The organism is Noviherbaspirillum agri (genome assembly GCF_054780595.1).
Genome location: NZ_BAAGWA010000008.1, coordinates 1 through 57671, shown reverse-complemented (window position 1 = coordinate 57671; position 57671 = coordinate 1). Strand labels below are relative to the sequence as shown.

53 protein-coding genes are annotated in these 57671 nt (G+C 58.6%); 16 read left to right on the top strand and 37 right to left on the bottom strand.

The annotated features are described in order from the left end of the window. Window positions 1-198: 198 nt before the first annotated feature. The 3 genes from ACYVIA_RS14760 to phaP are packed head-to-tail and all read right to left on the bottom strand — an operon-like array spanning window position 199 to window position 2075. Window positions 199-798: a DUF938 domain-containing protein gene (locus tag ACYVIA_RS14760; protein WP_460842033.1), complete on the bottom strand. Its 600-nt coding sequence runs from the start codon at window positions 796-798 to the stop codon at window positions 199-201. 30 nt (window positions 799-828) lie between these two features. Then, window positions 829-1605: a Mut7-C RNAse domain-containing protein gene (locus ACYVIA_RS14755; protein WP_460842031.1), complete on the bottom strand. Its 777-nt coding sequence runs from the start codon at window positions 1603-1605 to the stop codon at window positions 829-831. Window positions 1606-1616: 11 nt separating this feature from the next. Beyond that, on the bottom strand, window positions 1617-2075 hold the full coding sequence (gene phaP / locus ACYVIA_RS14750; RefSeq protein WP_460842029.1) for a TIGR01841 family phasin: 459 nt from the start codon (window positions 2073-2075) through the stop codon (window positions 1617-1619). A gap of 311 nt (window positions 2076-2386) precedes the next feature. Between phaP and ACYVIA_RS14745 the strand changes: the two genes are divergently transcribed. From ACYVIA_RS14745 to ACYVIA_RS14730, 4 genes are all read left to right on the top strand, one after another. Then, on the top strand, window positions 2387-3223 hold the full coding sequence (locus tag ACYVIA_RS14745; RefSeq protein WP_460842027.1) for a universal stress protein: 837 nt from the start codon (window positions 2387-2389) through the stop codon (window positions 3221-3223). Between the two features lie 129 nt (window positions 3224-3352). Next, window positions 3353-4759 (top strand): cytochrome ubiquinol oxidase subunit I, encoded by a 1407-nt coding sequence (locus ACYVIA_RS14740; RefSeq protein WP_460842025.1) that lies wholly within the window; start codon window positions 3353-3355, stop codon window positions 4757-4759. Beyond that, entirely contained in the window at window positions 4756-5769 is a 1014-nt protein-coding gene (cydB, locus tag ACYVIA_RS14735; protein ID WP_460842023.1) for a cytochrome d ubiquinol oxidase subunit II, read from the top strand. Before ACYVIA_RS14740 ends, cydB begins: the two co-directional genes overlap by 4 nt. 384 nt (window positions 5770-6153) lie before the next feature. Then, the gene (locus ACYVIA_RS14730) at window positions 6154-6453 is read left to right on the top strand and encodes a DUF4148 domain-containing protein (RefSeq protein ID WP_460842020.1); all 300 of its coding nucleotides are present in this window, start codon (window positions 6154-6156) and stop codon (window positions 6451-6453) included. 274 nt (window positions 6454-6727) lie between these two features. Here the strand turns inward: ACYVIA_RS14730 and ACYVIA_RS14725 are convergent, their stop codons facing one another. After that, window positions 6728-8455, bottom strand: a complete 1728-nt coding sequence (locus ACYVIA_RS14725; protein ID WP_460842018.1) for a methyl-accepting chemotaxis protein — start codon at window positions 8453-8455, stop codon at window positions 6728-6730. A gap of 426 nt (window positions 8456-8881) precedes the next feature. Then, complete coding sequence (locus tag ACYVIA_RS14720) at window positions 8882-9217, bottom strand: hypothetical protein (protein ID WP_460842244.1); 336 nt, start codon at window positions 9215-9217, stop codon at window positions 8882-8884. A gap of 382 nt (window positions 9218-9599) precedes the next feature. On the opposite strand from ACYVIA_RS14720, the gene ACYVIA_RS14715 reads away from it, so the two are divergent. The 3 genes from ACYVIA_RS14715 (at window position 9600) to ACYVIA_RS14705 (ending at window position 10593) form a co-directional block, all read left to right on the top strand. Further along, window positions 9600-9800 (top strand): CsbD family protein, encoded by a 201-nt coding sequence (locus tag ACYVIA_RS14715; RefSeq protein ID WP_460842017.1) that lies wholly within the window; start codon window positions 9600-9602, stop codon window positions 9798-9800. A 106-nt stretch (window positions 9801-9906) separates the two neighbouring features. After that, entirely contained in the window at window positions 9907-10167 is a 261-nt protein-coding gene (locus ACYVIA_RS14710) for a DUF2188 domain-containing protein (protein ID WP_460842015.1), read from the top strand. Between the two features lie 156 nt (window positions 10168-10323). Next, window positions 10324-10593 (top strand): GlsB/YeaQ/YmgE family stress response membrane protein, encoded by a 270-nt coding sequence (locus ACYVIA_RS14705; RefSeq protein ID WP_460842013.1) that lies wholly within the window; start codon window positions 10324-10326, stop codon window positions 10591-10593. A 435-nt stretch (window positions 10594-11028) separates the two neighbouring features. Here ACYVIA_RS14705 and ACYVIA_RS14700 read toward each other — a convergent pair whose 3' ends face one another. The 4 genes from ACYVIA_RS14700 to ACYVIA_RS14685 all read right to left on the bottom strand — a co-directional run bounded on the left by ACYVIA_RS14700 (window position 11029) and on the right by ACYVIA_RS14685 (window position 14828). Then, window positions 11029-11793: an SDR family oxidoreductase gene (locus ACYVIA_RS14700; protein WP_460842012.1), complete on the bottom strand. Its 765-nt coding sequence runs from the start codon at window positions 11791-11793 to the stop codon at window positions 11029-11031. A gap of 70 nt (window positions 11794-11863) precedes the next feature. After that, the gene (locus ACYVIA_RS14695; protein ID WP_460842010.1) at window positions 11864-13081 is read right to left on the bottom strand and encodes an acyl-CoA dehydrogenase family protein; all 1218 of its coding nucleotides are present in this window, start codon (window positions 13079-13081) and stop codon (window positions 11864-11866) included. Window positions 13082-13147: 66 nt separating this feature from the next. Further along, on the bottom strand, window positions 13148-13912 hold the full coding sequence (locus tag ACYVIA_RS14690) for an SDR family oxidoreductase (protein WP_460842009.1): 765 nt from the start codon (window positions 13910-13912) through the stop codon (window positions 13148-13150). Between the two features lie 193 nt (window positions 13913-14105). Beyond that, window positions 14106-14828: a histidine phosphatase family protein gene (locus ACYVIA_RS14685; RefSeq protein ID WP_460842008.1), complete on the bottom strand. Its 723-nt coding sequence runs from the start codon at window positions 14826-14828 to the stop codon at window positions 14106-14108. 97 nt (window positions 14829-14925) lie between these two features. Between ACYVIA_RS14685 and ACYVIA_RS14680 the strand changes: the two genes are divergently transcribed. Beyond that, window positions 14926-15828 (top strand): LysR family transcriptional regulator, encoded by a 903-nt coding sequence (locus tag ACYVIA_RS14680; RefSeq protein ID WP_460842243.1) that lies wholly within the window; start codon window positions 14926-14928, stop codon window positions 15826-15828. A 114-nt stretch (window positions 15829-15942) separates the two neighbouring features. Here ACYVIA_RS14680 and fumC read toward each other — a convergent pair whose 3' ends face one another. The 9 genes from fumC to ACYVIA_RS14635 form a co-directional block, all read right to left on the bottom strand. Continuing rightward, a complete protein-coding gene (fumC, locus tag ACYVIA_RS14675; protein WP_460842006.1) occupies window positions 15943-17331 on the bottom strand; it encodes a class II fumarate hydratase in 1389 nt (462 codons plus the stop codon). Window positions 17332-17421: 90 nt separating this feature from the next. Further along, window positions 17422-18015: a TonB family protein gene (locus ACYVIA_RS14670; RefSeq protein WP_460842004.1), complete on the bottom strand. Its 594-nt coding sequence runs from the start codon at window positions 18013-18015 to the stop codon at window positions 17422-17424. 64 nt (window positions 18016-18079) lie between these two features. After that, window positions 18080-22150, bottom strand: a complete 4071-nt coding sequence (locus tag ACYVIA_RS14665; RefSeq protein WP_460842002.1) for a pilus assembly protein — start codon at window positions 22148-22150, stop codon at window positions 18080-18082. A 13-nt stretch (window positions 22151-22163) separates the two neighbouring features. Then, entirely contained in the window at window positions 22164-22853 is a 690-nt protein-coding gene (locus ACYVIA_RS14660; protein WP_460842000.1) for a hypothetical protein, read from the bottom strand. Window positions 22854-22867: 14 nt separating this feature from the next. Then, the gene (locus ACYVIA_RS14655; protein WP_460841998.1) at window positions 22868-24001 is read right to left on the bottom strand and encodes a PilW family protein; all 1134 of its coding nucleotides are present in this window, start codon (window positions 23999-24001) and stop codon (window positions 22868-22870) included. Between the two features lie 17 nt (window positions 24002-24018). Next, the gene (locus ACYVIA_RS14650; protein WP_460841996.1) at window positions 24019-24441 is read right to left on the bottom strand and encodes a type IV pilus modification PilV family protein; all 423 of its coding nucleotides are present in this window, start codon (window positions 24439-24441) and stop codon (window positions 24019-24021) included. A gap of 17 nt (window positions 24442-24458) precedes the next feature. Continuing rightward, the gene (locus ACYVIA_RS14645; RefSeq protein WP_460841995.1) at window positions 24459-25055 is read right to left on the bottom strand and encodes a GspH/FimT family pseudopilin; all 597 of its coding nucleotides are present in this window, start codon (window positions 25053-25055) and stop codon (window positions 24459-24461) included. Between the two features lie 16 nt (window positions 25056-25071). Beyond that, complete coding sequence (locus ACYVIA_RS14640) at window positions 25072-25515, bottom strand: type IV pilin protein (protein ID WP_460841993.1); 444 nt, start codon at window positions 25513-25515, stop codon at window positions 25072-25074. 201 nt (window positions 25516-25716) lie between these two features. Continuing rightward, a complete protein-coding gene (locus tag ACYVIA_RS14635) occupies window positions 25717-28545 on the bottom strand; it encodes a bifunctional diguanylate cyclase/phosphodiesterase (RefSeq protein WP_460841992.1) in 2829 nt (942 codons plus the stop codon). Between the two features lie 301 nt (window positions 28546-28846). Here ACYVIA_RS14635 and ACYVIA_RS14630 point away from each other — a divergent pair, with 301 nt between their 5' ends. Together ACYVIA_RS14630 and ACYVIA_RS14625 are read left to right on the top strand one after the other, a co-directional pair. Then, window positions 28847-29368 (top strand): SRPBCC family protein, encoded by a 522-nt coding sequence (locus ACYVIA_RS14630; protein ID WP_460841990.1) that lies wholly within the window; start codon window positions 28847-28849, stop codon window positions 29366-29368. Then, window positions 29365-29820 carry a sodium:proline symporter gene (locus ACYVIA_RS14625; protein WP_460841989.1) on the top strand — a complete coding sequence of 152 codons (456 nt, stop codon included), beginning with the start codon at window positions 29365-29367 and terminating at the stop codon, window positions 29818-29820. Before ACYVIA_RS14630 ends, ACYVIA_RS14625 begins: the two co-directional genes overlap by 4 nt. 65 nt (window positions 29821-29885) lie before the next feature. On the opposite strand, the gene ACYVIA_RS14620 is transcribed toward ACYVIA_RS14625, so the two are convergent. From ACYVIA_RS14620 to rpsP, 7 genes are all read right to left on the bottom strand, one after another. Beyond that, a complete protein-coding gene (locus ACYVIA_RS14620) occupies window positions 29886-30227 on the bottom strand; it encodes a DUF3579 domain-containing protein (protein WP_460841987.1) in 342 nt (113 codons plus the stop codon). Between the two features lie 662 nt (window positions 30228-30889). Beyond that, complete coding sequence (locus ACYVIA_RS14615) at window positions 30890-31846, bottom strand: CobD/CbiB family protein (protein WP_460841986.1); 957 nt, start codon at window positions 31844-31846, stop codon at window positions 30890-30892. A gap of 111 nt (window positions 31847-31957) precedes the next feature. Continuing rightward, window positions 31958-32629, bottom strand: coding sequence for a CoA pyrophosphatase (locus ACYVIA_RS14610; RefSeq protein WP_460841984.1), 672 nt, complete (start codon window positions 32627-32629; stop codon window positions 31958-31960). 140 nt (window positions 32630-32769) lie between these two features. Then, complete coding sequence (rplS, locus tag ACYVIA_RS14605) at window positions 32770-33150, bottom strand: 50S ribosomal protein L19 (RefSeq protein WP_460841983.1); 381 nt, start codon at window positions 33148-33150, stop codon at window positions 32770-32772. A gap of 86 nt (window positions 33151-33236) precedes the next feature. Next, window positions 33237-33992 (bottom strand): tRNA (guanosine(37)-N1)-methyltransferase TrmD, encoded by a 756-nt coding sequence (gene trmD, locus ACYVIA_RS14600; RefSeq protein WP_460841981.1) that lies wholly within the window; start codon window positions 33990-33992, stop codon window positions 33237-33239. 18 nt (window positions 33993-34010) lie between these two features. Beyond that, window positions 34011-34538 carry a ribosome maturation factor RimM gene (rimM, locus tag ACYVIA_RS14595; RefSeq protein ID WP_460841979.1) on the bottom strand — a complete coding sequence of 176 codons (528 nt, stop codon included), beginning with the start codon at window positions 34536-34538 and terminating at the stop codon, window positions 34011-34013. Between the two features lie 36 nt (window positions 34539-34574). Continuing rightward, a complete protein-coding gene (rpsP, locus tag ACYVIA_RS14590; RefSeq protein ID WP_460841978.1) occupies window positions 34575-34829 on the bottom strand; it encodes a 30S ribosomal protein S16 in 255 nt (84 codons plus the stop codon). Window positions 34830-34988: 159 nt separating this feature from the next. Here rpsP and ACYVIA_RS14585 point away from each other — a divergent pair, with 159 nt between their 5' ends. After that, window positions 34989-35450, top strand: a complete 462-nt coding sequence (locus ACYVIA_RS14585; protein ID WP_460842241.1) for an NINE protein — start codon at window positions 34989-34991, stop codon at window positions 35448-35450. A gap of 18 nt (window positions 35451-35468) precedes the next feature. On the opposite strand, the gene ACYVIA_RS14580 is transcribed toward ACYVIA_RS14585, so the two are convergent. From ACYVIA_RS14580 to ugpQ, 9 genes are all read right to left on the bottom strand, one after another. After that, window positions 35469-35684 carry a DUF1059 domain-containing protein gene (locus ACYVIA_RS14580; RefSeq protein WP_460841976.1) on the bottom strand — a complete coding sequence of 72 codons (216 nt, stop codon included), beginning with the start codon at window positions 35682-35684 and terminating at the stop codon, window positions 35469-35471. A 217-nt stretch (window positions 35685-35901) separates the two neighbouring features. Continuing rightward, window positions 35902-36534, bottom strand: coding sequence for a DUF4864 domain-containing protein (locus ACYVIA_RS14575; RefSeq protein WP_460841975.1), 633 nt, complete (start codon window positions 36532-36534; stop codon window positions 35902-35904). 246 nt (window positions 36535-36780) lie between these two features. Further along, on the bottom strand, window positions 36781-38571 hold the full coding sequence (locus tag ACYVIA_RS14570) for an acyl-CoA dehydrogenase (RefSeq protein ID WP_460841973.1): 1791 nt from the start codon (window positions 38569-38571) through the stop codon (window positions 36781-36783). A 119-nt stretch (window positions 38572-38690) separates the two neighbouring features. Next, a complete protein-coding gene (locus ACYVIA_RS14565) occupies window positions 38691-39620 on the bottom strand; it encodes an electron transfer flavoprotein subunit alpha/FixB family protein (protein ID WP_460841970.1) in 930 nt (309 codons plus the stop codon). A gap of 27 nt (window positions 39621-39647) precedes the next feature. Next, complete coding sequence (locus ACYVIA_RS14560) at window positions 39648-40397, bottom strand: electron transfer flavoprotein subunit beta/FixA family protein (RefSeq protein WP_460841968.1); 750 nt, start codon at window positions 40395-40397, stop codon at window positions 39648-39650. Between the two features lie 256 nt (window positions 40398-40653). Further along, window positions 40654-40881, bottom strand: coding sequence for a sulfurtransferase TusA family protein (locus ACYVIA_RS14555; protein ID WP_460841966.1), 228 nt, complete (start codon window positions 40879-40881; stop codon window positions 40654-40656). A 103-nt stretch (window positions 40882-40984) separates the two neighbouring features. After that, complete coding sequence (locus ACYVIA_RS14550) at window positions 40985-41521, bottom strand: NUDIX domain-containing protein (RefSeq protein WP_460841964.1); 537 nt, start codon at window positions 41519-41521, stop codon at window positions 40985-40987. After that, the gene (alaS, locus tag ACYVIA_RS14545) at window positions 41500-44121 is read right to left on the bottom strand and encodes an alanine--tRNA ligase (RefSeq protein ID WP_460841962.1); all 2622 of its coding nucleotides are present in this window, start codon (window positions 44119-44121) and stop codon (window positions 41500-41502) included. The genes ACYVIA_RS14550 and alaS overlap by 22 nt, the downstream gene beginning before the upstream one ends. A gap of 59 nt (window positions 44122-44180) precedes the next feature. Further along, window positions 44181-44942, bottom strand: a complete 762-nt coding sequence (gene ugpQ, locus ACYVIA_RS14540) for a glycerophosphodiester phosphodiesterase (protein WP_460841960.1) — start codon at window positions 44940-44942, stop codon at window positions 44181-44183. Between the two features lie 119 nt (window positions 44943-45061). On the opposite strand from ugpQ, the gene ACYVIA_RS14535 reads away from it, so the two are divergent. Both ACYVIA_RS14535 and ACYVIA_RS14530 read left to right on the top strand, forming a co-directional pair. Further along, on the top strand, window positions 45062-47668 hold the full coding sequence (locus tag ACYVIA_RS14535; protein WP_460841957.1) for a sensor domain-containing protein: 2607 nt from the start codon (window positions 45062-45064) through the stop codon (window positions 47666-47668). Beyond that, window positions 47650-48888, top strand: a complete 1239-nt coding sequence (locus ACYVIA_RS14530; RefSeq protein ID WP_460841955.1) for a CaiB/BaiF CoA transferase family protein — start codon at window positions 47650-47652, stop codon at window positions 48886-48888. Before ACYVIA_RS14535 ends, ACYVIA_RS14530 begins: the two co-directional genes overlap by 19 nt. Window positions 48889-49173: 285 nt before the next feature. On the opposite strand, the gene ACYVIA_RS14525 is transcribed toward ACYVIA_RS14530, so the two are convergent. Next, entirely contained in the window at window positions 49174-50496 is a 1323-nt protein-coding gene (locus tag ACYVIA_RS14525; protein ID WP_460841952.1) for a TldD/PmbA family protein, read from the bottom strand. Window positions 50497-50516: 20 nt separating this feature from the next. Continuing rightward, window positions 50517-51956, bottom strand: coding sequence for a TldD/PmbA family protein (locus ACYVIA_RS14520; protein ID WP_460841950.1), 1440 nt, complete (start codon window positions 51954-51956; stop codon window positions 50517-50519). Window positions 51957-52232: 276 nt separating this feature from the next. Between ACYVIA_RS14520 and ACYVIA_RS14515 the strand changes: the two genes are divergently transcribed. Beyond that, window positions 52233-53828, top strand: a complete 1596-nt coding sequence (locus tag ACYVIA_RS14515) for a gamma-glutamyltransferase family protein (protein WP_460841948.1) — start codon at window positions 52233-52235, stop codon at window positions 53826-53828. A 102-nt stretch (window positions 53829-53930) separates the two neighbouring features. On the opposite strand, the gene ACYVIA_RS14510 is transcribed toward ACYVIA_RS14515, so the two are convergent. Further along, window positions 53931-54344, bottom strand: coding sequence for a hypothetical protein (locus tag ACYVIA_RS14510; protein ID WP_460841946.1), 414 nt, complete (start codon window positions 54342-54344; stop codon window positions 53931-53933). 520 nt (window positions 54345-54864) lie between these two features. Here ACYVIA_RS14510 and ACYVIA_RS14505 point away from each other — a divergent pair. Together ACYVIA_RS14505 and ACYVIA_RS14500 are read left to right on the top strand one after the other, a co-directional pair. Then, window positions 54865-56637: a glutamine--tRNA ligase/YqeY domain fusion protein gene (locus ACYVIA_RS14505; protein WP_460841944.1), complete on the top strand. Its 1773-nt coding sequence runs from the start codon at window positions 54865-54867 to the stop codon at window positions 56635-56637. Between the two features lie 244 nt (window positions 56638-56881). Beyond that, window positions 56882-57586 (top strand): hypothetical protein, encoded by a 705-nt coding sequence (locus ACYVIA_RS14500; RefSeq protein WP_460841942.1) that lies wholly within the window; start codon window positions 56882-56884, stop codon window positions 57584-57586. The last annotated feature ends 85 nt before the right edge of the window (window positions 57587-57671 follow it).

Here is a 57671-nt window from a genome sequence, read left to right as displayed (position 1 = left end):
TCCCGCTTTGCCGATGTCTTTTTTGGGAACCCCGCAGGGGCAGCGGCTGCGCGGTCGCACCTCGGCGGCTCCCTTCTTTTGCTTACTTTTCTTGGCGAGACAAGAAAAGTGAGCGGCCGCCGGGCCGCCCCCGGCAAGCATCCACGGAGAAACTATCGCGTTGAATCAGCGAAGATAAACACCGAGTAGAAGAAAGAACTACCCCTTCCTCCAAACCAACATCCGATTATTCGCCGGCATCCCCACATCCCTCTCCAACACCAACCCATTCTCCCCCGCCACCCCATCCACCTCCTCAAATCCCCGAATCCCCATATGCGCTCCCTGCGCCCTCAACGACATATCAAACAACGCATTGCTCTCGCTAGTAAACTTCCCGCCATAATTGAACGGCCCGTACACACACATCACCCCGCCCTGCCGCAACACGCGCGCCACACCGGCAAACATCGCCCGCACCTCCTCCCACGCCATGATGTGACAGGTATTGGCGGCAAACACCGCGTCGAACGGACCTGCAGGCCAGTCTCGGGACTTCACGTCCAGCGCCACCGGGCGCAATACATTCGGCAGGCCCGCCTCGTCCAGCCAAGCCTGGATGCTGGCATGGCTGTGGCTTCCCGGCACATCGCTCGGTTGCCAGGTCAGGTGCGGCAGATGCGCGCCGAAGTAAACCGCGTGCTGCCCGGTGCCGCTGCCGATCTCCAGCACCGCGGCCGGGGCAGGCAGCACCTCGCGCAATACGGCAAGTATGGGTTCGCGGTTACGCTCGCAGGCGGCAGAGAATTGTCTGGTCATGATGGATGCTGCCTCAAGTGAAAGAACTCGCTATTGTCGCAGCCCCGGCGCCTGCTCACCGCCGTACACCGCCTCCAGCAGCTGCGCCATGCGTTGACGCATGCGCGTCACATGTGACCCTTCCCAGTACACCTGCGCACAGCCCTGGCATTCATAAAACCGTTCGTACGCGTTGCGGCTGTGATGCGGCACGCGATGCGCGATGTCGGACTTCGGCACCACCCGCAGCGTGCCGTTGCAGCTCAGGCAGCGGCTGAAGGCGCGCGCCGACTGTGCCAGCTTGAAGCGGCTGACCACCTCGACCAGCTGCGCATCCCCCGCCACCGCATGCAGGTAGCATCCGCGTACGATCTCCTTGCGGATCAGCAGGTCGCGGTCGCGCGTGAGCACGATGCGGTCATCACTCGCGGCGATGCGCGCGACTTCCGCATCGCTGAAGTCGTTCCGGTACAGGACATCAAAGCCCAGCATGCGCAGATGCTTCGCAAGCTGCCCCAGATGCGCATCGGCGATGAATCTTTCGTTTCCCTGCAAGGGTGGCCGCAAGCGCACGGCGGGACTGATGTCGATGACGCCGAACGCCGGATAGACGCTGACGCGGTCGCCGTCGCACAGCCGGTACGAAAAGTCCACCGATTCGCCATTGACGACGAGCAGCTCCACTTCGGTATGCGGCACGCCAAACGCCTCGACCATGTGCTTGACGCTCGCGTCGCGCGAACAAGGCCGGCTGAAACTGCGCTGACGCAGCGCTGGTGTCAGGAAGTTGTTCAGCTCGGCATAAAAACGGAATTGCGCAGTGACCACGATGAAAAACCCTAACGGGTCGCGGCACGCAGCGGCTTGGTCGCACGTCCCGTCTGCCGTGCGCCCGGCCGCGCCACGGGCACCGTCGCCTGCGCCTGCCCGGCAACGGCTACCAGCAACGCCAACTGCTGCCTGGAGTCGCCCATCCGCTCACCGGCAAACCGGATCAGTTGCGACTGCAGGCCGGTGGCGATCGTCACGATGTAGTAGCCATAGTCAAAGGCGCGTCTCGCGTTGGGCGCGAGCTGTGCACAGGCAAGCGCAAGCAGCTGTTTCAGGTCCTGCGCCAACAGAAGTTGACGGGCCGCAAAGTTTGACTGCTCCAGCGTGGCACGCGCCATGTTGATGTTCAGTCCGGCAAATTCCTGCATGCCCTGCATTGCGCCGGCCGCGAGCATTGCGTTGGTGTCGATGTGCTGTTCAAGCTGGGCGCCGACAGCACGGAATAGCTGTTCATGGAGGGAATGCATGCAAGCTCCGTCCGCAACAAATTTTCAAACCTGGTACCCGGCACATGCAACCAAGACCGCCGGTACCTCGCAAGAACCCGTCCGGGCTCGCTGCGACATAGGCGAATAGAAAGTGAGAACGCCGGACAGGTTCTCATACTGCACGCAACGGCAGGCCATGCGTGTATTGCGCCCCCCTTCTTCCACGTCCTGCTTGAGTTGCGTCAAAGCGGAGGACATGCATCATTTTTCCGTGAAACTTGTCTAAGAGGCTGTTTGATGCCTTTCTGGCAGGTGCGCAGTTGCGCTTCTGCGGGGCGACAAGGAGCTTCATGGCTTACAAAACCATCCTGGTGCACGTGGATGAATCCTCGCACGCCGGCGAGCGCATCAAGATAGCCGCAGCGATCGCGATGACGCAGAAAGCGCACCTGATCGGTACGGCAGTGACGGGCGCGTCGCGCTATCTGGTGCAGACGCGCATGCTGGCGGAGCTTGATCCCAACCTGCGTACCCATCTGGACTTCCTGCGGCAACGGGCACGCCGCGGCTTGGACGATTTCGAGGCGGCGGTGCAAATGCTGGGGCTGAAGTCATTTGAAAAGCGTCTGGTGGACGACGAGGCAGGCGGCGGTATTTGCCTGCAGGCACGCTACGCCAACCTTGTTGTGATTGGGCAGAACGACCCGAACGAGATTTCACCCGTCACGATGCCGGACTTTCCGCAATATGTCGTGATGAATTCCGGGCGACCGGTGTTGATCGTGCCGCATGCCGGCCGATTCGACAATATCGGCGGCCGCGTGCTGATCGCATGGAATGCGAGCATGGAAGCAACACGCGCCATCGCCAGCGCCATGCCCTTGCTCGAGCGCGCGCAAAAGGTGGAGATCGTCGTATTCAACGCGCGCACGCAGGCCCAGGCGTATGGGCCGCGGCCGGGGCCGGACATGATGGAGTTCCTCGCGCGGCACGACATCAAGGCGGAAGTATTGCTGCGCGAGTTCGACCATGTAGGTGATGCGCTGCTGTCGCTGGCAGGCGACCGCGGTGCCGACCTGATCATCATGGGTGGCTACGGGCACAACCGGTTTCGCGAGATCCTGCTGGGCGGCGTGACACGCACGATGCTCGCCTCAATGACCGTGCCGGTGCTGATGTCGAACTGATGAGCTCGCCGCAACTAGCATTAATTGATGCAGCGACTGGTGCAGTAACAACCGCAGCAACGTCCGCAGTAGCGACCGCAGTATCTGCCGCACTCACTGTCACACCAAAGACTGTCTGGGGAGAACAAATTGGATACATTCGCCGGCCTCGATGCCACCTTCCTTGCGCGCATACAGTTTGCCTTTACCGTCAGCTTCCACATCATCTTTCCTGCCTTTTCCATCGGCCTGTCGGCATTCATCGCCACGCTGGAGGTGCTGTGGCTGCGCAGCGGTGAAGCGCACTACCATACGCTGGCACGCTTCTGGACCAAGATCTTTGCGGTGTCGTTTGCCATGGGCGTGGTGTCGGGCATCGTGCTGTCGTACCAGTTCGGCACCAACTGGAGCCGCTTCTCCGAAGTCGTCGGCAACACCATCGGCCCGGTGCTCGGCTATGAAGTGCTGACTGCGTTTTTCCTCGAGGCGAGCTTCCTCGGTGTGATGCTGTTCGGCTGGAACCGCGTGCCGCCATGGCTGCACACGACCGCTTCGATCATCGTCGCTTTCGGCACCGCCATCTCCGGATTCTGGATCCTGTCGGCCAACAGCTGGATGCAGACGCCGGCCGGCTTCGAACTGCGCGACGGCATTACCTACCCGGTCGACTGGTCGGAGATCATCTTCAATCCAAGCTTCCCCTATCGCTTCACGCACATGATGCTGGCGACTTACCTGACGACATCGCTGGTGGTGCTGGCGACCGGCGCGCGCTACGTTCTGCGTGGGAAATTCGAGCGCGAGGCGCACACGATGATCCGTATGGGCCTCGGCATGGTGGCCGTGCTCGCACCGACGCAATTGATTGTGGGTGACATGCACGGCCTCAATACGCTGGAACACCAGCCGGCAAAGATCGCCGCGATTGAAGCGCACTGGGACGGCAGCAAGCCGGCGCCGTTCGTGATCTTCGCCTGGCCGGACGAGAAGAATGAACGCAACATCGCCGAAATATCGATTCCCAAGGCGGGCAGCCTGATTCTCACGCATGACCCGAACGGCCTCTTCCCCGGCCTGCGCGACTTTGCACCGGAGGACCGTCCGCCTGTCAAACCGGTGTTCTTCATGTTCCGCGTAATGCTCGGCATCGGCATGCTGCTGATTGCCATCGGCCTCGTGGGCGCATTCCTGTGGTGGAAGAAGCACCTGTTCACGGCCAACTGGTACCTGAAGATCGTTGGTCAGTGCTGGCCGCTGGGATTCATTGCCATCATCGCCGGCTGGATCGTAACCGAGGTCGGGCGCCAGCCGTGGGTCGCGTACGGCATCCTGCGCACCGCGGATGCCGTGTCGCCAGTGTCGGCGGGGACTGTTGCGACTTCGCTGGCACTGTTTGTCCTTGTCTACTGCGTGGTGTTCTCAATAGGCATCCTCTACATCTACCGGATGCTGGTGAAGGGACCGAAACCGATTGCCGAAGCGCCACGGCATGAAGCACAAGCGCTGCCGAACCGCCCGCTGTCGGCGGCACAGGATGTGCAAGGAGAAACGCCATGAGCAATCTCGAATACATCCTGCCCATCATCTGGGCCTCTCTGATCGGCGTGTCGGTCGCGCTGTATGTGGTGCTCGACGGATTCGACCTTGGCATCGGCATCCTCTTCCCGTTCTTCAAGAACGAGGCCGAGCGCGACCTGGCAATGAATTCCGTCGCACCGTTTTGGGATGGCAACGAAACCTGGCTGGTGATGGGCGGTGCGGGCCTGTGGGTTGCCTTCCCGAAAGCCTATGCGCTGGTCATGCCGGCGGTGTACCTGCCGATCATCGTGATGCTGCTGGCACTGATCTTTCGCGGTGTCGCGTTCGAGTTCCGCTGGGTGGCCAAGCCGCGTCATCACAAATGGGATGTGGCGTTTGCCGCCGGCTCCACGCTGGCTGCGTTCGCGCAAGGCGTGGTGCTTGGCGCAATCCTGCAGGAGATCCGCGTCGAAAACGGCCAATATGCGGGCGGCGCATTCGACTGGCTGTCGCCGTTCTCGCTGATGTGCGGTGTGGCACTGGTCATCGGTTACGCGTTGCTTGGCGCAACCTGGCTGATCATGAAGACGGGTGGTGACGTGGAAGCGCATGCACGCCGCATGGGCGTGCCGCTGCTGTTTGTCCTGCTCGGCTTTATCGCCGTCGTCAGCATATGGACGCCATTGCTGATCGATCGCATCGCCGAGCGCTGGTTCAGCGTGCCCAACTTCTACTACCTGTCGCAGGTGCCGCTGGCGACGCTGCTGCTGGCCTGGCTGTGCTGGCGCGGTATCCGCAAGAACCGCAGCATCCTGCCCTTTGCGTCGGCCGTCGGCCTGTTCCTGCTCGCGTACGCGGGACTGGTCGTGTCCAACGCCCCCTATCTGGTTCCGCCCACCGTCACCTTGTGGGAAGCCGCCGCGGATCCATCGTCACAGCTGTTCTTCCTGATGGGAACGGTGGTGCTGCTGCCGATGATCCTTGGTTACATCGTGTTCGTCTTCTGGCTGTTCCGCGGCAAGCTGCAGCCGGGCGAGGGGTATCACTAGCCCAGATACAGCCAGGCCACGTCATTAATGCCGGTCACTTAGCTCGCGGCACTGCGTCGCATATCTTTGTCGTAACCCCGGCCACCGTGCCCGCTAGGACGCAGCCTCCTACCTTGTTCGACAGGCAATGGACCGCAGCGCCAATCTCCCGGTCAGACGGAAACTGCTCTCGGCGGCAGTGCGGCTGCGCATGCGCTTTGTTTCCTTCATAAACCGCTGACCGCATCAAACGGGCCACGCCCTGCACAATTATTCCCAAAACAGGAACAGTTCATTTCCAGAAATCGAATTTATTTCGTCGATTGAGAGGAATAAAGTGACGTCATTCGATGCACGAATGACTCAGACACCCAACAAATTCCCTGGAAAAGTAAAGGAAACATCATGAAGACCAAGCAACTGATCATCGCCTCCCTCCTCTCTGTTGTCGCTGCTGGCGCTTTTGCAGATACCACAGCCGTGACGCGCGCACAGGTAAAGCAGGAACTGCAAAACGACTTCGAGATCCGCCAGCAACTGATGCAGCATCAAGAAGTTGCCATGCGCGCCGGCTGCGATCTGAATGCAGAATCGTACGAAGCAAGCGCGCACATCGCCTGCAACAACCTGGTGCAGAAAATCGCGGCCAGCAACGGAAATGACGCGGCAGCGAAAGTGGCCAGCTTCAAGGCACAGAACCGCTGATCCAATAAGAACTGTCTTCCTGCAGGCGCAAGAGCTGATCTTGCGCCTGCAGTGCCGTATTTTCTGTACGGCTGCGCTGATTCATCCCGTCCATGCTCCCGGCACCGGCGATCAGACCGTATCTGGCGATGCGACTGCCGCACAGCGCATACTTCCACGCGATTGCGTGCGCCGGGACGCGGATGCGATTGGCCGATCCCGCCTGATGTGTACCCTCACAAAAAAATACGGCCGCAAGCTGCGGCCGTAACGTCTGCGACAGGACTATCCGTCCTCAGAACTCTTCCCAGTCACCCTGATCGCCGGGCCGCAGGTTGGCGACGCGCCGTGTGCTTACAGGAGCAACTGCCGTTTCAGGCGTCCGCCTGGGCACCGCCACGACGTTCGTCGTTGGCGCAGGCGCGCGAACCACGGGTGCTGCTGCGACGGATGCAGCGGACGCCGTAGCTGCATCGCCCAGCTTGAACACGCTGACCACATGCGACAGGTGAACCGCCTGTTCCTGCAGCGAGGCTGCAGCAGCGGCGGCCTCCTCCACCAATGCGGCGTTCTGCTGGGTGGTTTCGTCCATCTGGTTGATCGCCAGGTTGACTTGCTGAATCCCGTCCGTCTGCTCTTTGCTGGCAGTCGAGATCTCGCTCATGATGTCAGTCACGCGCTTTACGCTGTCGACGATCTCCTGCATCGTTGCGCCCGCCTGGTCGACCAGCTTGGCACCGTCGTCCACCTTCTCTACGGAGTCGTCGATCAGCGCCTTGATCTCCTTGGCTGCCGCCGCGGAGCGCTGTGCGAGGTGTCGCACTTCGGTGGCGACGACGGCAAAACCGCGGCCCTGCTCGCCGGCGCGCGCGGCTTCGACCGCCGCATTCAGCGCGAGGATGTTGGTCTGGAAGGCGATGCTGTCGATGACGCCGATGATGTCGACGATCTTCTTCGACGACGCATTGATCGAGGCCATCGTATCCACCACCTGCGATACGACTGCGCCACCCTTGACTGCGACTTCCGAAGCCGAGACGGCCAGCTGGTTGGCCTGGTAGGCGCTGTCGGCATTCTGCTTGACGGTGGAGGTCAGCTGCTCCATCGAAGAGGCGGTCTCTTCGAGCGAGCTGGCCTGCGTCTCCGTGCGGGCAGACAGATCCTGGTTACCGCTGGCAATCTGGCTCGATGCGGTGGCGATCGTCTCGGTACCATTGCGCACTTCGCTCACGATGCGCACCAGGCTGCCGTTCATTTCCTTCAGTGCCTGCAGCAGCTGGCCGGTTTCGTCGCCGGTAGTCACTTCGATACGGTTGGTCAGGTCGCCTGCTGCGACGCTCTTGGCCACCTTGACGGCGTCCGCCAGCGGATGCGCGATCGCGCGCACCAGCCAGATGCACATCACGGCGCCGATCAGCACGCCAAACAGGATGCCGCTGATGCAGCTGTTGCGCACCCAGCGGTAAATGGTCTGGTTCTTCTCGTATTCCGTCCTGGCAGTTTCGAGCTGATACTGCATCAGCGTGTTGACGCCGTCCGCCACCGGGGTAAACAAGGTGTTCATCTGGCCACGCATGACGGAAGTCGCCAGCGCAATGTCGTTGGCGCGCAATGCGACCACCGCCGGCTTCAGTCCATCCGCGACGAACTTGCGGCGGCTGTCGATGAACTTGTCCGCCAGCGCTTTTTCGTCGGGAGACATGTGGGGCGCCATTTCGGCCATATAGCCATCCCACACTTTATTGATTTCATTGATCCTCTGATCGACCCCGTCCATCTCCTTGCCAATACTTGCGGGATCGTCGGTGAGTGCCTGTGCCACCGCCAGCTGATTCCGGTTGATCAACCGCACGATATGGTCGAGCTTCCCCATCGGGACGAGACGCTGCTCGTAATTTACCTGCAAGGACTGGTTGGCCACATTAAGGCTGGTAAGGCCGATCACGCCGCCGGTGATGCACATCACAGACAGCAAGCCGACGACAAAAATCAGTCGCGACTTGATGGATAAATTCCTGAACATCCGGTATTCCCCTCACTGGTATTGATGGCGGGTCGGCACGAGCGAATTCACACGCGACCTGCACTCGTGACTTTACCCGAAAAGGGTTGCCCACGGTCAACAATCTAGGGAGGAATAAGCACCGAAAAGAAGGCCACCGCCTTAATTTCGATCAGGTAATTCGGAAGGACGGTTTGACCGCTGCATGAAAGCGGGAGATACCGAAAGCGGAATTGGCAGGACAGCAAGAAGAGCAATGATGGAAAGGCGTCATGCTCAATTTGCGACACACATTGAAAATCTTGCCATCACTTTTTCAAGCCCGGGGCGGCTCGAATAAGCGCCTTGATATACATATTGATTGCCGATGAAAAGCGACCGGACCACGTGCCCCGGTCGCTGTTCTTGTGCCACTCCTATCAAGCACCCGATGTTCAACGGTTGCTGTCAGTGAAAGTGACTGGGCTGGCTCTGCTGCTGTGCGACCTCCGCCGGCGGTGCTTTCGGTTTGCCCTGGGCATCGCTCAAGCGGTACTTGGTGCGACGGTCGCCCATCAAGTCGCGCAGTTCCCGAATGCTCATCCCGGTAGTCTCGTGCATACGGATCAGCAGTGACGCGCCGATCGGCAGGCGACGATGCCGGATCTTGCTGATGACCGGCGGCGCCACTTCCAGCATGCGTGAAAGCGCGGCGTCGTTCTTCAGATTCATCTTTTCCAGCAGCGTGTCGAGAAGGCGATTCGGGTCATACGTTTCCTGCCCGGCAAGTGCGTGGTCGTTCATGGGGTCAGACATGATTGCCTCCTGAGGTGGATAACACATCGTACTTAGGTGTAACAAATGACACCTTGACCGCGATTAAGTTTCCAGACACACCAGAAATTGTTCAGAAAATATCGCCGATCCTTGTCGCCGATCCTTAACCCACCTGGTTAATGGCATCGCTACCGGAAGGACAGCCGTTCTCTTTCTTGCCCTTCCTCCATTGAAATGATGGTGCGCTGTATTGTTTTCAATTGCATGGAACATTTACATCACACTTGCATACAACCTCCTCTTTTCCCCTGCCAAACGTGCCCGACATGACGGGCACAGGATTTGCACCCCTTTGTGGTCAACATCCCATGCACTGGTGCATTCGTCTTTTTCATGCAAGGAGGTTGTGATGAACTGGGACATGATTTCAGGTAACTGGAAGCAGTACAAAGGCAAGGTCAAGGAACAGTGGGGCAAGCTCACCGACGACCATATCGACACCATTGACGGGCAGCGCGAACAGCTCTCCGGAAAGATCCAGGAGGCGTACGGCATCGGCAAGGATGAAGCCGACGAGCAGATCCGCGATTTCGAACGCCGCCTGCATTGAACCGACCCATCCCGCCGGCCGGCTTGCGCCCTCACATGCCTCGGCACCGCAAGCGCGGAGTACCACCATCCGGCAAGCCAACCAGCGAGACAAGGAGGCCACTGAAATGGGAAGCAGCGATCAGCAAGGCAGCTTGGTGATATGCGTCTCCCCCGGCCTCAACCAAAGGTGGGATGTGTCGGAAAAGGGATCCGAAGAGCCACTCGCATCGTTTGACGATAAGGAGGATGCCTATGCGTATGCCATCGAGTTAACCCAGTCGAGAGAAGGCGCTACCGTCCTGGTCGAGGATGAGGAAGGATTCTCGCCGCTTGCGCTACCGGACGAACAGCGCGTGCGACAGCGGCGTCACGGCGGTGCCGGCTGAGCGTGCAGGCATGTGCGACATGCCGGGCCAGCTCTCGCGCTGTATCACGCCGGACAGAGGAATCTCAATATCGGAAGAAGCTGCAGGTGATGAACCAAATGACATGCACTTAGTCTACGGGTCAAGCCGGTTTATCAACATACATAGGAGGTAAAAATGAATTTTATTATCTGGATTGTTGTCGGCGGTATTCTCGGCTGGCTTGCCAGCCTCGTCATGCGCACTGATGCACAGCAGGGCATGTTGCTGAACATCGTGGTCGGCATTGTGGGTGCCCTGCTGGGCGGCTGGCTGCTCGCACCGCTATTCGGCACAGGCACCATCAACCAGAACGACTTCAGTATTTCGTCGCTGCTTGTGTCGTTCCTCGGGGCTGTTGTGCTATTGGCCATCGTGAACCTGCTGCGTCGCGGCACGCCACGCTAGAGCTTTTTTAGCCTGACTGTATGCGAGCCAAGTTCGGGCGGGGACGCCGAGTCCGAGAAGCAAAGCCGTACGTGAAGTACGGCGAGCATCGAAGGCTTGAGGTTGGCCGCGTACGGTTAGGAAAAAATGCGCTAACCATCAGCACGATAGAGTAGGTACCAAGAAGCACAACACTAATCCGGCCCTCATCAACGGTGTCGAGTAAAGGGTGCAGGACCAGATGCCAGGTCCTGCACTTCGACACCAAACCTGGCATCACCCCGCCCTCTCTTCCGATTTTTTCTTCCTGTAGGCGACAACCAGTGGTAGTGGCGCTGTGTCAGCTCCCTATCACCAACCGCGGCCAACCGCGACCGACCGCGATCAAATGCGCCTGAACGGATTGCCGAGAGATGCAACCGTCAAGCGACAGCATTTCTTTGGAAGAGTGTCAGATCAGATTGCCGTCAAGCCGCCATCCACGGCGAGCTGGTGCCCCGTCACGAAGGACGCACTGTCCGAACACAACCACAGTGCCGCATTGGCGATCTCCTGCGCCTCGCCGAGGCGGCCGATCGGGTGCACTTTCACAATGGTTTTCTCGCGCTTCGGTTCGCGCTCCAGCGCGCGGTCGAGCATCGGCGTGCGGATGATGCCAGGACACACCGTGTTGATACGAATGCCGAAGCGGCTGTACTCCGCAGCCGCCGTCTTCGTCAAACCGACCACGGCGTGCTTGCTTGCCGCATAGATCGGCTGTAACGGCGCACCGACGAGGCCGGCGACCGATGCGGTATTGACGATTGCACCGCCGCCCTGCTTCAACATCTGACGGATCTCCCGCTGCATGCACAGCCACACGCCCTTGACGTTCACGCTCATGATGCGGTCGAAGGTCGCTTCGTCCGACTCGGCCAGCGGCAGATGCTCGATTTCAATGCCTGCATTGTTGAATGCGCAGTCAAGGCGGCCATAGGTGGCGACGACTTTGCCGATCAGCGCTTCCACGTCTGCCGATCTGGAAATGTCGGCTTTGACGAACTGCGCGTCGCCACCTGCCTCGCGGATATCCGACACGGTCTGCTCGCCACCGGAAGTATCCACATCAGATACGGTAACGCGCGCGCCTTCGCGTGCAAAGCTGATTGCCGCTGCGCGACCGATGCCGCTGGCGCCACCGGTGACCAACACCGACTTGCCTGTAAATGAAGAACCGCTCATATGCTCCCGTTCAATTCCGTCATGCTGTCGAGAACGGCAGGGTGTAAGGATGCACACCCTGCCCTGTCCTTTATTGCTTGTACTTCTTCAGTTCCATCTTGCCGATCTGGTTACGGTGCACTTCATCCGGGCCGTCGGCCAGACGCAGTGTGCGCGCCTGCGCATACGAGTAGGCAAGGTTGAAGTCATTCGACACACCGGCACCGCCGTGCGCCTGGATCGCCCAGTCGATCACCTGGCAAGCCATGTTCGGCGCAGCAACCTTGATCATCGCGATTTCCTTCGCGGCGACCTTGTTGCCGACGGTATCCATCATGTACGCGGCATTGAGCACCAGGAAACGCGCCTGGTCGATCATGATGCGCGCATTGGCAATGCGCTCCAGCGTGACGGTCTGCTCCGCAATCGCGCGACCGAATGCGACGCGCTTGAGCGAGCGGCGGCACATATCTTCCAGCGCACGCTCGGCCAGGCCGATCAGGCGCATGCAGTGGTGGATGCGGCCCGGCCCGAGGCGGCCCTGCGCGATTTCGAAGCCACGGCCTTCGCCGAGCAGGATGTTGGAGACAGGTACGCGCACATCCTTGAAGTGCACCTCGCCGTGGCCGTGCGGCGCATCGTCGTAGCCGAACACCGGCAGATGGCGCACGATAGTGACACCGGGCGTGTCGCGCGGCACCACGATCATCGACTGCTGCTTGTGCCTCTCCGCCGTCGGATCGGTCTTGCCCATGAAGATGAACACCTTGCAGCGCGGATCGTTCGCGCCGGACGACCACCACTTGCGGCCGTTGATCACGTACTCGTCGCCGTCGCGCACGATGGACGCTTCGATATTGGTCGCATCCGACGATGCCACCGCCGGCTCGGTCATCGCGAAGCAGGAACGGATCTCGCCTGCGAGCAGCGGCTCCAGCCACTGCTTCTTGATTTCCTCGCTCGCATAGCGCTCCAGCGTTTCCATGTTGCCGGTGTCGGGCGCATTGCAGTTGAACACTTCTGCGGACCACAGCGAACGGCCCATGATTTCGCACAAGGGCGCGTATTCGAGGTTGGTGAGGCCGGCGCCGCGATGCGAGTCCGGCAGGAACAGGTTCCACAGGCCTTGCGCCTTGGCCTTTTGCTTCAGCTCTTCAACGATCGTGGTCGGCACCCAGGCATTGCCCTTGGCGCGGTTCGCTTCAATTTCAGCAAAGAACTTCCCTTCGTTCGGATAGATGTACTCGTCCATGAACGCATTCAAGCGTTTCTGCAGGTCTTTTACCTTGTCGCTGTATTGGAAGTCCATTTGTCACTCCATCAGGTTATGCGCGATGCGCGGTGTGGGTAGTAGGTCGTGTAAAGGTGATCGGGTTTAGGCAAGCAGGTAGCCGCCATCGACGTTCAGGCAGGCACCGGTCGTGTAGCTCGCGGCATCCGACACAAGATAGAGCACGGCGCCGGCCATCTCGTCCGGCTGCGCGACGCGGCGCATCGGCACATGCGGCATCAGGTGGTTGAGCACCGCCGGGTTGTGCACCAGCGCGGCAGCGAACTTGGTATCGGTGGCACCAGGAAGCAATGCATTGACCCGCACGCCGGACTGCGCGCATTCCTTGGCGAATGCCTGCGTCATCGATATGACGGCGGCCTTGGTGATCGAATAAATGCCTTGCATGTCGCCTGGAATCACGCCGTTGACGGAGGCAACATTGACGATACTGCCGCCGCCGTTCTTCATCATCAGCTTCGTGCCATGCACCGAGCTGTAGAAATAGCCGCGGATATTGACGTCGACCGTTTTCTGGAAGGAGCCGATATCGGTATCGACGATGCGGCCGAAGTAAGGATTGGTGGCGGCATTGTTGACGAGGATGTCGAGCTTGCCATGCTTGCTCTCGATGCCGGCGAACAGCGCTTCGATCTGCGCCATTTCACCGATGTGGCACGCCATCGTCTCGGCCGAGCCGCCTGCCTCGCGGATTGCGGCAACCACCGCATCGCAGGATTCCGCCTTGCGGCTGGACACGATCACATGCGCGCCATAGGCAGCCAGCGTCTTCGCGATGGATTCGCCGATGCCGCGGCTGGCGCCGGTAACGAGAGCGATTTTTCCGGTGAGGTCGAACAGGTTTTTCATGTGAGGTCCTAGTGTCCTGAGTCAGAAGTTCGTTGAAAAATAAAACTGATGCAATGGGCGCCAAGCGAGGCGCAAAACGGAGCAAGGCCGGATGCCTTGCGAGTATTTAACGCGGCCGGCGAGGTGCGGCCGGCGAGGCGAGGGATGGTGTCCATTTCATCGGTTTTATTCATCGAATTTCGGATTCAGGACACTACCGGTAGGTAATGGAATGGGGCTGCCCGAAAAGCTCGAGATGGGCGTAATTGTTCAGATAGCTGAGCGTCACGCGTGTCGGCGACCCGCCGCCTGAACGATAAAGCAGCTTGGTGACGGCCGAGTTGACCAGTGTCCAGTTAAGTTCTGCGACCTGCCGGTCGGTCAGGCCGATCACATGCTGGCAAAGCGTTGCGATGGTGCCGCCGGAGGTAAACACGACGATGGATTGCGACTTGTCCGCGCTGTCGAGCAGACGCTGTAACGCACCAACGCAGCGCGCGCGAAACACCGGCCAAGGCTCGCGATAATCGCTGTCATGCTCGCCGCCCATCCAGCGCGCCATCGCCGATTCGAAAATTTCCTGGAACGCATGCTTCGCATTCGGGCTGGACATCAGAAAGCGCTTCACGACCTCGCGGTCGTCAAAGTCCGGCCGGTGACGCACCAGCACTTCGTGATGGTCGTATTCGTTGAAACCGGGGTCAGTATGCCATTCAGCCTGCGCTAGCCGCCCTTCCGGCAACTGGCTGATGCACGCGTCGGCAGTCTGCCTGTGCCGCGCGAGGTCGCCGGTGACCACGCGGTGGAACTGCTGGCGGGACTGCGCAAACCATTGCCCGAGCATGCGCGACTGCTCCGCGCCGAGGTCGGACAACTGGTCGTAATTCACGCTGCCAAAGGAAGCCTGTCCATGCCGGACGAGGTAAATCTGCCCCATTGTCGTTCCGCTTTCCGCTTACCTAGGATTGTGGAGAGCATATCGCCGGGTATAGAATCGATCAAATGAATAGTTATTATTGGACTATATAAATCTGATGCATATTTCGCGGGTCGATCTGAATCTTTTTACTGTCTTTGATGCGATCTACACTGAAGGCAGTGTCACGCGTGCGAGCCAGAAGCTGAACCTGACGCAGCCGGCGATCAGCCATGCGCTGGGGCGCCTGCGCCAGCTGTTCGACGATCCGCTGTTCGTGCGGCAAGGGCATGCGATGGTGTCCACGCCGCTGGCGCGCACGCTGATCGAACCGATCCGCCGCTCGCTGCGCGGACTGGAAGTGACATTGAACGGCCTGCATGTGTTCGACCCGGCGACCACGAACAAGCGCTTCAACCTCGCGCTGCGGGATGTGCTGGAAGCCACCATCCTGCCGCCGCTCATGCGCCGCGTGCGGGAAAGCGCGCCGCAAGTCGACATTGCAGCCAGTCAGGTGGAACGCAGGGAACTGGAAAGCGAACTGGCTGCCGGCACGCTCGACGTTGCGATCGATGTGCTGCTGCCGTTGGCGTCCGACATCATGCGCACCCGGATTTACCAGGATTCAACGGTGGTGGTGGTGCGGCAGGGACATCCCGTCATCGACGGCACGCTGGACATCGATACCTACCTGAAGCAGGACCACATCCTCGCCAGCTCGCGCCGGCGCGGCCCGGGACTGGAAGACTTCGAGCTCAGCCGCTTCGGCCTGGAACGGCATATCCGGCTGCGTTGCCAGCACTACTTCGCCGCCTGCCGCGTCGTCAGCCAGACCGACATGCTGCTGACCATGCCCGGCCGCTACGCGCACATCGCCAACAAGCAGTTCGGCAACCAGATCCTGCCCTTCCCACTTGAGGTGCCGGCATTCGACGTCTTCCTGTACTGGCACGCCAACGTCGACAATGACCCAGCCAACCGCTGGTTCCGGCAGCAGGTGATGCAGTCGATCCTGGATTGATTCGCGACCGGCTGCAGCATTTGCCTGCTCACCTGCCTGCTGACCTGCGTTGGAAGAAAACGCAACAAGATTTTGAAAAGGCTGATCTGCACGGCTGCGCAATCTACACAGCCGCTATCTGGGCCGCGTCATTTCTTCCGGCCTGACCCAGCAGTCAAAATCCTCAACCGATACATAACCGAGCGCCAGCGCCGCCTCCTTCAGAGTGGTGCCGTCCTTGTGCGCCTTCTTCGCAATCTGCGCCGCACGGTCATAGCCGATATGCGGCGCCAGCGCCGTCACCAGCATCAGCGAACGCTCCATCAGCTCGTCAATCCGCGCCTTGTTCGCTTCAATGCCGCGTGCACAATGCTCGTCAAAGCTGCGCATGCCGTCCGCCAGCAAGCGCACGCTTTGCAGGAAGTTATGCGCGATCAGCGGCTTGAACACATTCAGCTCGAAGTTGCCCGACGCACCGCCGAAGTTGATCGCCACATCATTGCCGAACACTTGGCAACACAGCATCGTCACCGCCTCGCACTGCGTCGGATTGACCTTGCCCGGCATGATGGAACTGCCCGGCTCATTCTCGGGAATCGTGATCTCCCCCAAGCCGGAGCGCGGCCCGGAAGCCAGCCAGCGCACATCATTTGCGATCTTCATCAGTGCCGCGGCAAGCGTCTTCAAGGCGCCATGGGCAGCCACCATCGGCTCATGCCCGGCCAGGGCGGCGAACTTGTTCGATGCGCCCTTGAATGGCAGGCCAGTGTCCTTCGCAAGCATGCCGGCGACCCGTTCGCCAAACTCCGGATGCGTATTCAACCCCGTCCCCACCGCGGTCCCGCCCACGGCGAGTTCGCACAGCGGATGCAGCGTTGCCTCGACTGCAAGCAAAGCCAGGCGCAGCTGTTCCACGTAGCCCGAAAACTCCTGCCCCAATGTCAGCGGCGTTGCATCCTGCAAATGCGTGCGCCCGATCTTGATGATGTCCGAGAACGCAGCCGCCTTCGCCTCCAGTGTTGCCCGCAGTTCCCGCACTGCCGGCAACAGGCGCTTGACGATGCCAATGCTCGCGGCAACGTGCATCGCCGTAGGGAAAATATCGTTCGACGACTGACCGAGATTGACTTCATCGTTGGGATGCACCAGCCGCCCCTCACCGATCGGCCCGCCGAGCAATTCCGAGGCACGATTGGCCAGCACCTCATTCATGTTCATGTTGGACTGTGTACCGGATCCCGTTTGCCAGACGGACAGGCGGAATTCTTCCCGATGCAAGTCAGCAACGACTTCGTCGCAGGCTTGAACAATCGCATCGGCTTTATCGCGATCCAACCGTCCGAGATCGCGATTGACGCGGGCACATGCACGCTTGACCATCGCCAGCGCTGCAATGAGCTCCTCCGGCATGCGTTCGGTGGAAATATGGAAATGCTCGAGCGAGCGCTGGGTTTGGGCGCCCCATAGGCGGTCTGCGGGGACTTCGATGGGGCCGAAGGTGTCGCGTTCTATCCTTGTTGTCATGATTTCCTCCTGACGGTGGATATTAGAACGCTTGCAAGGGCAATTGGTTTTCTTCCCGTCCAAATGGACAGGCATCCCCAAAAAGCGCTTCTATCGCTGCTCGAACTCGACAAGGATTTTCATGCGTGCCCTGCTTGGTTTTCCACCCTTCATTCCGGGTTGCATCCTTGCCTTCATAAATGTGTCGACGGCTGCCTTTTCAAACTCAGGAGGCAATTCGGATTTGTCGATCTCGATACGTTCAACATGCCCGTCAGCATCAATATATAGGACAAGAACGCCCGTTGCCTTGCTCTGATTCAGCTGCGCATCCGGGTAAGGAATGACCACCGGCGCTTCGGGGTAGGGACGGGCGTCCAGCTCTCCAGCAGGCAAGTAAGGCGCTTCTGCCGGGGGCAAGCTAGCCAATACATCCTCACCAGGCTGAGCAGTCTGCAGCGCATCCGCTACCTTCCCAGTGGGTGGCATCTCCTTCTCAACCTCGTAATCTGCCGTATTCGGGAGTATTTCGGTTTCGCCTGCATCAGTTTCAGGCAAGGTCGGTTTGGAATAAATTGCTACGTCAAGTACTCGTTCGGCCTGCGTCTCCACGACAGGAGAGCGTGCATGGGATATAAATATTGCAAGCGGCAGAATGTGCAGCACCAGTGCAGCAAGCAAGCTATACCGCGTACGTTTTTCCATCGATCACAGTATTTAATAAAAAACCCCCTCGCTTGCGGTGCGAGGGGGTTTGGTGATTCATGGATCAATCCTCGATTTCACGCCAGGTAGTGCGGCGCACCGCACCACCTCCACCACCATCATCGCCACCTTCCTCAGCAATGATATTGCCGGTGGTGTCCGTAACAATTGTCCTCATCCCGTCACTCACTCTGACGGTTTTGATACCAGCAACAAGCGCGTTACCGCTCAAAAGTTTACCCGCCATTCCATCTACCGCAGTGGACAGGCTCTTGCCGGTATAGATGTTCAGGAAATACAGGTACGCGTGTCCCCCGACATCACAGGCATTCGTGGACGGAACGTTGGCTGCGACAGTCAAGGTGTTGAGCTGCAAAGACATATCAACGTTGACACGCTCACCAGGCGATTTACTCTGCGGATTGAAGTCGAGATACCAGCCGTCCTTGCTCGCCCAGCTCATGTTGTCGCCGCTAATCGTACGGATAGTCTTGCCCGCCAACGCTCCGCCGTCAGAACCCGTGGTGTGCGTCAGTGTACGTGCCACCATCGATGCGCCACGGACATCAGCAATTCCCTTGCCTTCGCCGGTCAGAGTTTTGTCCTTTAACGCATATAGGGACTGCTGGCTCGTGTCCTTGGGGTCGTTATCTCCCAGATATTTTCCTGTGCCAACCATGATTACCGGATACTTGATGCCGCTTTCCTTGATCTCCGCGAGCTCAGGCTTGGTCGTAATGGGCTGAGGCTTCTTGTCCGCAGTTCCATCCTTCAACTGTGCGACCAGGACAGCCTCTCGGCCGCCATTCCCGCTAACTTCTTCCGGGGGATACCTATTGTCAATGTCAAAACGCCAGACGTTGCCAAGCAGGTCGCCACCGTATAGGCGTTCAATGATCGGCATTGCGTCGTCTTCGATCCATGCATTGAGCTTGCCCAAGCCACTCGGTGTAGTCGTGCTTCCTGCCGAAGTAACGATGTCGTCTGTCACGAGCTTCGTCCCTTTCTCCGCGTCGAGCACAAACAACCGTCCCTTGCCGTCCCCGGTATCGCCACAACCACCGGGGGCATTGTTATAGCCTGAAGAGAACATCACTGCCCACTTGCCAGCCTTGGTTTTGCCAACGACCGGATTTCCGAAGCTGTATCCGAGGTTGTCGTCGGTGAACTCCCAAAGCCCTTTCGGCGCCGCCGGGTCCGTCACATCGAGTGCATAGTATCCGCAGCCGCCCTTGTTCAGGCCGGCGACTAGAATCGTCCGCCAGTCATCTTTCGAAGCACAGAGTTGCACATCTGCTTCCGGTTCTTGAACCGTTTTTTGTTTCGGCTTGATGCACACATCTGCAACCGTCGGCGAGCCGTCGACAGAATAGAAATGGTTGTTTCCATAGTTGCGGTCGGCCAGACGCCACATGTTCTTCATGACAAACGTCGGCACATACGCCCAGCGTTCGTTGCCTGTTTCCGCGTCAATGGCGTGCAGCATCCCGTCATTGGCCGCAATAAAAACAGTAGCAGCACGTTCGGCGTTCGCCGTCTTGAACTGCGCATAGGTCTGATCGTATTTATCGTAGGTGAGCGGCGGCTTCTTCATGTAGACAGGCACGCCATTCACGATATCGCCCAGCTTATGCTCCCGACTGCGATACAACCGGTTGGTAGCGGTAGGATTTGTCGCAGTATCCTCGTAGGTATCGCGGCCCCGGAGATAGTTGATCAGATTTTCTGCCTTGTTAGCCTCTGTCTTCTGGTCGCCGGTCAGGTCTTCTGCATCCGCCCCACACTGGTCTACCGCAGGCGACTTGCTGCAAAGGTCTGCAAAATTATCTTCCAGACTATCGGCCGTCAGGTTAGTCAGGTCGAATTCTTTCAGCTTGCTTGCCTCGTCCCCGCTAAAGAATTTGATGTTCCTGCCATCGCCAGTACCGGCCGCTTTTGCCTCTTGCACTTGCGCATCGAGCTGTGTTTGTGCTGACCAGAGCGCAGAACCCGACAAGGCACCGGTTTTCGGGTCGATTGAAAACGACTTCAAGTCGCCATCCCACTTGACCGTGCGGTAGAGCGCCACGTACACAAGGTTGTCACCAGCGACCGGCTCAAGGTTCGACGTCGCAGCAGCAGCAGAAGAACCCGGCTTCACATCCATGCCACTCAAGGCTTCCTTGAGCCCCTCCTTCACTGTCTTGGAATCGGCCGCGCTGTAATAATTGCCACGGCCATTGACTGCCGCATGCCACAGGTCGTCGATCTTATGTGCTTCTGCGTCGGTAGGATCTGGCCAATCGGCCTGGCCCGTTGCCCGGGGCGCCTTGATATCGTAATACTGCCTGGTAGTGGAGTCGTTGTCCTTCTCTGCAGTCTCGTAATTCTTTTCGTACTTGATCGTGCCGTTCACACCCAGGCCAAGCGTAAATGTGGTCATGTGCTGATAGTCCGCACTGTTTTTCCCACTCGGGCGAACGTTGTTCTTGCACAGGTCGGTGTACGTCGTGTCACCGATGGTGTTCGAGCAGTTGCTCCATTTTGTATGATCTCGCAAATCAGTCCCATAGTAGTAATAGGCGACGTCCGCGAGTGTATTTTCCTTTTTCTCCACATCCAGATAAGGACGTACCGTCCCTTCAGTTGCCGCCTTGTAGCCACTGAATGCGATTTCAGTAAACTGCCGTGTCTTGGTTGTACCCGGGGCCTTAGCTACATCGACTTCGATTGGGGCAGTCAAGTCGCCCAAGGCAGGGTCTGCCGTAATCGTGATGACCTGATTGTTATAACTAGCCTTAAAGCCCGTGATGCTGGTATTGGCATTGATCTCATCTTTGACCGCATTACCGATGGTGTCCGCGTAGATCGAGTAGTTCGGCGGTGCTGGAGGCGTTTTCATCAACTCGATGTCACTGCCGTTAATATTGACCCTCACGCTCGTCACTCGATAACTGCCATTACTCAGCTTCTTGTTGCCTGTTTGATCGCCGATCTCGATTCTCGCTTTTGCGCCAACGGCCGCACTCGCTTCTACACCGTCGACGTCACCAATACTCGTCGAGCCATCAATCTGCTTTGGCGCTACGTTATCGTTCCAGTATCCATCGGTTGAAAGAATGGTGAAATTCTGCTGACAGGAATACTGCACCGGGTCATAACCACTGATCTTTCCTGCATACATGCGGCCCATTCTGGAAAGCGCTTTCCGTAAAGGCGTACCACCATATGCCTTGCTCTTGTAGAGCTTGTCGTACCAGTCAAAACGCTGGGTTCCCGCTTCTGCTCCACTAAAGTCAGCAATCTTGAAATCCTCGTTATAGTGATATGTCTCCTGACTATTAATGAAGAACAGTCCGAGGCGGTACTTAGTTTGCTCTAGGTCCTTGAAGGCCTCACCGGCGGCCGCCTTCATGGCCATCGCACGGCTGCGGTAATAGGTGTACCAGTTGGCATAATTGGTCTTCGCAGCATCACTGCCGGCAGTTACGCCTGGCGCCTCGATCTTGTTCGGATCAGTGACAATCGAGTATTTATCGTTAGTTTCACAAGTCGTCGAACTGGCATTGGTTTTGTGCTTGGAATAGTAGTACTTGCTAGGCGAACTGGAGCACTCTTTACCCGTGCCGGATGTGACGCAATCTACTTTAAATGGTGTGAGATTCTGCAGGTCAGAGAGTTTTTTCTTGGCATTATTACCAAGAACTTGTGGATAGGATGTCGCACCATCAGCGGAAAAGTAGCCGTCTAATAGCGCTTCGTCAAAAATGGCATCGTCATAGCGCGTGACCCCATCGCTGTACTCCTTGCCGCCGATTTTGTAGGGAGGTTTATACGTTTCATTCGGGTTATAAAACACGGTATTGTGCTTGTACCAACCAAAGCAGCGCTTGTCTCGTATATGTCCGTAACTGTAGCCGTAATAGTCGTTCCAGTCGTCATCGGCTGGCATGCTCTCAAACCCCATCGAGCCGGAATCGTCAACAACAAAAGCGATATTGGGTTTGGCAGTGGAGCTACTGACAATACCATTGGCCAATGGGCCGTTAGCCAGCTCCGTCACACCAGCCGTCCCTGCCACAGGTATCGCGCCGCACAATGCCATGAGCGCCATCATCAAGACGGCGCGGTGCATGCTTCCAGTATTCGGCATCATTGCATTCTCCATATCAGAAATGGATATAGGTTTCGGTATAGCTCACTGTGTTGCGCGGACCTTCCGCGCGAACGATGATCCGGTAGAACGGACCGGCCGTTGAAGTCAGGCGTCCCTCGCCATACTTCACCTCGCCTCGCTTTGGGGAGGTCCCGCTGCTACCGGCGATGGGCCTTGCGCAATTGGTGGCAGCAGGCGCCTTGGCCTCCTCACACATCCGGGTAATCAGGACTTGCGTGGCGTAGCCTTCGGTCTTCTGATCCTTTGCGGTCGGTTTCTTGCACGCCTTCCATGTCGTATCGGAGGCATATGCACAGTCGTCGTCGTTCCAGTCAACCAGTGTTCTTTCGATATTGGATGACTTACCCGTGATGTCCAGATCGTCCAGTCGGGTCGCGTAGTAGCCGTCGCTCTCGTCGTCGCTGAAGAGGTGAGCACCGGCTTGGTTGGCCTCAAGGTATTTGATCGCCGCTTCTGTCGCGGCATCCGCAGCAGACGTGGTGGTTTGCTTGAAGGCGAGATTGCCGACTACCAGCGTCCCGGTGTCTACTGAACGAATCAGGCCGACTGCCGCTATCGACATCAATACAAGAGCAACCAATACGACCATCAACGATATGCCATGCTGATAACGGCGGTGGTTTGCCGATTGGTTCGCAGCAAAATGCGCCGTATACAGGCTGATGCAGCACTGCGGCCTCATGGTGTCACTCCTGTTCATTGTTGCCATATCATGTTGCGCAACGGGACCGTTGTTTCGACTACGCGATAGCGGTAACGCTGCCAGTTAGGGCTGGTATTGTTGACGTTGACGTTGATTTTTACGCCTTTACCAGCCGGGTCAGGCCGCCAGCAAACGGCCGCTGGGTGCGGCGTATCACTGTCGCAGGTGGAATCGGCTACGGCGCCGTCCAGTGTGACGTTTTGCGACTCCTGACTTGCACTGCGGGTGACGAGCGCAATACGAAGTGCGCGCACCTGGCGCCACTCCACCTCATTAGCAGGCACCGTCGCGCTCCACTCGTCGATTGCGTTATCAGACGGCGAGTCCGTTTCCTTTCCGTACACAGCCTGCAGTTGCACCACATCGGGATACAAGTCCTGAACTGAATTTGTGTTCGCGGCCATGTTGAATTCTGTCAGGCGCAGGGTGTATCGACCTGTATTGGCATCAAAGGCGATCCCATACGTACGATCGACGAAGTTGCCCAGGTTGATTAAGTAGTCGCCTATGCTATAGCCGCTATCAGGCAGGATGCTGTTTGCCGAAGTCTGATTCCAGGTACTCTCCGCAAGCGTATGCGGCACCTGGTTTGCTGCCTTGGCACCTGCCACACGAAATACCGTGCACCACGTTCCTCCGGCCAGTGCTGCCGGAACCGCAACCATCATGTCACCGGCTTCTATGCCGATATCGGAGTCGACAAAAAAGCTTGCATCATCCTTTTTATGATTGCCCGAAATCCTGGTTGGCAAGGTAATCCCGTTCTTGCTACTGGCAAAAAATCTGACTTGATCGGGAGCGCCGTTCGCGCCATCCGTAATTATCGCCGGCACAAGCGGAAAAGTTCTCGTGGCTGTAGTGCCATACTTCGCCCGAACTTCACAACCAACGGAGCTTGGCACCGTTGTATAACCAAAGCCCGCATTGCGGCCGTCGCGCTCAATCGAATAGAGGCTGAGTGATGCATTGACGGTGGCATCCGCACCGGACGTCGATGTCCGTTTTCTTGACTCCGCCACCTGCATCACTTGCGAAACAACCAGCACCGTAACCAGGCCTATGGTGATGCCGACCATGACCTCGACCAGAGAAAAACCCGCGGTGCGTTTGCGTTGACCGTTTTTCACGTTTTTCCCTTACCTATTCAGTTGACAATCTGAGCACTGATATCAAAACGACCTGGCACTTCACCCTGACCTGGCAAGGTCCAGCTCAGAGAAACGTCGACTCGTGGCGCATTGACGGTAATGGTTGCACTCCCGCCCGGCAGGGTCTGGCCAACTGCAGTCAACCATTTATTGCATGTGGCGTAGCCATCGCATGTGTCGTCTGCCGTGGCATATTTGCCCAGATTTGCCTGGTCAACCCACATCTGACCAATGACTTGATTCGCAAGGAATGAAGCCTCGCCGCGCAGTTTTGCGTGCGTCACGTTCTTGCTCATCGTGGCCTGCAGACCAACTAGTGCGAGGATCCCAAGGGAGAACAAGAGAATCGCGATTAGGGCCTCTACCAGAACAACTCCGCCCTGTTTTTGTTCTCGAACCAAACCTGCTTGTCTATACATAGGAAAACCTCATCAAGTCAGCAATGCGCAGGATTGCTTGCAGCAGTCACAGAGGGATCGCATGTGCGTACTGCACCACCGGGTGCGATCTGTATCTGAAGCGTTCGCCCGGACCCAGTCATTGCCGACAAGGTGATGCGAGCAATCGGCGCATCGTCTCCCGTGCATGTCGCCTGAACGCGGCCAAATCCGTTGAACGTAACGCAGCTCGCAGCCGCTGCAGGGGCGTTACCATTGACCGCACTTACACTGACCCCAGTCCCGCCGTCTGTTCCCAGGCGGGACTGGATTAGACGTGGAGCCACCGTGTTCGAAGTGGCCGCGTTGCAGGCATTAGCGGGATCATCCAAGCTGACTACCCAGGACTTGCCGGATTCGCTGCGAGCGCATGTGCTGCTCAGCCCGTTGACGAGCCAGAACGAAACGGGGACGTTACGGCGAAGCGCTTCAGTTCGCGCCAGGTTTAAACCCGCCTGAATGCTTTCAGCGGATGTTCGTATTTCCGCATTCCGGATAAAGGATTGAAAGCTTGGTACGCCGATACCAAGCAGAACGGCGATGATCGCCACAGTGATCATCATTTCTATCAGGGTAAATCCGTTATGGCGACTCATGACTTGCTCCGGCCGATCAACATTCTTTACCCTTGACCAGCCAGCATAATGAGGCAACCGCCTTACCCTTGAACTCGGCGGTCTTTTGCTCGTTGTTCTGATTCAGCGTGTAGATGTGCCCTACTGCAGCCCCTGAACTCCCGGTCGCCTTGATTTCATATGCCTGTGTACCGTTCAGCGTGCAGGAGTAGGTGAAGTTCCCGGAGATTGCCGCAAAATTGATCTGATCCGCCGTACCATCATTTGCACAATTGCCGGTTCCGAAGTTTCGATTGCTTTGATAGAACTGTTCAAGCTTCACGCGCAAGTCGGCGAGCGTGGAGAATGCCTCGCTTAGCGCACTCCGCCTGACATATTCGGAGTAGCTCGGCACAACAACCGCTGCCAAGATGGCGACGATCGCGACCGTTATCATCAGTTCAATAAGCGTGAAACCGGATTTTCTCGCGCAAGCATTCATAAAGCCCCCCTTCGTTTTGCGGAATGTAGTCCAACGTCGTTTAGTTGTCAGTGGGTAATGCGATTAACGGCCGAGCGTTCCCGACAAACGGCACCGCCACTGAAGAATCCGGCGACACTTTGAGGAGATTCTGTTGTATTGACGCACTGCAGAATCCGGGCGGAACGGCCACTGCATCTGCATGATCAGTGGGAAGAACCGCTATGTCGCCCCACGCAGCACCCAGGCGCAATCGGCTTCTGGCAGCGGCTTGCTGAAGTAATACCCCTGCATGTAATCGCAACCATGCTCCCGCAAATAGGCAAGTTGCGCTTGGGTCTCAACGCCCTCAGCGATCACCTTGAGCCGCAGACTGTGCGCCAGTGAAATGATCGACAACACGATGGCCGCATCGTCCGGGTCGACAGTGATATCCCGCACAAACGACTGGTCGATCTTCAGCAGGTCAATCGGAAACCGCTTCAGGTAGGCGAGGCTGGAATATCCGGTGCCGAAGTCATCGATGGACAAATGCACACCGAGTCCCTTGAGTTCATGCATGAGCATCACGGCGTGCTCGACGTCGTTCATCATCATGCTTTCGGTCAGTTCCAGTTCGAGCAGATGCGGCGCGATGCCGGTTTCGTCGAGCACGGACTTGATCGTGGCGACGAGGTCTTGCTGGTAGAACTGACGCGCAGACAGGTTGACCGCCACGCGCACATCCCCGAACCCATCGATCTTCCATGCCACGCTCTGCCTGCAAGCTGTGCGCAATACCCAGGTGCCGATGGGGACGATCAGGCCGACTTCTTCCGCAAGTTGAATAAAACGCCCTGGCGGGACCATGCCCATGGTCGGGTGTTGCCACCGGATGAGTGCTTCCATACCTGTAACGCGCCCGCCTTCGAGGCTCACCTGGGGCTGATAATGCAGCACGAACTCCTCGCGTTCAATCGCATTGCGCAGATCATTTTCAAGACGCAGGCGCTCCATCGCCCGTTCGTTCATTGCTGCGGTATAGAACTGGAAGTTATTGCGCCCCGCTTCTTTCGCACGGTACATCGCAATAGCCGCGTGCTTGAGCAGGATGCCGGATTCGTTGCCGTCGCTTGGGCAGATGGCGATGCCGATGCTGGCCCCGAGAACGAATTCATAGCCATCAATCACGATGGGGCGGGCGACTGCCTGCAAGATGCGATGCAGGATCGGTGTAGCGAGCTTTTCGTCTTCCCGTTCTGGCAATACCACGGCGAATTCGTCTGCACTCAGCCGCGCAACCGTGTCGGTCTCTCGCACCACCTGTCGCAGCCGGTCGGCAACGCATTTCAACACCTCATCGCCAGCATGGTGACCAAGCGTGTCGTTGACAAGCTTGAAGCGGTCGAGGTTCAGGAACAGCAGCCACGCTGCATGCCCATACCGCTCGGCGTAGGCGACCGCCTGGCACAACCTGTCCTGAAGGAGGCTGCGGTTGGCCAAGCCGGTCAGCGTGTCACGGCTGGCACGAAATTCCAGTTCTGCCTGATAGCGCTTGGTATCGGTAATGTCGTACAAGGCAACGACGAAATGATTGACCTCTCCCGATTCGTCGCGGACGGGAGCAAGATAAATATCGCTCCAGATCAGCGATCCGTCCTTGGTGTAATTGCGCAGAACGGCATGTGCCTCCCGCTTCTCGCGTGCGGCAGCGCGAATCTCTCCTATTTCCGGCTGGTCCAAGTCGCCCGCCCAAAGCAGGCTGCTGCTGTGCCCCACGACGTCCGCTGCAGAGTATCCGGTGATGCGTTCAAACGCCGGATTCACATACTCGATGGGATACTTGGGCGGCACAGCACTGGTAATGATGATTGCGTTCGCACTAGCTTCGATCGCGCGTTGGCGCAACTCCAGCCCTTCTTCGGCACGCTTGCGGGCTGCGACATCCTCGACCAGTAAATCGTTTGCCTGTTGCAGTTCGGCGGTCCGCAGCTCGACGAGCTGCTGCACCTTTCGCGAGCGCGAAGAAAGCGTCTGCATATAAGCCGCAGCCAGCAGGCTGAGCAGCACACCTGCGACAAGACCGTACAGTGATCCATCGTGCCGCTGCAGGAAGAACGTCGGCTGGACCGAGGCAATGATTCGCCATGGCCTGCCGGCCACTTCAAAGTCGTACGTCATGCTTTCCGGCGTGTCGTACAGGATCCACGAGGGAAGGATGGAGGCAACAGGTTGCGCAGGGGGAGCACTCCCCTTGCGATATGCAAGAAATCCTTCATCCTGCACGCCGCTGGCATAGACACTGATGTTGATCAATTCATCATCCAGCAAGCCATTGGTGGCGAGGATTTCCTCTATCAGGCGCGGCGCATTAAATACGGCGGCCGTATCGCCGATGACAGCCCGCCTGCGCGACTCGATGTCATCGAGCGGGACCCCGTGGCGATAGACTGGCATCACCACAAGAAAACCGCGGAGTTTTCCGTCGCCTTGTGCGAGTGTCAGCAGGTTGCTGGACGCTGCGTGCCCCGTATCGGTGGCGTACCGGACAGCATCGATCAGCGTCAGGTTGGCCGACACGTCCAGCCCGAACGCCGCCTCATTGCCTCGCATCGGTTCGATATAGTCTACGACCAGATGTCGCTCGCGCGGCTCTGCCACGAACAGCTTCCCATCCTTCAGTTGCCGCATTTTGAAGTCGGGAAATTCCAGCCGCATTCGCGCTTCATACTGCTGGCGTTCGCCCGCATCCACATAGCGATGAAAATTGAAAGCCTGTACATAAGGATGGCGCTGCAGCAGCGGTTGCGTAAAGGTGTGAAATTGTTCACGACTGACGGGTTCGAACGTTGCGAACAGTTGGTTCAGCACACGCAGGACTTGCACGGTTTCGTCAAGCTGCTGCTGCACGGCGAGAGTGCGAATATTTGCCCGCTGCTGGAAGTCGAGTTCGATCTTGTCGTGCTCCAGACGACGCAGGCCAACGAATAGTGCCACGGTGCCCGACAGGCCGAGGATCAATGCAAGAAATGCAGCGGTGGATATCAGAAAGGGCGAGCGACTGCGCGGCATTCAAGCTCCGGTTACAAACATCAATGAATATGCGTCGCTGGCATAGGCGAGTAAACGCCTGGACGTGAGAGTCCGCATATAGCGTAACGGATTTATTTCTACCAAGTAAGAGGTTCTTGCCGCCTCTATGAAATTTGCTGCAGGCGTGATCGTGTTTCTGTCGCGACGCGCCAACACAGCGGCGCCATCGTTACGAAAGAAACACGGGTCGATTCCATTGTTTCAAGCTTTCGCTCAATGCCGCCCTCATACCCCGGCGTTAAGATACAGCGGTCTTTGGTGAGTCTTCTCGCTCCTCGTTATGACTGAATACCATCTCCATACGCTGTGGCGGATCGCGGCGCCGCTGCAACCTGTCTTCGATGCCGTATTTGACTCGCTGCGCTGGCCTGAATGGTGGCCCGGCGCTGAACATGTTGACGAAATCAATGCCGGCGCGCCTGACGGTATCGGCAGCATCCGGCGCTATTGCTGGAAAGGGCGGCTCCCTTATCGCCTCAGCTTTGACGCGTGCGCGACGCGGCTAGAACCGCCATGGCTGCTGGAGGCAAACGTCAATGGAGATCTCGAAGGAGTCGGGCGATGGGCCTTCCTGCATGGCGAGGGGATTACCTCTGTTCACTATGAATGGCATGTCCGGACAACAAAACGCTGGATGAATATGCTCGCGCCGCTGGGCCATCGAGTCCTGGCGAACAACCACAACGCTCTGATGGATGCAGGCGCGGAAGCCTTGGCCCAGTTGCTTGGCGCCCGTCTCGTCGAATCGCGCGCCATCAGCGATGCCGAACTCATCCGTCAACTTCCTGCAACTGATCGATGAAGTGGTTGGCCGCCCTTCTCTCCGGCATGGCTGCAGGCATCATCGCTACCGCCGTGCAGCTCGCTTTGTGGTGGGCGGCATCCTTGCCTGTCATGCACATGCTCTTGCGAGACAGCAGATTAGCCGCTGCGATTGTCATGGGCAGTTCGGCATTGCCACCGCCGGCATCCTTTGACTGGGACGTGATGATCGTTGCAACGCTGATTCACTTCACACTTTCAGCCGTTTACGGCTGTGCGCTCGCCCTGTTCATTTCGCGCATGTCACTCCACCGCTCAGTGCTTGCCGGTGCGATCTTCGGCCTTGCACTGTTTGGATTGAACATGTACGGATTTACGCTGGTCTTCCCGTGGTTTGACGCAAGCAGGGACTGGATTACCGGAATGGCGCACGTCGCATTCGGCATGAGCGCCGCAGTGCTGTACAAGCGATGGCAAGGATCTATTCTTTAGTTGAAGACTTGCGTGAGCCGAAACCAAATTACCGCAAAGGTGGTGGCTGACGATTCTTCCGCAAGTTATGCCGGCTTTTCGCCCGGCTCCGGAAGCAGGCATGCCTTGACGATCTGCAGGTCGTTGTCCTTGGCGAAATTGAGGACGAAGTGATACGCCAGTGGTTCGATGTCGCGCAGGTGCTCGTTGACGATGACTGACTTCACACCGCCAAGCACCGTAGGTCGTACGTATGGGGAATAACGAAGATGAGCATGCGGGCCGCCTGAGCCCTCCGGCCGAAAGCAAGACATGACACCGCACAAGCGCTCTGCCCAGTCACTGGGCCGGAACTGACGACCGTCGCTGGTGATGCCTTGAATGAAAAACTCGCTGGCGACAGTCGTATGTGGTGTGGAATCTGCCATTTGTGCGGCTTGCCTCTATAGCGGTGGCTACCTTGAACCTTGCTCCGCACCAATTCAAGTACGAACCGGGCGTCTCGCTCGGCGCCATTATGCAGCGCCAAGCTTTCAGCATTCTTGCATATTATATCTTATAGAAGAGTTGGAGTGAAACAATATCCCGCAATGTGAAAAACAGACAAGACGCATTCCCGGCTATGCCGAACGCAATGGATTCACCTCAATTCGCAGGACGCACGTTGAACCGTAGCGCCGGTCCAGCCTGACTTGCCGCCGAGGTCGGCGACCTTGCCCACGGTACGGCATTGCATGGTGCCGCCGAGCCCTCTTGCCGTAGCACAGGATGCGCCGAGCCGGGGACGCCGAGCCCGCTCCGATGCGTTGCCGCACCTTGTCCCCCAGGCAGTCCGCCTCAGCCGCAAGTGGCAAGTCAGGCTGAAACTGCTCTTGAGTGAAGGGAATCATGCGGCAGCGAGCCAGGGAAAGCGATTGCAGGAATATTCAGCCGCCGCGATGCAGCAAGCCATCTCGCCAAATCGGCAAGGACTTGCAAAGAGCGATATTCGAGCGATCACCGCCCTGCATTCGGGAGTAGTGTTTGGCCCACGGATGGATGGCTATATGCCAGACGCTCTCAAGAGCAGAACGCTCGTGAGGTAAATGGCTCAACCAAACCAAACAGCGAACGACAATAGCAGCAGTAGCAACATCCACAACAGGAGTGCGCGCCAGACCAGGCCAACCGTACTCTGCAGTGCACGTGCCGTTGCCTCTTCTCCGGGCGGACTGTCCGGCTCGGCACTAGCCACATCCACTGTCGCCGCATCGGCTGCGGGCAGGCTCGTCGCAATTTCTCTCGCGCTTCCCAAGCGCAGACCCATTGCGCCACCGCCGGCGGAAAGGATGATTCCGATTGCCTCGTCCGGCCAGCGATGCGCGAAATTGCGCCATGCATAAATTGCATCCTCAAAGTTGCCGACCACCGCAAAAGCGATCGCGGTCAGACGGGCCGGAACCCAATCGATCCAGTAAAACGCCTTGATCGCAAATTTGCCAAACGCCTCATTCTTGAGTTGATCCGGCTCGTTCCAGGCACGTGCCAGATGCTCCGCGACGCGATACATGACTGCCCCGGCAGGCCCGAGCGGCAACAGAAACCAGAAGAAGACGCCGAACACATTGCGGTGTGTAGTAACGAGTGCGTTTTCGACCGCAATGCGTGAGATTTCACTCACATTCATGCTAGTTGTATCCTCGCCGGTCCACTCTGCGAGAAGACTGCGGGCTGTCGCCTCATCGCCACTGTTCAGCGCCAACTGGATCGAAGTGAAATAATGACTGTAGTGACGGAAGCCAAGGGTCAGGTAGACGATCAGTACATTCCAAGCCAGCGCGGCAAACGGACTGATGCGGATGCACAACCAGTACACAAGCACAGTGGGCACCAGAAGCAAAAGCATCGTCAGCATCCATGCCATTCGGCCGTGCTTTTCCTGCCCCGCGTTGAATGACATTTCCATGCGCAATGCCAACCGCTTGATCGCCGTGTATGCCGGATTGTCCGCACGTAGCGGCTTGAGTTGCTCGAGTAACAGCGCAAAGAGAATTGAGAGAAATGTCATCAGACTGCCCAGATAGTCATGCAAACGATACGATAACGCAGCACAACACCATAATCAAACGCGCACACGCCGGAACCGGCGCAGTACACATGCGTACCGTTTGCTGCCTTTTCAGGCACGCAGAAAATGGAACAGGTTGCGCAGCATGCCTGCAGTCGCCCCCCAGATAAAAAAACGCTCGTAAGGCATTGCATAGAAGGTCCGGCGGCCTAGACCGTTCGGAAATTCGAACGAGCGTCGCTGGTGGTTCATGCCATCCATCAGGAACGCGAGCGGCACCTCAAAGATCTCGGCAACCTCGAACGGATCGGCACGCAATTCAACCGGTGGCTGCACGAGCGAGACAACCGGCGTGACTCGAAAACCCGTAGCCGTAAAATAGTCAGGCAGTATTCCGAGCACATCCACCTGCTGACGGTCGAGTCCAATTTCCTCTTCTGCCTCGCGCAGCGCTGTTTCGATGACAGAGGCATCAGTTGCATCTACGCGCCCGCCAGGCAGGCTGACCTGCCCCGCATGATCGTTCAAGTGCGCAGTGCGCTGAGTCAGCAGCAAAGTCGGCTGCAGATCATGCATCACAATCGGAATCAATACCGCTGCCGGCACCGGCACACCTTCACTGCGCCGCGTCAGGTGTTCGTCGTGGCGCTCCGGCACCCAGATGGGTGGGGCGGCAAACCGCTTGCGCAACCAGTCTTGCGACAGGCGTTCTGCCGCAATGGCAGGCTCGCCCGCAATGGATTCAATGGGAAGTGATTCTGGATCGAAGATCGGCGTTGGCAAAACTTTTTCCTGAAGACGCAATTCGTTCTATGACACCGATTCTAGCGTGAATAGGGTGCTGGATCATCGCACAGGGCGGAAATGAAAAATGAAAAGGGCACCCGAAGGTGCCCTCTTCCCTGCAGCTGTAACGGTGTCGATTACTCGGCAGCCTGAACTGCGCGGCGGCTCGGTAGTTTTTCCTTGATACGTGCCGACTTGCCGGAACGATCACGGAGGTAGTACAGCTTCGCACGACGCACGTCGCCACGACGCTTGACTTCGATCGAAGCGATCAGCGGCGAGTACAACTGGAACGTACGCTCCACGCCTTCACCGGAGGAGATCTTGCGAACGATAAAGTTGGAGTTGAGGCCGCGATTGCGACGCGAAATCACAACACCTTCGTAAGCCTGTGCACGCTTGCGAGTGCCTTCAACCACGTTGACGCTGACGACGACGGTATCGCCCGGTGCGAAATCCGGGATATTTTTGCCCAGACGGGCGATTTCTTCCTGCTCGAGTTTCTGGATCAAGTCCATTTTCTGCTCCTTAAACCATCTTGCTGGCGCCTATGCCCAGTAGAGGATGGGGTTTTACATATACGCACGAAAGCCTCGCACGCTCTTTACTGCAACTGCAAACTGCCTAAAAACCGCTCATCGGCGCGCGACAGCAACCCCGCTTCCCGCGCCCTCAAGATCAAATCCGGCCGCTTCTTCGCCGTCGCCAGCAGCGCCTGTTCCCGACGCCACTTCTCGATCTCTGCATGGTGGCCGCCCAACAGGACTGGCGGAACCGTCACACCCTCATAAACTTCCGGCCGTGTGTAATGCGGGCAATCGAGCAAACCGTTGACGAAACTGTCCTCCACCGCCGACACGTCGTCATTCAACACGCCAGGCAGCTGTCGGATCACCGCATCCATCAGCGCCATTGCGGGCAATTCACCGCCCGACAGGACGAAATCGCCAAGGCTGACCTCTTCGTCTACGCACCGATCCAGCAAACGCTGATCAACCGCCTCATAACGACCGCATAAAAGCACCAAACCAGGTTCTGCCGTCAGCTCCATCACGCGCTTATGCGTCAACGCTCGACCTTGCGGCGACATGTAGATCACGCGTGGAGTTGATCCACCCTGGCTAACCTGACGCATCTTTGCTGCGTCGATCGCCGCCTCCAGCGGCTTGGCCAGCATTACCATACCGGGTCCGCCGCCGTAGGGGCGATCGTCAACCGTACGATAATTATCACTTGTAAAATCGCGAGGATTCCACAGCGACAGGGCACACTTCTTCTGCTCAAACGCACGCCGGGTTATCCCCGACTGCGTTATTGCCGTAAACATGTCGGGAAAGAGCGTAATGACATCAAATTGCATCTATTCCCTATCTCCGGGCTAGAAGTCCAGCCCCCAGTCCACGGTAATTTTCTTTGTTTCCTGATCCACCGCTTTGACAAACTGGTCGACAAACGGAATCAGCCACTCTTTCTGCTTGTCGTTGTCCGGCGAGGCGGGCGCTACCACGCGCAGGATCGGATGCGCGCCGTTGTCCATCATGTCACTGACGGTACCCAGATATTCGCCCTGCAGGTTTTCGACTGCGAGCCCGATGAGGTCAATCCAGTAGAACTCGTCGTTCGCCAGCGGAGGAAAATGACTCCGACGTATCTGGATAGCAGCGCCTCTGAGGGACTCTGCCGCATCACGATCAGCCACGCCCATCAATTGGGCGACGACATCTTCGCCATGGATCTTTGCATGCAACATGTCGACATCCCGAAACTCGGGCTTGTCCAGCCACCACGTCTTGGCATACATCAGGGCATCTGCGTCGGTGGAGTACGGTTTGATCCGCACCCATCCTTTGATGCCGTAGGCGCCGGTCACATGCCCCACCAGCACCAGATCGTCAGGGATAGCCATCCCCGAGGAAAGCTTGAGCGACAAACCAGCGACGAATTACGCAGCTGCCTTGTTGCCCGACTCTTTCACAAGGCGAGCGACGGTCGGCGACAGTTGAGCGCCAACGGACTGCCAGTGAGCCAGACGGTCTTGCGCAATGCGGAAGCCTTCGTCATTGCCTGCAGCGATCGGGTTGTAGAAACCCAGACGCTCGATAAAACGGCCATCGCGGCGATTGCGCGAATCAGTTGCAACGATATTGAAGAACGGGCGCTTCTTGGCGCCGGCACGGGACAAACGGATAACGACCATAATTTGCTTCCAAAAATTATTCGAGGACGGAAAAAGCCGGGAATTATAGCCCGTTTTCCGAGCGCCCTGCAAGATTAATAAGGCAACGCAACACGAATTGGACAATCCGCCATCGGCAAAGTGTATTCTTCGGCACTATCAGGGACATTTATGCCAACGATGCAAAAATATCGCCGTTTCGTTTCCACATGCCTTCTTTTCAGCGTTATGCCTACCCAGAAAAATAAAACGTTCGCCACTTTCCTAGCTGCAATGCTCGGCGTCATCGGAGCACATCGCTTTTACTTGCAAGGCTTCAGGGATATCGCAGGCTGGGTTCATGCGTTGGCTGTGCCGCTTGCTCTAATGGCCGCCCTCCTGTGGCCCGCCCAGCCTGCCTTTTTCCTAGCCCTGCCGGTCATTATTTCAGCCTTGTTCGCCGCTATTGAAGCGCTTGTCATTGGGCTGACACCGGATGAGAAATGGGACACCAACCACAACCCCGGCACCGGTCGCCCTTCCAAATCGGGATGGCCTCTTGCGACCATGCTTGTGCTCACGTTTGGTGTGGGGGCAATGGGTCTAATTGCAGTCATCGCGAGGAGCTTCGACCTCCTCTTCACCGGCGGCGCCTATGGTTGACGAATATAGGCGTGCACATCACGCGTGAGCAAGCGGAGCCTGAACGGGTGGCGTCCCCTCCTTGAACATTTGCATGATTTGCTGGCGGAGTTCTGGGGTATCGGCGTGATGGTGAACTGCAACGGCGTGCTGCACTGCCGCGTCCAATAATTCCTGATCGGTGTCGGCGGACAACGCAATCGTACAATTCATTTCGCTCGGAAATTCACGGCAGTCTACATATTTGCGGGTCATGATTTCGGCCTCCTGATAACAAGAGCCTGCTCAAGAATAAACTTTGCGAGTGCGAAGTTTAGAGTTGATGCAGTACGTACGACGCAGGTCGCATCGCCCATTTGTTATAGGAAGCCGGGCACAACGTCACAATGGCGCCGTGCTATCGACGTAGCGTTTAACCATCGATGCTTGATCTGCGTCGAACGGCGCGTCGATATCTCGCAAGGAGGAAAACTTAAATCGAGACCGTACTCGTTTCGAGCAACTGACAGCCGTCGATTTTCCAGCTACTGTCTTTACCCTGCTGCATCCAGAACACAGCTACCCATACCCGGCTATAGCCATCGGTAATCCGCACAACCTGGATCGCATCCCCGTTAATCACCTCTGGCCGGGAATAGAGCACGCGCTGATAGCGATAGATCGGGTTGTACTCTTCCTTGATGAGCCGCAGGAAATTATCCGGGCTCCCGATGAGCATTCGTTTCTCCGGTGTTGCCTGTTCGAATGCGCCTGCGGCATCGTCATTGGATAAAGCCTCCAATTGTGACTGGACCGCTTCATGGATCGCTATGGCGTCGGCTGTTGTAATGTCGTCTATCGCCGCAGCGGGATTCCACCACGGAGCACCGAGCGCCAGCAGCAAGCTTGTCTTAGCCAGCAAACGTTTCATGATCGCCTCCGGACCTGAAACCAAAACACTTGTTTTCAGTGTTAGAAAGATCAAAAAACCGGCCGAGAGTTCATTGACAAATTCAAAATAAAAAAGGCAGCTTTGCGGCCCAGCCCTTCGCTTAACGTGTTGCTGGCCATAGGCGGAGCCGCAACAAAGCCCCTGTAAGTCAGGCACTTGCAGGGGCTTCTTCATTTGTCGGTAAAAAACCGAGGCACCGCCCGGTTAATGACGGTTTAGTTCGGAGTGCCTTCGCGCGCCAGACGATGCGGAGCGCCTCAGGGAAGGCTCGTGAGCGCGTCAAAGCTGTCTGGTAAACGAAAAGAGCGCCTCACAAGGAGGCGCTCGGAAAAAAATCCCCGTGCCTAAATCAGCAACAGATTAAGCGAGGGGCTTAGCTTTGCGGCTGCCTTTTCTGATGCATCAACGCCTTGTTCGTCGTTAGAACTGATCTTCCGGGAGCGCCAACACGCCTGCACTACCGTCGATAATCGCAGCCCGGTAACCCGAAGCCTGCGAGAGGATATGGTCCGCGAAGAAGCGCGCCGTTGCGATCTTTGCCTGATAAAATTTGGCATCACCCTCGCCTGCCTTCAGCTTCTGCTCGGCGATCAATGCGGCACGGGCCATTTGCCAGCCGCCCAGTACGACACCGGCGAGCTTGAGATAAGGCACGCTGCCTGAAAAGACACCCTTGATATCGGACTTCATGTTGGCGACGACGAAGTTCACAACCTCTTCCATCGCCTTGGAACCAACTGCCAGTTGCTTGCGGATGGCTGCCAGATCGCCGGACGAAGAGGCAGAAAGCTCTTCCTCGGTCTGGCGCACCTGCGCGAGGATACCGTGGGCAGTCGCACCGCCATCACGGGCAGTTTTACGACCAACCAGATCGTTTGCCTGAATTGCGGTGGTGCCCTCATAGATCGTCAGGATGCGTGCATCGCGGTAGTGCTGCGCCGCACCTGTCTCCTCAATGAACCCCATGCCACCATGCACCTGAACGCCGTTGGACGCCACGTCAATTGACATTTCTGTCGACCAGCCTTTAACGATCGGAACCATGAACTCGTAGAAGGACTGATTGGCTTTGCGAACAGCGTCGTCTGCATGATGGTGTGCCGCATCGAATGCAGCGGCGGTCACATAAGCAAGAGCACGCGCGGCCTCGGTTTGGGCACGCATCGACATCAGCATGCGGCGCACGTCCGGGTGATGAATGATGGCAACAGAACCGCTGGAACCCGCCAGGTCACGGGACTGGACACGGTCACGTGCATACTGCACAGCCTTTTGATAAGCGCGCTCTGCCAAACCGATACCTTGCATGCCAACACCAAAACGTGCGGCATTCATCATGATGAACATGTACTCCAGGCCGCGGTTTTCTTCACCCACCAAGGTACCAATTGCGCCGCCATGGTCACCGAATTGCAGAACAGCCGTCGGACTTGCCTTGATACCAAGCTTGTGTTCGATCGATACGCAATGGACATCGTTGCGCGCGCCCAGCGAGCCGTCAGCGTTGACCAGAAACTTCGGCACGATGAACAGGGAAATCCCTTTGACGCCTTCCGGCGCATTCGGAGTGCGTGCCAAGACGAGATGCACGATATTCTCGGCCATATCGTGCTCACCATAGGTGATGAAAATTTTGGTGCCGAAGATCTTGAACGTGCCGTCGTCCTGCGGGACTGCGCGTGATCGTACCAGCGCGAGGTCAGAACCTGCCTGCGGCTCGGTCAGGTTCATCGTCCCGGTCCATTTCCCGGAAATCAGGTTCGCGAGGTAAATATCTTTCTGCTCCTTGCTACCAGCGGTAATCAACGCCTCGATGGCACCATCGGTCAGCAGCGGGCACAGTGCAAATGAGAGGTTTGCGGCATTGAGCATTTCGATGCAAGGGGTTGCCACAAGCTTCGGCAATCCTTGACCGCCGAACTCGGCTGGATGCTGAACGCCCTGCCAGCCTGCCTCGCCAAAAGCCTTGAATGCTTCCTTGAAACCCTTTGTCGTCGTGACTTGCCCGTCATGCCAATAGCTTGGCTCCTTGTCGCCCGCAACGTTGAGTTCTGCAACGACCTCACCGCAGAACTTCGCGTTCTCCTCCAACACTGCCTCGACGGTTTCCGGGCTCGCATCTTCACAGCCAGGCAATGCATTCACTTTCGACAAACCGGCCAGTTCGTTGATCACGAACAGCATGTCTTTCAACGGGGCGACGTAGCTCATTACACACTCCAAAAAAATTGGGCAGGGGTTTGCAGGATTATTGCGGGCTGAAGGAAAAAATCCTGTCAGCTTCGCGACAAACCCGGCAAATCCTGCCCGGTATCTTCAATTAATTGTTATTAGCCCAGCTCAGCAACCAGCTGCGGCACAACTTCGAACAGGTCGCCGACTATGCCGTAGTCAGCCACAGAGAAGATCGGCGCTTCCGGATCCTTGTTGATCGCGACGATCGTCTTGGAGTCTTTCATGCCGGCCAGGTGCTGGATCGCGCCGGAGATGCCGACCGCGATATACAACTGCGGAGCGACGATCTTGCCGGTCTGGCCAACTTGCCAGTCGTTCGGCACAAAACCTGCATCCACAGCAGCGCGCGACGCGCCCATCGCTGCATTGAGCTTGTCGGCGAGGGGCTCGAGGATCTTGAAGTTCTCGCCGGAGCCCATGCCACGTCCGCCAGAAACGATAACCTTGGCAGCAGTCAGTTCCGGACGATCCGACTTGGCGACTTCGCGCGAGACGAAGGCGGACTTGCCGGAGTCGGCCACAGCGGAAATTGTTTCCACAGCAGCAGAGCCGCCGGTTGCAGCAGCATCGAAGCCGGTGGTGCGGACGGTGATCACCTTTACTGCGTCGCCCGACTGTACGGTAGCAATGGCGTTGCCGGCGTAGATCGGACGTTCGAAGGTGTCGGGTGCATCGACCTTGGTGATCTCTGAGATCTGGCCAACGTCCAGTTTGGCGGCCACGCGCGGTGCAATGTTCTTGCCGTATGCGGTTGCGGGAGCAAGGATGTGTGAGTAGCTGCCAGCAATGGCCAGCGCCTGCTCTGCCACGTTCTCTGCGAGGCCGTCCGCGAAGTGGGCGGCGTCAGCTACCAGCACCTTCGAAACACCTGCGATCTTGGATGCTGCTTCAGCAGCGCCGCCGCAGTTGTGGCCAGCGACGAGGACATGTACATCGCCGCCGCATTGCGCAGCAGCGGTGACGGTATGGAGAGTGCTTCCTTTGAGCGAAGCGTTGTCGTGTTCAGCAATGACGAGTGCGGTCATGATGGCGTATTCCTGATCTGAAAAAAGTTAGATGACTTTCGCTTCGTTCTTGAGCTTGGCAACCAGGGTAGCCGCATCCGGCACCTTGATACCGGCGGAGCGCTTCGCCGGTTCTGCCACTTTCAGGGTCTTCAGGCGCGGGGTCACGTCGACGCCCAGGTCAGCCGGCTTGACGGTTTCCAGCGGCTTCTTCTTGGCCTTCATGATGTTCGGCAGCGTCACATAGCGCGGCTCGTTCAGGCGCAGGTCGGTCGTCACGATTGCCGGCAGTGTCAGCGACACGGTCTCCAGACCACCGTCGACTTCACGGGTCACAACAGCCTTGCCGTCCTCAATCACGACCTTGGAGGCAAACGTGGCTTGCGGCCAGCCCAGCAGTGCAGCGAGCATCTGACCGGTCTGGTTGCAATCGTCGTCAATTGCTTGCTTGCCGAGGATCACGAGCTGCGGCTGTTCCTTGTCGGCCAGCGCCTTGAGCAGCTTGGCGACAGCCAGCGGCTGCAGTTCGGCATCAGTCTCGACGAGAATGCCGCGGTCGGCGCCAATGGCCATCGCGGTGCGCAGCGTTTCCTGGCATTGCGTCACGCCGCAGGATACAGCGACGATCTCGGTAGCCTTGCCGGCTTCCTTCAGACGGGTGGCTTCTTCGACGGCGATTTCGTCGAACGGATTCATCGACATCTTGACGTTGGCGATATCGACACCGGAACCGTCGGACTTGACGCGGACCTTGACGTTGTAGTCCACCACGCGCTTGACTGGAACCAAGACTTTCATAGCTTTGCCTTTGTGAAAAAACAGTTGACGTTAACGTAAACCAAAACGTGATTATAAAGAGAACTTGAGGGGACGCTGAAATTTAGCACGACCGTTCTTTTAATTGGTAGAGAGTATGCACTAAATCGCACTAAAAATCTAAAAAAGCTGTTTGTGATTCCTTGAGGAAATCACATCAAGACAGGTGATCGTGTTGCCGGCTCAGACGATGAAGAATATAAAAACGCGCCGGCATTCTCCGTGCGCTGAATCAATATTATTTTCGCTTCATGAAGAATGTGTATTCCTTGTCGCTCTCGCTTTGGCCTACAAGATCATTGCCGGTCTGGCGTGCAAATGCCTGAAAATCGCGCACCGAACCCGGGTCAGTCGCAATCACTCGCAGGATCTCGCCGCTTGTCATTTCCGCCAACGCCTTCTTCGCCTTGAGGATAGGCAGCGGACAGTTCAAACCGCGAGCATCGAGCTCTTTATGAAATTCCATGGTCGTTACTCAGTAAAGAGATGGAGTGGTTTAGAGCCGAAAATTCTACAGCAAATGTCCATGCGCTTGTGCAACGCAGCAAGTCGCAAGAACGGAGAATTTGTTATGCCGGGGGGAGATCAATAAATTCGACCGGGAAGTTGCGTGCCTGAAGCCAGTCAGCGACGGCATAGCCGGTGCCCGCATGCCAGGGGCGCAGTTTTTCGGGCGCCACGAGACGGTATTCGGCCAGTTCCTCCGACAAGCGGATTTCGCCGGAAGCCTTCACATGGTAGGTGATGACGAGTTCGTTCTTGGGGATGAAGTCGTAGACGCCGATCAGGGAGATCTCGTCGGCATCGAGATTGGTTTCTTCTTTCAGTTCCCGCGCGACGCCCTGCTGCGGCGTTTCGCCGCGCTCGAGGAAACCGGTAATCAGGGCAAATTTCTTCTCGGGCCAGGCCGCATTGCGGGCCAGCAGAATACGGCCTTCGATTTCAACCAATGCCGCAACGACGGGGAGCGGGTTGTCCCAGTGCGTCCAGTGCCCGTCGGGACAGGCGAGGCGGACTTTGCCCGCTTCGCCCGTGTCCGCGCGCTCGATGAGCGGCGCGGCACACACTGGACAGTAACGGAACGTCATGCGCGCTGGCGCACCCATTCAGTAACGCCGTCAAGTGCCTTGGCCAGGCCGCTCGGATCGGTGCCGCCGGCTTGCGCCATGTCGGGGCGCCCGCCGCCTTTGCCGCCGACCTGCTGTGCGACGAAGTTCACCAGCTCGCCGGCCTTGACCTTGGCGGTTGCGTCGGCCGTCACGCCGGCGATCAGGCTCACTTTGCCGTCCTTGACGGCGGCCAGCACGATGGCTGCGGTCTTCAGCTTGTCCTTCAGCTTGTCCATCGTCTCGCGCAATGCAGGAACGTCGGCGCCGTTCAGCGTCGCGGCCAGCACCTTCAGGCCGTTGACGTCGACTGCCTTGCTGACCAGTTCGTCGCCCTGGCTGGACGCCAGTTTGGACTTCAGTGTGGCGAGCTCCTTCTCCAGCGATCGCACCTGGTCCTGAACCTGCAGCACGCGCTGAGTCAGTTCTTCCGGCTGTGTTTTGAGTGCCGCAGCGGCTTCGCTGACGCGGGCAGCGAGGTTCTGCACGTAGGCGAGTGCCGCTTCGCCGGTCACTGCCTCAATACGGCGGATGCCGGCGGCGACGCCGCCTTCGGACACGATCTTGAACAGGCCGATGTCACCCGTGCGCGAGACGTGCGTACCGCCGCACAGTTCTTTGGAGGAGCCGATGCCGAGCACGCGGACCTGGTCGCCGTATTTCTCGCCGAACAACGCCATCGCGCCATACTTGATCGCGTCGTCGTAGGCCATCAGTTGCGCCTCGGTGGCTTCGTTGGCGAGGATTTCGCGGTTGACGAGTTCTTCCACGCGGCGGATTTCACTGGCTGTCAGCGGCGCGTTGTGGCTGAAGTCGAAGCGGGTTTTCTCCGGATCCACCAGGGAGCCTTTTTGCGCCACGTGCGCGCCGAGTACTTCGCGAAGCGCCTTGTGCATCAGGTGCGTGGCGGAGTGGTTGCGCATCGTTTGCGCGCGCAGGGTCGTGTTGACCTTCGCATTGAGCGAATCGCCAACGATCAGGCGGCCTTGTGTCAGCTCGCCATGATGACCGACAACGTCGGCCTGGATCTTTTGCGTGTCCTTCACATCGAAGCTGACGACTTTTTCACCGTAGACAGATTCGAGCACGCCGGAGTCGCCCACCTGGCCGCCGGATTCTGCGTAGAACGGCGTGGAGTCAAGCACGACGATGGCATGCTGGCCAGCATTCACTTCCTGCACAGCCACGCCGTCGACGTACAGTGCGACGACCTTGCTGGCGTGATCCAGCGACTCGTAACCGACGAACTTCGTCTTCTCGCCGCTGTACTCAACGCCGGCGGCCATCTTGAACTTGCCTGCCGCACGTGCCTGCTGCTTCTGGCGCTCCATTGCGGATTCGAAACCTGCCTCGTCCAGTTCAACATTGCGCTCGCGGCAAATGTCGGCGGTCAGGTCGAGCGGGAAGCCGTAGGTGTCGTACAGCGTGAAGGCGGTTTCGCCGTCGAGCTTCTTCGGGTTCTTATGCAGTGCCGTTTCGAGGATCTTCATGCCGTTTTCCAGCGTCTCGCCGAAGCGTTCCTCTTCCTGCTTGAGCACCTGCTCGACGCGGGTCTGGGCTTCTGCCAGCTCCGGATAGGCGGCGCCCATTTCCTTCACGAGGTCCTTGACCAGCTTGAAGAAGAACGGCTTGGTCTGGCCCAGCTTGTAGCCGTGGCGCAGCGCGCGGCGGACGATACGACGCAGCACGTAGCCGCGGCCTTCGTTGCCGGGAATGACGCCGTCGACGATCAGGAAGGAACAGGCGCGGATGTGGTCGGCGATGACCTTCAGCGAATTGTTGGTCAGGTCGCTGATATTGGTTTCACGCGCGGCCGCGGTGATCAGGTTCTGGAACAGGTCGATTTCGTAGTTGGAATGCACATGCTGCAGCACGGCGGCGATACGCTCCAGCCCCATGCCGGTGTCGACGCAGGGGCGTGGCAGCGGATGCATGACACCCTTCTCGTCGCGGTTGAACTGCATGAACACCAGGTTCCAGATTTCGATGTAGCGGTCGCCGTCCGCATCCGGCGATCCCGGGGGGCCGCCCCAAACGTCTGCGCCGTGGTCGTAGAAAATTTCCGAGCACGGACCGCAGGGGCCGGTATCGGCCATCTGCCAGAAGTTGTCGGAGGCGTAACGTGCGCCCTTGTTGTCGCCGATGCGCACGATGCGCTCGGCCGGCACGCCGATTTCCTTTTGCCAGATGTCGTAGGCCTCGTCGTCTTCCTGGTAGACCGTCACCCACAGCTTTTCTTCGGGCAGTGCATAGACCTTGGTCAGCAGCTCCCATGCATAGTGGATCGCATCGCGCTTGAAATAGTCGCCGAACGAAAAATTGCCCAGCATTTCGAAGAAGGTGTGGTGGCGCGCGGTGTAGCCGACGTTTTCCAGGTCGTTGTGCTTGCCGCCGGCACGCACGCTGCGCTGCGCGGTGGTCGCGCGGGAGTAGCTGCGTTTATCCTGGCCGAGGAACACGTCCTTGAACTGCACCATGCCGGAGTTGGTGAACAACAGCGTCGGGTCGTTGCCCGGCACGAGGCTGGACGAACGGACGATGGTATGGCCCTTGGATTCGAAATACTTCAGGAATTTGTCGCGGATTTCAGACGAGTTCATGTTCGATGGCAGAAAGATGTGAATGCAGCATTGCAAACGGCTGATTATACGTGATTAGCCTAGCCGCTTGAGGCAAGGTCAGGGCCGATGCGGTTGATGGAATCGGTGCAGAAGGCATCAACGCCCCACGCCATGATTTCGCGTGCGCGCGCCGGGGTGTTGACGGTATAGCAAAACAGGCCGTAGCCCGCTTCCTTGACCTTGTGAGCCAGTCGCTCCGTGAGTTTCCAGTGGTTGGTGTGCAGCGCTACCGCTTCCAGCTCCCGAAGTCGTTCCAGCCAGTCAGCCGGAATCGATTTCATCAGCACGCCGCGCGGCAGGCCAGGCGCAGCCGCTTGTGCGGCGCGCAGGGCGTCGAAGGAAAAGGACGACAGCAACGGCAGTGCGGCTCGATCACCGCTTGCCAGCTCCTCGGCGAACAGCCGCTGCGTCATTTCCGCCACCACCCGTCCGGTTTCCGCTTCGAATCCGGGCGAAGGCTTGATCTCGACATTCATCCAGATCTTGTTTTCCTTGCAGAAATGAACGGTCTGTTCGTACAGGGGCACCGGCTCACCTGCGAACTCCTTGCCGAACCACGAACCGGCGTCCATCGCCGCAAGCTGGCTGGCCGGCGTGTCGCAGACGCGGCCTCTGCCGGGTACCGTGCGCCCGAACTGCGGGTCGTGCATCAGCACCGGAATGCTGTCGGATGACAACATCACGTCGAATTCGACCGCATGGAAGCCGTGCGCGAGGCCGCAACGGATCGCGGCCAGCGTATTCTCCGGCGCAAGCGCGCCGCCGCCGCGATGGGCAAGGATCTTCGGATAAAACCACATGGATTGATCTATCTCTTGGAATGATCTTGGACGCGACGTAGTCTAATGCGAATCGATCACCTTCAGGCGAAATGGATTCGGCGGGTATGCGGTTCGCCGGGCCGTCGCCCCGCTCGAACATGCCTGCAGACCGCCCCGATCACCCCTATCCTGCGCCTTTCGATACGGCCACCTTCATCTTCCCGGCTGAATGGCACGCACTGTCGGACTTGCTGGGTGGAGCCGATACGGGGCTGCTGATCCTGCGCGACGGCGTGATCCTCGGCCTCAACCCGCAGCTTGCCCAACAGCTCGGCTACGACGAGGCCGATCTTGCCGGTCAACCGGTGGAATCCCTCTTCCCCAGAAGCAATGAATCCGCCTTGATCGGAGACGGCCTGCCGCCCGTCTCCGAAGGCGAACAAATCCAGCTCGTATCCAAGACCGGCGCGCCGGTCGAGTACCGGCTGGTCGAGAACCGCATCGATGCGCGAACCGACGCACAGTGCAATATCTGGGTGCTCCAGCCGGGCGGTGCAGCCGAGACCGATGACGTTTCCGATGCCGAGCGACTCGCGCTGACCGAGCACCTGCCCGACGTCGTGCTCGTCTGCGATACCGAACTCACCCTCACCTATGCCAACCGCGCCTTCCATGGCGTCGCAGGCCGCCATGGCGACATGCTGGCGGACCTGATCCACCCGGACGACCGCGCCGCTCTGCGCGACGGCGTCAGAAAAGCCGCAGGGAGCAGCAACGCGGCGCTCCATCCTGTTGCGTTCCGGCTGCGGCAGCGTGATGGCGCATGGCGGCATTTTGCCGGGCATGCGCGCAACCTGACCGACGATCCCCGGATCGGCGGCATTCTGATGAGTGCGCGCGACGTCACCGAGCAGATGCAGCAGCAGCAACATGTTGCCGCGGACAAGAAGCGCCAGCTGCACTACCTCAACCGGCTGTTTCGCATGGCGCAGCAGCCGCATGCGAATGTCACGTCCGCGCTGACGGTCATTCTGAAATCCACCGCCAAGGCGCTCGGCACGCATCACTGCGCGTACTGGGAAGTCGGTGGCGTGCCGACCGCGACGCGTTGCGCGATGGCGTATGACGATCGCAAGCAGAATTTTGTCGAAGAAACACCCAACGGCAGCTTTGCCACCGCGTTCTTTCCGTTGATGCAGCAGGTGTTGCGCGACGAGCGGCAGATGGTAGTCGACGATGTGGACCAGGATCCGCGCGCCGTGCTCGGCTGTGAATATTTTCATGAGCAGACCATCAAGGCAGTCGTCATCACACCGGTGCAGCAGGCCAGCGGCGTCGACGGGCTGCTGGTCATTTCCCACTATGGCGAGGCGCGCAACTGGCGCACCGACGAGTCGGAATTCGCCGAGAACGTCGGCGGGCTGATCTCGCTGATCTTCCGCGAAGTCGAGCGCACCAAGGCCGAAGCGCAGCTGCGGCACCTTGCGCATCACGACAGCCTGACCGGCCTGCCCAACCGGCATTTCCTGTTTGACCTCGCCGCCGAAGTCTTCCCGAAGGTGACGGCCGAAGCGACCACGGTCGCAGCCTTCTTCATCGATCTCGACGGCTTCAAGAAGGTCAACGACGCGCTCGGCCATGCCGTCGGCGACGAGTTGCTGAGGGCTGCTGCGATGCGGCTGAAGAATGCAGTGCGCAAGGACGATATCCTCGTGCGCCTCGGCGGCGATGAGTTCATGCTCCTGGCGCGCAATCTGTCGGACATGCAGATTGCGGAAGACATCGCGCAGCAGATCGTCGACTCCGTGCGCGCGCCCTTCCTGCTGCAAGGTCATGAGCTGAACATCTCCGCCAGCATCGGCATTGCGCTGTATCCGTTCGACGGAGAGGACATCGATACGCTGATGAAAAAGGCCGACATCGCGATGTACCAGGCCAAGTCGGCCGGGCGCGACCAGTTTCGTGTCTATGGCAGCCGCGCCACCGATAACGAACCGGCGCGACCGGGGCTGGATCGGGAACTGCGGCGTGCGATCGCGGAGCAGGAGCTGCGTCACTACTTCCAGCCGCAGATCGACCTGCGCACGGGCGAAGTGCGCTGCGTGGAAGCGCTCCTGCGCTGGCAGCACCCGACGCACGGCGTGCTGCTGCCGTCAAACTTCCTCCCAGCTGCGGAAAAGTCGGGCGTGATCCGGCTGATCAGTGCCTGGGTGCTGAACGACGCCTGCGACCAGTTGAAGAAATGGAACGACAGCGGCATCAAGGGTTTTCGCATTGCTCTCAACCTGTCGGCCAGCCAGTTGATGGACCGCGGGCTGCTCACCGTGCTGGAGAACGCCCTGGAGCGCACCGGCGTGGAAGGAAACCAGCTGGAGTGGGAAATCACCGAAAAGACCGCGATGCAGGACAACGCATTGACGGCATCCATGCTCGACTGGGTGACCGACATGCAGATCGCGCTGAGCATCGACGACTTCGGCACCGGTTATTCGAACATGTCCTACCTGCGGCGCTATCCGGTGCACAAGGTTAAAATCGACGGCAGCTTTGTCAGCGGCCTGCCCGGCAAGGGCGACGACTGCGCCGTCACCGACGCCATCATCTCGATGGCCAAGCCGCTTGGCCTGCGTGTAGTAGCGGAAGGTGTGGAAACGCCACAGCAGATGGAATATCTGCGCGAGCATGGTTGCGACATCGCACAGGGATACTATTTCACTCAACCGCTCACCGCAGAACAATTCGAGAAATGGCTGATTCGCCACTGAAGAAAGCACTTGGACACATTCGTGTACTGGATTTAACCCGCGTACTGGCAGGACCATGGTGCGCACAGAACCTGGCGGACCTCGGCGCCGATGTCATCAAGGTCGAGCGCCCCGGCGCCGGCGACGATACCCGCCACTGGGGGCCGCCCTACCTGCGCGACTCGGACGGCCACGACACCACCGAAGCGGCCTACTACCTCGCTGCCAACCGCGGCAAACGCTCCATCACACTGGACATTGCATCGCCGGAAGGCCAGCAGATCGTGCGCGAACTGGCGCGCCAATCCGATGTGGTGCTGGAGAACTACAAGGTCGGGCAACTGAAGAAATACGGCCTCGACTATGAATCGCTGAAGCAGGAAAAGCCCGATCTCATCTATTGCTCCATCACCGGCTTCGGCCAGGATGGTCCGTATGCGAAGCGTGCCGGCTACGACTTCATCATCCAGGGCATGGGCGGCTTCATGTCGGTGACCGGCGAGCGCGACGACCAGCCGGGCGGCGGACCGCAAAAAGCCGGTGTCGCGATTGCCGACCTGATGACCGGCATGTACTCGACGATTGCGGTGATGGCGGCGCTTGCACACCGCGACCGCACCGGTGAGGGCCAGTACATCGACATGGCACTGCTCGACGTGCAGGTGGCGATGATGGCGAATATGAACACGAATTACCTCGCCAGCGGCCTCGCGCCCAAGCGCTGGGGCAACGCGCATCCCAATATCGTGCCGTACCAGACCTTTGCCACGTCGGATGGCCATATCATCGTTGCCGTCGGCAATGACGGCCAGTACCGGCGCTTCGTCGAAGCAGGCGGCAGGCCGGAACTGGCGCAGGATGAGCGCTTCTCCACTAACCCGATGCGATTGCGCAATCGTGACATCCTCGTGCCGCTGCTGGCCGAGATGGTGAAAACCAGGACCAAGCATGAATGGATCGATGCGCTGGAAGCTGCCGGCGTGCCGTGTGGGCCGATCAACAATCTGGATGAAGTGTTCGAGAATCCACAGGTGCTTGCGCGCGGCATGCGTATTGACATGCCGCATCCGACGGCGGGCAACGTGAAGCTGGTGGGGAATCCGATGAAGCTATCGGCGACGCCACCTGCTTACGATATGCCGCCGCCGTTGCTGGGGCAGCATACAGGGGAGGTGTTGCGGGATGTGCTTGGGTGGAGCGATGAGGAGATTGCGGGGTTGAGGGAAAAGGGGGTTATTTGAAGGGCATGTTGTTTTAGCTTAGAAGAGATCCGGATTCCTTGCGCGGAAATGAGACTAGGTTTCGAGGTGCGCTGTCTCTTGTTGGTTGAATCGTCTAAGCCGTCGATCCGACGCGTGGGAGTTTTGAGCTGGATGGAGTGTTTTTACAACATGCAGCGATTGATCGAACACTCTACCCCCTCCCTACCCCTCCCCCTACGCCGGGCGCCCCTGCAAGGGGGAGGGAACCCGCCGGCGACAAAATAACCACCTGTGCCAATGCACCTTCTCGCTGCTCGCAACTCTTTACAACACAAACACAAAATCCTTCACCAGCGCCCCAGGCAGCCGCATGCTTGCCGTACTGCGCGCACCATAGGTATCGGTATCGATCAGCATTTCCCGCTCGTCGGTCAGCGCAAGCAGGTTGTCCCCCAGCATGCGGAACAGCGAATCGTCGAAGCGCATTACATTCAGCGGGGCCTTGATCTCGCCACCTTCAACCCAGAAGCATGCGAAGCGCGTCATGCCGGTCAGGCGGAAATTAGTGCGGTCGGAGAAATTCAGGTACCAGAGGTTGCTGATGAAGACGCCGGTATCCAGTTCCTGCTGCACGCGCGACAACGGCAGCGTGCCTGCCGCAAGGTCCAGTGAGCTCGCGCTTTCGCTGCCGGTGGCGCCGTTGGTGGCGATGCCGTATTCCTTCGCGGTACGTGGCGACACCAGGCTGCCGACCAACCTGCCCTGCTCGATCAGCGGCAACCGGCCGGGCTTGATGAAGCCGTCTTCCTGGAAGGCCGGCGCGAGTCCTTCCGCGGTGTTTTCGCTGAGCGCCACCGCTGGGTTAAGCCGCAGTCCCTCGTCCCGCATGCGGCGCAGCGGGCTTTGCATCGTGCGCAGCGACTTCTCCGACAATCCGCCCCAGTTCAGCATGCTCATCACCTCGCCCAGCGCGGTCGGCGTCAGGTAGGCGCGGTAGGCGCCGGGTTTGATGGTGACCGGCTCGCGCTGCAGCAACTCAAGCTGATTCGCCGCATTACTGAAGCGGGCTGCAAAGACAGCGCGATCCCAGTCGAACCCCGCATACGTCGACTTCACCGCCTTGTCCTTGCTGTGGTACAGGCTCCAGTCGAGGTTGAAGCTCGCGGTCTGCTGCCAGTTGCGCTGGCCGTAGGAATTGGCGAAGCCGCGATACATCGGCCCGGCGGCCAGGATGCCGACCATGTCGTGTCCGCATGCGGCGTCGAGCACCTGGTCGACGATGGCGCCGGTGTCGGGCAGGCGGGACGGCACTAGATGTTCGGTGGACTGCACTTCCGTTGATACCAGCAGGTGCGGATCCTCCGGCAAATCCGGCAACTGGTCGCGCAGCTGGCTGACGGTGCGCTCGATCAGTGCGCGGTCGCTGCTGGCGTCGCCTGCCAGCGTGATCGTCGCATTCGCGTGCCGCAATCCGTCGAGCAGGTGCAGCGTCAGGTAGATCTGCCGCACATGACCGGCCTGCCGGATCGCGCTGTGGTTGAATCGAACGAAATCGGATTCCTCCGCCGACAGCCAGAACTTGTACAGCTCGCGCCCCTGCATGCAGGTGTCGAGGAAGACGGCGAGGTCGTGGAAGTACTGCTGCATCTGCATTGTTCCCCGCCCCATCATTCGCCCCCGAATACGTCGATGTCTGCGAACAGGCAGGCCGGTGACGCATGGCCGACGCGGATCACTTGCGACGGCTCGCCCTTGCCGCAGAACGGCGTGCCCATCACACTGAACGTCGAATGGTCGCCGACCGCTTTCAGCGAGCGCCAGAAGGTGGCGGACACGCCGCGGTAGTTCGGATTCTTCACGAGTCCTTTCAATTCGCCGTTCTCGATAATGCGGCCGTATTCACAGCCGAACTGGAACTTGTTGCGCGAGTCATCGATGGACCACGACACGTTGGTCTCCATCAGCACGCCGCGCTCGACCGAGCGGATCATGTCGTCCAGCGTGCTAGTACCGGCTTCGATGTTCAGGTTGGCCATGCGGTCGATCGGTGCGCGGTTCCAGCTGGCGGCACGGGCGTTGGCGACGCCTTCCATGCCGGCGCGCGCCTGCGATGTCGCACTGCCGAGCGGACGTTCAAGGATGCCATTGCGGATCAGGAAGGCACGCTCGGCGCGCAGGCCTTCGTCATCCCACTGGTAGCTGGCAAATTGATGCGGGCGCTGCGGATCGTAGGTGACGTTGAGCAGGTCCGAGCCATAGCGGTAGTGGCCGAACATGTCGAGCGTGACAAAGCTGGTGCCGGCGAAATTGCGCTCGTCGCCGAGGATGCGGTCGAGCTCCAGCGGATGGCCGATGGACTCGTGGATCTGCAGCATCATCTGCTCCGGCATCAGCAGCAGATCCATCTTGCCGCTCGGGCAATTGGGCGCGGCCAGCAGCTCCAGCGCCTGCTGCGCTACGCGCTCGCCTGCGCCGTGGAAGCCGGCATCGTCCAGGATCTCCAGCCCGCCCTGCCGGCAGTAGCCGTTGTATTGTCCGCCGAGGCTGCGCGTCTGCGTGTCGCCGTTGTGGCTGGCGGTAACGACCAAGCTCGGGATCAGGTAGCGGAACTGCTGCGCCACTTCCGCGCCGTCGGCGGTCAGGTACAGCTGCTCGGTGCCGACCCGCCACAGCGATGCGCTCCAGTCCACGATGCGCGAGTCGATGCGGCAGGCTGTCGATTCGCGCATCAGCAGGTCGATCAGTTCCTTGCGCGTTGCACTGCGGTCCGGCGCAGCTGCCAGCGTGGCGTAGCTGCCTGCCGGGCGCGGCAGGTCCAGCTTTGCATAGTCCACCACTGAGCGGCCTACAGACAGTTCCGCCCAGCGCTTTGCACGGGCGATCGCTTCCTTCAGGCCGCTTGCGCTCAGGTCGCTGGTCGCCGCATAACCGCTGCCGCCACGATGCACGACCGTTACCATCGCGCCGTGGTCGACGCTGGTGGACAGCGGCTGCAGCACATCCTGGCGCACCGTCAGTTCTTCACTTGTTTCATTCACCACACGCAGGGAACAAAAGTCCACCGCTGGCGCAACTTCCCTGAACAGGGCTCGAATCGAATCCGGCAAAACTCACCTCAACAAACGTACGGAAGTACACGGACTGCATAGCAGGCAGTTCGTTCATCATCAATGCATTTTAAGGCTACGCTGAACAAGCACAGGCGCGCCGCGCAGCCCGAATTACCGCAGGGAATTTGCCGGGCACTGTTATTTGAATTGCATCAAATCGGGCCGGGCACACCGCACTTCATTGCCAGTAGAATCGACTCCTGCATCCAGATTTCCGCAAACGGACCATCACCACTTCTTGCGGCATACCAATAACCACTGAAACGCACCGCCATGGCCGATTTCAACTGGAACAATCCGTACCCCACGACCCGCGTTCCCTTGTTTGCCCGCAATGTTGTCGCCACATCGCAACCACTCGCCGCACAAGCCGGCCTGCGCATGCTGCTCAAGGGCGGCAATGCGGTGGACGCGGCGATCGCGGCGGCTGCCGCATTGACCATCGTCGAACCGGTGTCCAACGGCCTCGGCGGCGATGCATTCGCGATCCTGTGGGACGGGCAGCAGCTGCATGGACTCAATGCGTCCGGCCCTGCGCCGCGTGCATGGACGCCGGAGTATTTCATTGACAAGCACGGCGGCCAGATTCCGTCGCACGGCTGGGATACGGTGACGGTGCCGGGCATGGTGGCCGGCTGGGTGGAACTGTCGGAGCGCTTCGGCAAGCTGCCCTTCGGCGAGCTGTTCGAGCCCGCCATCGAGCTGGCCGAGCGCGGCCACATGGTGTCGCCGATCGTGCAGCGCAAATGGGAAGCCGCCGTGCCGGTGCTGAAATCGCAGCCCGGCTTTGCGCGCGCCTTCATGCCCAACGGCGCAGCGCCGCGCGTGGGCGAAAAGTTCGTCTTTGCCGAAGCCGCCCACACGCTGGTGCGCATCGCGGAGAGCCATGGCGAAGCCTTCTATCGCGGCGAACTGGCCGAAGCCATCGCGCAGCACGCCAAGCAGTGCGGTGCCGCGCTGACCGCAGATGACCTCGCCGCCTTCCGTCCGGAATGGGTCACGCCGATCGAAAAGAACTACGCCGGCTACACCGTGCACGAGATCCCGCCCAACGGCCAGGGCATTGCGGCGCTGATGGCGCTGGGCATGGTCGAGCAGCTCGACATCACGCGCTTCCCGGTCGACTCCGCCGACAGCATCCATGTGCAGATCGAGGCGATGAAGCTCGCCTTTGCCGACACCTATCACTGGGTCGCCGACAGCGAGTACATGAAGCAGGCCAGCGCGGAGGACCTGCTCGACGACGCCTACCTCGCACGGCGCGCGAAGCTGATCGACCTGCGCCAGGCGAAGGACTTCCGCCACGGCACGCCGCGCAGCGGCACCGTGTACCTGACTGCCGCCGACGAAAGCGGCATGATGATCAGCTTCATCCAGTCGAACTTCCATGGCTTCGGCTCCGGCGTGGTCGTGCCGGAAACCGGCATCAGCCTGCACAACCGTGGCCGCGGCTTCTCGCTCGACCGCAAGCATCCCAACTGCGTCGCGCCCGGCAAGCGGCCTTTCCACACGATCATCCCCGGCTTTGTCACGCGCGACGGCCAGCCGCAGATGAGCTTTGGCGTGATGGGCGCCAACATGCAGCCGCAGGGACACCTGCAGGCGCTGGTGCGCATGTTGTCCTACGGCCAGCAGCCGCAGGCCGCCTGCGATGCGCCGCGCTGGCGCGTGCATGCCGGCCTGAAAGTCGATATCGAACGCACGATGCAAAGTGATGTGGTTGCCGAACTGGCCGCGCGCGGACATGAAGTGAACACCAACACCGACAGCACGCAGGATTTCGGCTCCGGGCAATTCATCTGGAAAACGGAAGACGGCTATATCGCCGCGAGCGATGCGCGCCGCGACGGGCAGGCGGTGGGATTCTGACAGTGGGACTCGAAATGCGCGCCTGAAAACAGTCCGCGCAAGTCATCACCGGCACACCTTTCCCGGCAAAACACGAACGGGGAATTGACGTAACGCGGCCGATCAGGCCGCGACCTGCTGCACCGCCACCATCGCCAGCGGCACCGATGCCAACATCAACGCCGGCACCGTGCGGATGCGCCGGCCAAATTCGCGGTTGCGCACCCATGTGATCAACGCCCATGCAGACATCAGGTAAAGCGCTCCAAACACCAGCAGCACGCCGCCCTCCATTGGCGCCGCGCTGACAAGCAACACCGAAAACAGCAGTGTCGTCGCCACTGCGAGGAAGGCCGCGAGGTAGAACAGTAGCCGGTAGAACCCGTGCTGCTGCGACACACGTGCCTGCGCCACCAGCGCCATGCGCTTGGCGCGCACGTCCCGCTGCAGCAGGAATAAAAACAACGGCCCGATCTGGCGGCGTTGCAGCAAGCCCAGGGCCGCTGCCGCCACCAGATCCTCTCTTCTGATTTTCATGCATTGCTCCTTTTCTGTATGCCGGGCGACGTCGAGGTCCACTGCTGCTGCACCGCGTTTGCAGGCATGGTCAACACTCAACCGGAAGCACATCGTGATGCGCAAAGATAAGTCGTACCCGGGAAACGAATGCAACGATGAAGGGTGTGCGCAACATGTACGGCACGAACTACGCGCACATCAGGCAGGACAGGAGAGCACGCGGAGCCGACGATTTGCCTGGGACGCTCTACCATTGCATTATCAATTTATCTATAAATCGTATTTAAAAACTGCAGGCTTTTGCCGCGTAGAGAAAAATCAAGCACTTACGAGCGATCTGCACAATTTTTAAGCAATGTCAAATCGACCCGGTAGATCATTTCCGCAAGGCATTTCGCACAAAAAAGCAGCAAACCGCGATCAAGGCACGATGCAAGCAGGCACACACTGCGCGCCCAGGCAGGAAGAACAATCGCCCTCCCCTCTCGGGTAAAATGCCCCGTTACGCCATACCAACCCAAGCATCCAGATTTCTTCCATGAGCAACCAGCCAAAGAACAACGCCGCAGCCCCAACATCAGCGGCCGCAGCAACTGAAAACGCGCCGTCCTCCAACTTCCTGCGCGCCCTGATCGAGTCCGATCTCGCCGCCGGCAAGCACGCCGGCCGCAAGGACCCCAACGGCAACCCGCTGCCCACCGTCGTCACCCGCTTCCCGCCGGAGCCCAACGGCTACCTGCACATCGGCCATGCCAAATCGATCTGCCTGAACTTCGGCCTCGCCCGCGACTACGGCGGCCGCTGCACGATGCGATTCGACGACACCAACCCGACCAAGGAAGAACAGGAATACGTCGACAGCATCATCGACGCGGTCAAATGGCTTGGCTTCGACTGGAAGGACGCGCAAGGCGACCACCTCTACTTCGCCAGCGACTACTTCGACCAGATGTACATGATGGCCGAGTACCTGATCAGCGCCGGCCACGCCTACGTCGACAGCCAGAGCGCGGAAGACATGGCCAAGAACCGCGGCAACTTCACCGAACCCGGCAAGAACTCGCCCTACCGCGACCGCCCGGCCGCAGAATCGCTCGACCTGTTCCGCCGCATGAAGCTGGGCGAATTCAAGGATGGCGAACACATCCTGCGCGCCAAGATCGACATGGCCTCGCCCAACATGAACATGCGCGACCCGGCCATCTACCGCATCCGCCACGCGCACCACCACCGCACCGGCGACAAGTGGTGCATCTACCCGATGTACGACTTCGCGCACCCGATCGAAGACGCGATCGAATACGTCACGCACTCCTTCTGCACGCTGGAATTCCAGGACCACCGCCCCTTTTACGACTGGGTGCTGGAGCGCCTCGCCGAAGGCGGATTCTTCAAGAAACCGCTGCCGGAACAAACCGAATTCGCGCGCCTGAACCTCACCTACGCCATCACCAGCAAGCGCAAGCTGCTGCAACTGGTGGAAGAGAAAATCGTCGACGGCTGGGACGACCCGCGCATGCCCACCATCGTCGGCATCCGCCGCCGCGGCTTTACGCCGGAATCCATCCAGCTCTTCTGCGAACGCGCCGGCATCACCAAGTCCGACAGCTGGATCGACATGGGCACGCTGGAAGGCGCACTGCGTGAAGACCTCGATGCCAAGGCCCCGCGCGCCGTTGCCGTGCTCAAGCCGCTCAAGCTCATCATCGACAACTTCCCCGAGAACCTCGCCGACGAGTGCACCGCCCCGATCCACCCGCACCACCCGGAACGTGGCCACCGCACCTTCCCGATCACCAAGGAACTCTGGATCGAAGCCGACGACTTCATGGAAGTGCCGAGCAAGGGCTACTTCCGCCTCTTCCCCGGCAACAAGGTGCGCCTGCGCTACGGCTACGTGGTGGAATGCACCGGCTGCGACAAGGACGACAACGGCAACGTAATCGCCGTACACTGCAACTACTTCCCCGACTCCAAGAGCGGCACCGAAGGCAGCGCCAACTACAAGGTCAAGGGCAACATCCACTGGGTCAGCGTGCAGCACGCGCTGGAAGCCGAAGTACGCCTGTACGACCGCCTCTTCACTGACCCGAACCCGGATGCAGGCGGAAAGGATTTCAAGCAGGCGTTAAACCCGAATGCGAAGGAAGTGATCACCGCCTACCTGGAACAAGGCATGCGCCATGCGATGCCGGATGAGAAGTTCCAGTTTGAACGGCATGGGTACTTTGTCGCGGACCGCGTGGATCACTCGGCAACGAGGCCGGTGTTTAATCGGGTGGTGACGTTGAAGGATAGTTGGGGGAAGTAAGAAATATTTGATCTAACAAAAAGCCCGCTCTCGCGGGCTTTTTGTTAGCAAATTAACTAACCAATACATGGGATGTCTTGATTCCAATCGAATGCTAAGTTCGGATGCTTTCCGCCCACCATTTCAAAAATCTGCCCTGCCTCAAAAAAACTCTTCAGCTTTTCTCATTCCATTACTCATTTGAAATTTTGCCCTTTAATACGTAGGCTGCAGCGGTAAACAACAAACAAAAAAAGGAAAAATTATGCATAGCGTTCTTAACGAAATTTGCACTGCGCTTGACGAAGCAACTGAGAAAGCGATGTCAAGTCTGAACTTTAAGAATACGATGAGAGATCATTGGGGCTGGCACTTTCCCCCACTAATGAAAGATGATCTCGTCAATTTGCCGAAGGAACTTGCTGAAAGAATCCGGTCCGCAGATATTTCTGCCCCTCTTACCGAGAATGAAATCGAGAATCTAAAGACTGTTCCTGCCCGAATTAGAGCGATGCTGCCAGAGATTATTCCCAATATGCCTGGCAACTACCCAGCAGTATATGCCTATACCACTGGCATGGCTCAAATCGAAAAACTACTCGCCTCCACCTTTGGCTTGGTACGTGTCGACGATCCAAAGTTATATCCTGTAGCGACAGCGCGTCGCATTAAGAACGTCAAAAGATGGCTTGAAGAAATCGATTCCGAGAAGGATGAACTCGCGGCACGTGTCTTAGAAATTAATCGTGCATATGAAGCAGCAGAAGCACTTCCAACAACATTGCAGGAACTTGACGATGCACGCGCAGCCTTAGCAGAAATTCAAGCGAAAATTGAACAAATACAAGAGAACGCTACGAAAAGCTTCGGCCTTATCGAAAGTAGTCAATTGCAGGTCAACATTCATACAGAGGCGGTCGCAAGGAAGGTGACCTGCCCGGTTTTTTCGGACCACGCTAACTTGGGATAGCTCCGGTTGATAAAGTTGTTGCTGCTTTCTTGCTGAACGCTTCCGGGGTTTCGTAGTTCAAGCTGGAATGCGGCCTGACGCGGTT

Excerpts from the sequence above, each read along its gene's own strand:
- ACYVIA_RS14640 (WP_460841993.1), bottom strand. The coding sequence starts at position 25,515 with ATGAATGCTTGCGCGAGAAAATCCGGTTTCACGCTTATTGAACTGATG.
- ACYVIA_RS14530 (WP_460841955.1), top strand. The coding sequence starts at position 47,650 with ATGGCTGATTCGCCACTGAAGAAAGCACTTGGACACATTCGTGTACTG.
- rpsP (WP_460841978.1), bottom strand. The coding sequence starts at position 34,829 with ATGGTCGTTATCCGTTTGTCCCGTGCCGGCGCCAAGAAGCGCCCGTTC.
- ACYVIA_RS14585 (WP_460842241.1), top strand. The coding sequence starts at position 34,989 with ATGCAAAAATATCGCCGTTTCGTTTCCACATGCCTTCTTTTCAGCGTT.
- ACYVIA_RS14730 (WP_460842020.1), top strand. The coding sequence starts at position 6,154 with ATGAAGACCAAGCAACTGATCATCGCCTCCCTCCTCTCTGTTGTCGCT.
- ACYVIA_RS14525 (WP_460841952.1), bottom strand. The coding sequence starts at position 50,496 with ATGCAGCAGTACTTCCACGACCTCGCCGTCTTCCTCGACACCTGCATG.
- ACYVIA_RS14570 (WP_460841973.1), bottom strand. The coding sequence starts at position 38,571 with ATGAGCTACGTCGCCCCGTTGAAAGACATGCTGTTCGTGATCAACGAA.
- alaS (WP_460841962.1), bottom strand. The coding sequence starts at position 44,121 with ATGAACTCGTCTGAAATCCGCGACAAATTCCTGAAGTATTTCGAATCC.
- ACYVIA_RS14720 (WP_460842244.1), bottom strand. The coding sequence starts at position 9,217 with ATGAACGACCACGCACTTGCCGGGCAGGAAACGTATGACCCGAATCGC.
- ACYVIA_RS14580 (WP_460841976.1), bottom strand. The coding sequence starts at position 35,684 with ATGACCCGCAAATATGTAGACTGCCGTGAATTTCCGAGCGAAATGAAT.
- ACYVIA_RS14615 (WP_460841986.1), bottom strand. The coding sequence starts at position 31,846 with ATGACATTTCTCTCAATTCTCTTTGCGCTGTTACTCGAGCAACTCAAG.
- ACYVIA_RS14535 (WP_460841957.1), top strand. The coding sequence starts at position 45,062 with ATGCCTGCAGACCGCCCCGATCACCCCTATCCTGCGCCTTTCGATACG.
- ACYVIA_RS14715 (WP_460842017.1), top strand. The coding sequence starts at position 9,600 with ATGAACTGGGACATGATTTCAGGTAACTGGAAGCAGTACAAAGGCAAG.
- ACYVIA_RS14630 (WP_460841990.1), top strand. The coding sequence starts at position 28,847 with ATGACTGAATACCATCTCCATACGCTGTGGCGGATCGCGGCGCCGCTG.
- ACYVIA_RS14565 (WP_460841970.1), bottom strand. The coding sequence starts at position 39,620 with ATGACCGCACTCGTCATTGCTGAACACGACAACGCTTCGCTCAAAGGA.
- ACYVIA_RS14500 (WP_460841942.1), top strand. The coding sequence starts at position 56,882 with ATGCATAGCGTTCTTAACGAAATTTGCACTGCGCTTGACGAAGCAACT.
- fumC (WP_460842006.1), bottom strand. The coding sequence starts at position 17,331 with ATGACAACAAGGATAGAACGCGACACCTTCGGCCCCATCGAAGTCCCC.
- rplS (WP_460841983.1), bottom strand. The coding sequence starts at position 33,150 with ATGGACTTGATCCAGAAACTCGAGCAGGAAGAAATCGCCCGTCTGGGC.
- ACYVIA_RS14645 (WP_460841995.1), bottom strand. The coding sequence starts at position 25,055 with ATGAGTCGCCATAACGGATTTACCCTGATAGAAATGATGATCACTGTG.
- cydB (WP_460842023.1), top strand. The coding sequence starts at position 4,756 with ATGAGCAATCTCGAATACATCCTGCCCATCATCTGGGCCTCTCTGATC.
- ACYVIA_RS14660 (WP_460842000.1), bottom strand. The coding sequence starts at position 22,853 with ATGAGGCCGCAGTGCTGCATCAGCCTGTATACGGCGCATTTTGCTGCG.
- ACYVIA_RS14665 (WP_460842002.1), bottom strand. The coding sequence starts at position 22,150 with ATGATGCCGAATACTGGAAGCATGCACCGCGCCGTCTTGATGATGGCG.
- ACYVIA_RS14510 (WP_460841946.1), bottom strand. The coding sequence starts at position 54,344 with ATGAAAATCAGAAGAGAGGATCTGGTGGCGGCAGCGGCCCTGGGCTTG.
- ACYVIA_RS14670 (WP_460842004.1), bottom strand. The coding sequence starts at position 18,015 with ATGGAAAAACGTACGCGGTATAGCTTGCTTGCTGCACTGGTGCTGCAC.
- ACYVIA_RS14555 (WP_460841966.1), bottom strand. The coding sequence starts at position 40,881 with ATGGAATTTCATAAAGAGCTCGATGCTCGCGGTTTGAACTGTCCGCTG.
- ACYVIA_RS14680 (WP_460842243.1), top strand. The coding sequence starts at position 14,926 with ATGCATATTTCGCGGGTCGATCTGAATCTTTTTACTGTCTTTGATGCG.
- ACYVIA_RS14505 (WP_460841944.1), top strand. The coding sequence starts at position 54,865 with ATGAGCAACCAGCCAAAGAACAACGCCGCAGCCCCAACATCAGCGGCC.
- ACYVIA_RS14695 (WP_460842010.1), bottom strand. The coding sequence starts at position 13,081 with ATGGACTTCCAATACAGCGACAAGGTAAAAGACCTGCAGAAACGCTTG.
- ACYVIA_RS14515 (WP_460841948.1), top strand. The coding sequence starts at position 52,233 with ATGGCCGATTTCAACTGGAACAATCCGTACCCCACGACCCGCGTTCCC.
- ACYVIA_RS14625 (WP_460841989.1), top strand. The coding sequence starts at position 29,365 with ATGAAGTGGTTGGCCGCCCTTCTCTCCGGCATGGCTGCAGGCATCATC.
- ACYVIA_RS14575 (WP_460841975.1), bottom strand. The coding sequence starts at position 36,534 with ATGAAGAAGCCCCTGCAAGTGCCTGACTTACAGGGGCTTTGTTGCGGC.
- trmD (WP_460841981.1), bottom strand. The coding sequence starts at position 33,992 with ATGCAATTTGATGTCATTACGCTCTTTCCCGACATGTTTACGGCAATA.
- rimM (WP_460841979.1), bottom strand. The coding sequence starts at position 34,538 with ATGGCTATCCCTGACGATCTGGTGCTGGTGGGGCATGTGACCGGCGCC.
- ACYVIA_RS14745 (WP_460842027.1), top strand. The coding sequence starts at position 2,387 with ATGGCTTACAAAACCATCCTGGTGCACGTGGATGAATCCTCGCACGCC.
- ugpQ (WP_460841960.1), bottom strand. The coding sequence starts at position 44,942 with ATGTGGTTTTATCCGAAGATCCTTGCCCATCGCGGCGGCGGCGCGCTT.
- ACYVIA_RS14725 (WP_460842018.1), bottom strand. The coding sequence starts at position 8,455 with ATGTTCAGGAATTTATCCATCAAGTCGCGACTGATTTTTGTCGTCGGC.
- ACYVIA_RS14620 (WP_460841987.1), bottom strand. The coding sequence starts at position 30,227 with ATGGCAGATTCCACACCACATACGACTGTCGCCAGCGAGTTTTTCATT.
- ACYVIA_RS14710 (WP_460842015.1), top strand. The coding sequence starts at position 9,907 with ATGGGAAGCAGCGATCAGCAAGGCAGCTTGGTGATATGCGTCTCCCCC.
- ACYVIA_RS14760 (WP_460842033.1), bottom strand. The coding sequence starts at position 798 with ATGACCAGACAATTCTCTGCCGCCTGCGAGCGTAACCGCGAACCCATA.
- ACYVIA_RS14650 (WP_460841996.1), bottom strand. The coding sequence starts at position 24,441 with ATGTATAGACAAGCAGGTTTGGTTCGAGAACAAAAACAGGGCGGAGTT.
- ACYVIA_RS14700 (WP_460842012.1), bottom strand. The coding sequence starts at position 11,793 with ATGAGCGGTTCTTCATTTACAGGCAAGTCGGTGTTGGTCACCGGTGGC.
- ACYVIA_RS14560 (WP_460841968.1), bottom strand. The coding sequence starts at position 40,397 with ATGAAAGTCTTGGTTCCAGTCAAGCGCGTGGTGGACTACAACGTCAAG.
- ACYVIA_RS14635 (WP_460841992.1), bottom strand. The coding sequence starts at position 28,545 with ATGCCGCGCAGTCGCTCGCCCTTTCTGATATCCACCGCTGCATTTCTT.
- phaP (WP_460842029.1), bottom strand. The coding sequence starts at position 2,075 with ATGCATTCCCTCCATGAACAGCTATTCCGTGCTGTCGGCGCCCAGCTT.
- ACYVIA_RS14705 (WP_460842013.1), top strand. The coding sequence starts at position 10,324 with ATGAATTTTATTATCTGGATTGTTGTCGGCGGTATTCTCGGCTGGCTT.
- ACYVIA_RS14690 (WP_460842009.1), bottom strand. The coding sequence starts at position 13,912 with ATGAAAAACCTGTTCGACCTCACCGGAAAAATCGCTCTCGTTACCGGC.
- ACYVIA_RS14550 (WP_460841964.1), bottom strand. The coding sequence starts at position 41,521 with ATGGGTGCGCCAGCGCGCATGACGTTCCGTTACTGTCCAGTGTGTGCC.
- ACYVIA_RS14685 (WP_460842008.1), bottom strand. The coding sequence starts at position 14,828 with ATGGGGCAGATTTACCTCGTCCGGCATGGACAGGCTTCCTTTGGCAGC.